Consider the following 46,232-nt stretch of genomic DNA (forward strand, 5'->3'; position numbering starts at 1 on the left):
AAAACAATAGGTTATTCCAAATCCGAAGAGATGCATGACAAAGTGGTCGGGACGTTCATTGAGCGTGAATACTATATTTCATAAGAGATCTAACTATTGGAAGCATGACCGGCTTTTGAGGTGTCCGAGATCCTTATACCACTACATTTTTCTCAGGGGGAATTTTATATACAATAAAAACGCCTGATGAAATGCATCATCAGGTGTTAATAAATGTCAACGTATTTCAGAACTAGGTAACTTTTTGCTACTCATTAACCAGCGGATCAAAGGTGTTGTAATAAAAGTACTTAAAATCGCCATAATTACTAGCATAGTAAAAATATTAGGTGGCAAGATACCTAAATCATAACCAATATTTAGAACAATAAGTTCCATTAGGGCTCTTGTGTTCATTGAAATACCAATAGTTGCAGCAATACGACGATTTTCACCTAATAGCCTACTTGCAATATAGGTTCCCCCAAACTTTGTCACAAATGCTACTAAACAGATGAATATACATATCATCCATTCGTCGGAGCCGCTCAAACTACCTATGTCTGTACGAAGCCCTGTGTACGTAAAAAATATCGGGAGAAAAAATACATGTACCAGACTGCCAATGCTTTCTTTCCAGCGTACAACAAACTCTCTGTTGTCATGTAACACAATACCAATAGCAAAACTACCGATTAGGGCGAAGACTCCCAGATAACTCGTTACTAAAGCCGATAAAAACAGAACAATAATTATGTACGCCATAACAGGATGGCTGAGCCGTTTTTCTTTTTTTAACCTCGAAGACAGCCAACTACGCAGAAGTGGCCTGACAATTAAAAATACCAATATGATATAAATAACTATGCCAAACATGTTAAACATGAATTGATCAAACTGATAATCGGAAATAAAGAGTGTCAATATAGCACCCAACAATATCCAGCCGATTATATCATCAATTGCAGCAGCACCGATTATTAAGGCTGCTGTTCGCGTATGAGCCAGCCCCAGTTCCATAAAAATTCTTCCCAATACAGGAATAGCCGTAATCGATAGTGCTAAAGCAAAAAATAATTGGAACGCTATTTTATCTGGACGAGGTGTTATAATTGAGTTCCATATCCATTCAGCAGAAAAAAAACCGACCGTAAAGGGCAAAAAAATACCCGCCATACTTATTACAGCAACCGAAAATCGACTTTTCTTTAGCTTCTCTCCAAATTCAAATTCAAGTCCTATTTCAAACATTAGTAAAATAAGTCCAATCTGGGCAATTCCGATAAAAATAGTTGAGCTTTCTTTTGGGAAAATACCTCCCATCAATTCCGGAAATAATGCACCTGCCACGCTTGGCCCTAAAGCCAGACCGGCTAATATCTCTCCTGCAACTGTCGTTTGCCCTAAAAAAGAACGGCTAATCCAAACAAATATTCGTGTAACTATAAATATGATGATTAGCTGATATAGCAACTTCAATAAAATCTCTTCAGCTGAAGAACCCACAGCGGATGTTCCCTCATTGACCAATGAGTCAATGAGTATATTGTTTTTTTCATTCATACTAATAAATTCCATTTAATGTTAAATGTAATAAAGGCATCAAAACCATTAGTTCACACAAAAACCATTATTGAATGGAATATATAAAAAACATACAAATAACCTCCACTAGGAATAGTGGTGATGTATTTCATATAAAAGCCAATCAAGGTTTGAAATTTAAATTATTAAATTTTCATTTTTAAATAAAAACCCCAAGAATCAATCAACACTAAAAAACAATATCATCCCGTCATTTAAAATTAATTAAATTTTAAAATATGATTAGATAACTGTTAGCGATTAAAATATTTATCTATATACCTTTATCTTATTTTTTAAATCCCGATTCTCCTAATTAAATTAATTTAATTATTTCAGGCAACTATAATAAAGTTGCCTGTGTACATATTAGTAATAGAGATTATCCCTGTAACATACAGAAGACATTTAATTTATTACCATCAAGATCTCTAAAATAGGCAGCATAAAAACCATGATCGCCACGAAGTCCCGGTTTTCCTTCATCTATTGCTCCCAGAGCAATCGCTTTGTTATACACTGCATTAACTTTCTCCTGACTATCAACATTGAGCGCGATCATTCCACCATTGCTCACCGTAGCCGGATTACCATCAAATGGTTTAATAATGCACAAATTCGTCACATTAAAATCCGGGCCCCAGGCAATAAAAGTCGGTGTTTCCATAACACGTTTAGCATTAAGCTCGACAAGCAGCTCATCGTAAAATGTCGCTGCACGGGAAAAATCATTCGTGCCTAATGTAATATAACCAATCATTTTTACTCTCCCATGTTCTATTTTTTACAAAAATCAAAATTGATTTTATTGGAGGAAAGCAAAAACCGCAATTAATTACTCCATTCTATAACTTGATGATAAAAACAGAACAAGGAAAAGCTTAATTTAATATCCGGCCATTATAATCACTGTAAGTTTAAATTACTTATTGTCATTTATTTCATCTTTACCCCATCCAATCTGATTCAAGTCCAACTTTCCGTTTTTATTCATCGGAAATTCCACAACGCGTTTTGTAAAATCGGGTAGCATATAATCAGGAAGATATTCTTTTAATAACTGTCTGATTTCTTTATGCTGAATCTTATCAGCTTTATTAGATTGATATACGACAACAATTTTTAATTCATTAGGTTCCTGTCGATAGATTGTGGCGATAGCATCCTTAACAAAACTTAATTTTCGCATTGCGGACTCAATTTCACCCAATTCAACCCGAAAACCTCTGATTTGAATCTGATTATCGATACGCCCCAAATAATATAATTCTCCATTTTCTCTATATCGAGCAAGATCCCCGGTACGATATAAATTTGAAGCTAATCTTTCAAAGGTATCAGGGACGAATTTCTGACGACTTAACTCCGGACGATTTAAATAGCCATTAGCAACACCTAAACCTGCAATATACATCTCCCCAGTCTGATTTTCTTTTACTGGCTCCCCGGCTTCATTTAATAAATGGATGGTCACACCGGGCAAAGGTAATCCAATAGGGCTTATATTACAGTCCAAATCATCGGGTTTAACCTGATGAAAGGTCACATGTACTGTGGTTTCGGTAATACCATACATATTTATTAATGCAGGTTGTTCATACCCGTACTTATCTATCCATTGACGGAGGCCCGATACATTCAACATTTCTCCACCAAAGATAACGTAACGCAGGCTGAGAGATTCTGTTTTGTCTGACATATAGTCATCGGTTTGCATCAGTAACCTAAATGCTGTTGGTGTTTGATTTAATACCGTGACTTTTTCACGTACCAATAATTCATAAAATTTGGGTGGATTCCTACTGATATTATAAGGCACCAATACCAACATTCCTCCTTTCAAAAGCGCACCCCAAATTTCCCAAACGGAGAAATCAAATGCTATCGAATGAAAACAAGTCCAGACATCCTTATCCGAAAAATTAAACCGTTTTTCGGCTGCACGGAATAGATGAATGACATTGTAATGTGCGATTGTTACGCCCTTAGGCTCTCCCGTTGAACCAGAGGTATAAATAATATAAGCCCATTGTTTACCCTTCACTTCTTTTTCCGGATTGGCTTCCCATGAAGGTAAAAGTGACGGATAATCACGATCAAAACAAAAAGTCTCAACCACAAAGTCAGATAATACTTTCAGGTATAAGCCATTTGTGATGACAATATCTGGTTTTGCATCATTAAGAATAGATCTTACTCTCTCACTCGCATTATTAATATCCAATGGCAAATAGGCATAACCTGCTTTTAATATTCCTATGATACTGATCACCATTTCGAATGAGGGTTCTAAAAAGATACCTATGCATTTGCTTTCCGGTGCTTTTTCAAGTAAATAATGTGCAACTGCATTTGCTCTTCTATTCAGTTCACCATAACTCATTCTCTCCTGATTTAATATTAATGCTGTTTTTTTATCATAGTGTTCAACAACTGATTCAAACCATGAAACCAATGAAACATTATCTAAATCATGCTTGATTAATATCTCATCCAGAACCTCAGAATTATTCCTTGCAGAACTTAAACCAAGTAATTCCGATAATATTTCCTGTTGAAAACCTTCAGGCATATTCAAGTTATCTTTATCCATTTTTAACCTTTTAATAAACTCTAAATACCAAAAAAATAGATGAATTTCATTCCAATATAACTTTCATTACGGAAGCCATATAAAAGATCTTCGGCATTTAAATTTTCAAAAATGGCCCCATTCAATGATAATTTGAAATTATCTCCCAGTCGGCGACTACCATTAACTGTCCATGCTCTGGAACCATAGTGCATGTCCTGAGTCACACCTAAAAACAAAACTGAGTCCTGTTCATCATTTGCAGAAAATTGAATACCAGCAAAAACATCATTCCCAAAAGGTGTATCTGAAAATTTATTGCGGGTGTCTTTCATATATTCCAGAAAAAATATTAAATTAGCACCGCTTCCTAAAACGCCGTATTGGGTATATTCCAAACCACCCGAATAAACTAAAAATGAGGTTTTAGGACTTTTCGAAAAGTTACGGTCTTTTTCCCTATAAGCACCTTCCCATTTAATAATCCAATTATTAATGTTCCATTGGTATTCCAAACCAATTTGCTGAATCTGCCCATAATAGGGAACCAGTTGATGGTCGCTATTTAAAAAAAATTCCGGTGTACGTTCAGTACCATTAAAGTAAGATAACCCTAAATCAACATTACCTAATGTATGATGGCTGCGCACAGCAAAATCCAGCTTTGATCTTTTATTCGCATGCTGATAAACGGCATTTCGCGTATCAATATTTAATTCAGCACGTAACCTTGCTGTATGTCCGGGGAATGTTCTCTCCCTAAATCCAGTAAGCAGAAACAGATCAAAAATACCCCAGTCATGTACTTTGGTTAAATTAATCATTGGCTGACCAAGCTTTTCGTTTCCAAAAGGATCATCGACCAAATCTGACTGATTAATAATATCCACCGGGTGACTAAACTCTGTCACACCCCAAAATACTTTCCTGAAACCCGCATAAAGTTCCCATGAATTATGGATATATCCCCAATATAAATCTCGTGGCTCAAAAGGTTCTCTGTTATTGCTACTGGAGTCTTTTCGATACAGAGCATCCATAACGATGTGCTGCTTATCACTATCCCACTCCGTAAAGTATTTACCTCCTGCCTGAAAGGAATGGCTTTCCCTTTCCTGTTTATTGGATAAGCCCTTCTCAAAGAAAACCCGCTGTTCCCATCCGACAGAGACATCCAGTTTTCCAGCAGATACATTCCAACAAACGAACATGGTCAACGCACTGACCAGCTGTGAAATAATGCACCTCTTCGTCCTTATTATTGACCGCATTGTTTGTACCTCCGGGTACTATCTCGTTCTCTTCAACGCAGCAATATCAAAATCCCGCTCGGTTAAACCCGTCTGAAATTGGATATTTCTCACAGACAATTTCGTTATCTTATTTGATTGATGATTCTTCATCGTCATGTTTAATGAACGCCAATACTTATCCATATAGAATTGATAATCATCGAATGTTCTTGTTTTTAACAATGCATTACGACGATCGTAATAATCAATTCTGATAAACCGGTAGAAGTCTTTATCTATCCACACAATCTGCCGGACATATCCTGATTCTTTATCAACGGGTTTTCTCTCAACAATAAAGCAGATTTGTTGTCCACACGGTTTTTCACCCAGATAATTGTACATTTTGTATTTCTCTATCTCTTCAGAAGCCAAATCTTCATAAGCAAATTCGCTTCCCATAAAAGATCCCGATTTATTACTGGAAGAAATACGTTTTACCCGTCGTGATGCAGGCAAATATATCCATTGTTCATCATCCCGATCTAAATGTGTAAAGGCTAATAAGGCTGTTCCTTTTATATCTCTGGGCTGCTCAAAAAAAGTTAATAATTTGTCGCCATCCCCTGACACTTCTAGCGTATTAATTTTTAAATAACGGTGACTTTCCTGACCTTCCGCATTTAATAACGTCATTTTGAGATCAGTGATCGTATCACCGAAACCGTTATCTCTGGCGATAGCCTCTTGCAGGATTTCTTTCCCCCGTTCTTCTGAAGCTAATGTGGGGAAACTGAGCAAACCTAAAATAAATAGATATGCCAACGAGAATTCTTTTATTCTGGCAAAACATTTTTTCATTATATTTTCTCCTAAAATCAGGCTCATTATTCGTTTAATACCAATGCTGTAATATCGTTATATTTTTACCATCATAGGTTCATCAGGTACGGCGGGTTTATTTTTCTTAGTTTTATCGTCTATTGCTATCAACAATGCCGGCAATAAAAAGAAATCAAGCAAGAGGGCAAAAATTACAGTCATGACGGTAAAAATTCCCATTTGTGCGTTCATTAAGAAATCTGAGTGCATCATCGAGCCAAAGCCACAGATAAAAATGATGCTGGTTGATAGTAGAGCGATACCAACCGTTGAGAAGGAGTAACGTACAGCATCCTCTGGCGTCATGTTGTGTTCACGACGAGCACGAAGGTATTTGTAAACAAAGTAAACGGTGCTATCGACAACAATACCTAATGTCATGGTCGCGATAGTTGCCGCCGCAAGCCCCACTACCCCATCAATAATGCTCCATAAGCCGAAGGCCATAAAAATGGGCAATATATTAGGTAGCATGCTAATCAATGCATATTTTGCACTACGGAAAACAATGCCTAAACAGAGAGTAATAATCAGAAACGAGATCAGGGTACCTATCAATAGCCCTTTAATATTGGTGTTCATCAGGTAGGTATACATTAAAGAGGCGCTGGCAGCATGAGTATGCATGGATGAAGGTGCATTATTGATAAGCCATTTTTCATGTGCCTCTTTTATCCTTTGCATTTCAAAGGTACTTAAGTCAGAGAAAGTCACCGTCATTTTGGTTGCAGAACGTCTGACATCAATCTGATCGTTCATATCCAACCCCAAAGGAAGAGACATTTCATAAAGCAACAGGTACTGAGCAATGGCTTCTCTATCTGTCGGCAACTTATAGTAAGCCGCATTATCCCCATTCATACTCCGGTTAATACGCTTCACAGTATCAGTGATTACATTAACATTCATGATGCCAGGCTGAGCACGTGACCAATTAGCAAACTCATCCACTTTTGCCATATATTCAGGCTCATTAATTCCGCCTTCTTTCCCTGCACCTAACGAAAACTCCATATTGAAAAGTCCCGTTAGATGATCCTGGGTAAAGTCAGAGTCATCCCTGATTTCAAGTCCTTTGGCAAAGTTTTTAACAAAATTTTCATCAACGGTCAGTCTGGGTATAAAGGTCAGCATAACAAGCCCGAACGCCACAATACCAAACTGTAATTTTCGCCTGTTATCGATAATCCAGTTCGCCAGAAATGCAAGGGAGAACTGCGTTTTCTGTACACCGGGTTTCACTCTGACAGGTAGAACAGCAATCAACGCAGGCAGTAAAAATAAGGCATAAAATAGTGCAGCTCCCATGCCTATCGCCGTCATATTGCCCAAGTCATGAAAAGGCGGTGCATCGCTCAGGTTCAAACCTAAAAATCCGACAGCAGTAGTCACACTGGTAATCACAACAGGGGAGAGATTAACCCGCAAACTTTCCTTAATTGCATCATGTTTGCTGTCTCCCTGCTTCATGCGATGAATAATGGTCACTAAAATATGGATACTGTCAACAACCGCCAACGTCATGACAATGATCGGCACATTAGCGGAAACCTGAGTTAATTTTATGCCGAGGTATCCGGCAGCCCCCAATGCGGCAATAATAGAGAAAACGATCACTAGACAGACGACAAAGGTCGCACTGAATGATCTCAACACCATAAAACACAGGATAAGTACAACCAGAAACACGATGGGGATGGTTTTTGACATTTCCTGCATACTGATTTCAGGAAAGGCATTTGACATCATCGCCACTCCGGTGAGATGAATATCAACATCCGGGTACATCTTCATATACTGGCTTTTCAGTTTGCGCACAGACTCTGCGACTTCAGCGACAATTTTGTCATCTCCGTCCGGTAAACGCACAGACACATTGACTGCGGTCACATCACCGTTTTCAGAAATGATGCGTTTGATTAACAGAGGCTCATTCAGCGCTATCTTCTTGATTTCCGACAAGCTACGTTCTGTTAATTTTGCCGCATCAGGAACCAGTTTCCTGATTTCCAGATTGTCATCATCTGCTTTAGTTGACTGAAAATTAGTTATAGAATCAACGCGATACGCATTTGGAACCTGCCATGCATCCTCTGTTAGCTTTTCAACGATAGAAAGAAACCGTTGACTGAAAACATTGCCATCCTTCGGTGCCAGTACAATCAACGCGCTGTCACCATTACTGTAGGTTTTCTGCATTGACTCATACGAATTCAGAAATGGGTTTTCCCGACTGAAAAAAACTTTATAACTACTGGTAAATGCCAGATTTTCCATACCTTTGAAGGTAAAAAACACTGCAATGCAGACCAAAATAAGATTGAGATAACGCCTTTGCACCACCCAGCGTGCATAGCCTGATGCAACACTATCTACCCAATTAGAAGATTTCATGCCCTGCCCTTATATAGACGTAAAGGTTAATAAATCATCACACAACAGCATCCAGCTTTCCCTGTAGGCACACCTACAGGGATAACAACAACCTAATAACGACAAATCAAAGTGTAATTTCGTATCTTTCCTGAGATACCGGAGTCGGAACGGCAGTCTTCCGTTTTTTCGATTCGGTGGATTGTCCCTTTTCTGGTAGCCGTGAGTTGTGGATCCAAACCTCGGCTAAAATGAGATGAATAGTGAATCCAATCCACAATGACAGTGACAGCGCTTCACCAATGTCTTTTCCACCGATCTGGATAAAAAGTGGAATAATGGCATGCATCGTGGCAGGCCCCAGTGAGATCATATAAGTTCGGATCATCCACTGGCGATGAAGCTCGACCTTCCTATTTAAAATCATTGTGATAGATCTTAAGACGCAGAAGATCATGACCAGAGAAAACAAAATTGATGACGATGTTTCTGACGTCCCGCCGACGGGAAACAGAATCGCCATTAAAATTCCGGTTATTCCCACCACTATGATGGTGATAAAGAAGCAATATCCTGACCATTTATGCAATTTCGGCCATTTTCGTCTGATGCGATCAACAAACTGAAGAGGCCCTAAAACATAAAGCACAATACCGGTAGTCAGATGCATATAGGACATAAGATGATGTTTTATATATCCCATATCATTCGCCTGATCCGGATTTAACAGGTTAGGCTGTAAATTTCCGCTAACCCCCTCCGTAATCCACCAGGTCCGATAGATGCCGTGGATGATTGTCCCCAGGCACACCAACGCGATCCATGACCAGCAGAATCGAACCAGTATCTTGTTCTGTAATTTCATATTGATTCCTTCTTACGTTTTACCAATGATCTACGATTACAGGATGTCAGGGTTGAGTGTGAGCTGCTCAATCACATCGGCTACCAGCTCTGGATAGGTTGTAATGAAATAGTGATGACCCTCTTCTAACGTGATCAAACTGACTTCATGAGCACACCGTTTCCATTTCAGATACTGTGAGGCGTATTTTTTGGTTAAAGGATCCTGCTTACTGACTAAATTCACCAACGGCGTTTTTATCCGCCAATCACCCCGTTTTTTCTCGTATTGATAAGCCAGTTTTGCATCTTTCCTGAAACGGGAGACTAAAAAGCGGGCAACAGAATCTTCCAGCTTCCCATCCGTGGGGATGCCCCATTTTTTAAGTAGCTGTAATAAGGATTCATCGCTTTTATGTTTCCATCGGTCATTAAGAGGCAAATAGCGAATAATTCGGGGTAACGGGAAAGCAGCCGCCGTCACTAAAAACTCGGCGGGTTTTCCCTTTAATTCCAGCCTACGGGCAATCTCCAGTGCCAGATAACTGCCAACACAGTGACCATAAATGGCAACTTTCCCTGAAACGTGTTCCACTATCTCTCTAGCGCACAATTCAGCGAGCATGTTGTAATCCATATCGGTTTCTTCGTGCCTGCTACCAAATGCATTACCGGGGGCAGTGACGCCATACACTGAATAGCCGGCATTCTTTTGCGCTAATGCCTGTGCCAATGGCTGATAGACCGTCGCAGCAGCGCCCGCATAAGGCACACAAACCAGTGTTATCTGCTCCTCTTCCTGACTTCGGTGCAACAACGACAAAAATCCCTTTTCTGCATTTGCAGCTTCTGCGCTTCCCATGCCGGATAAATAGGGCATCATTCCTGTGATCGTGGGTGCCTGATAAAATGGGATTAAAGACAGTTTATTTTCAGGAAAGGCATCCTGAACTCGGGACAGAAGTGTGATTGCAGTTAACGAATTTCCTCCTATTTCAAAGAAATTATCGTTAGTACCAATTTGCGTCCGATTTAGAACATCTCTCCAAATATCTGCCAGTTGCTGCTCAATAGCAGAAGATGGTGCAATAAACTCTTTATCGGATAGTGGGATTGTCTCTAATGCAGACAGTGCTTTTCTGTCGAGTTTTCCATTACTTGTAACCGGCAATTCATCCAATATATTTATCTGTGCAGGAATCATAAAATCCGGTACACGCTGTTTCAGAAAAGCATTCAGTTCCTTGATGGAAAGCGTCACGTTTTGGTACAACACGACATAAGCACTAATGAAATTACCGGTGTGCGCATCTTCCTTTAAAAGAACAGCGCAGGCTTTAACTCCATCACAACTTTTCAGGCATTCTTCAATTTCTCCCAATTCAATACGGAATCCTCTGACCTTAACTTGAGTATCAATCCTGCCCAAAAATTCAATATTGCCATCCACTGACCATCTGGCAAGGTCGCCTGTGCGGTAGACTTTTTCTGTCGGATCACAGGAGAACGGATGAGGAATGAAACAATTCGCCGTCAGTTCCGGTAAATTTAAATACCCTTTTGCCAGACCGGCACCGCCGATTAATAATTCCCCCGGTGCGCCAACCGGCAAAAGATTCATACGATCATCGACAATATAGAGTTGAGTATTGGCAATGGGTTTGCCTATCAGCGTTTTTTTATCTTTCCGTTTTTCCGCTTCCCAATAACTGACATCAATGGCGGCTTCGGTTGGACCATAGAGATTATGGAGTTTGACCTGCAATTTCTGATTGACACGCTCCAGTACGCTATACGGCAGTGCTTCTCCGCTGGTAAAAATACGCGCTAATGAAACACATTTATCGCTGCCTCGCGTATTGATGAAAACATTCAGCATAGAAGGAACAAAATGGCAGGTTGTGATCTGCTGTTCTCTAATCAGCCTGATAAGATAATCAGGATCTTTATGGCCTTCCGGAACGGCAAAAACCAGTGTCGCACCAGACATTAATGGCCAGAAAAATTCCCACACAGAGACATCAAAGCTATAGGGTGTTTTTTGCAGGACATTATCTGTGACGTTCAGCCGATATTTATCCTGCATCCAGCGAAGCCGGTTGACGATAGCGGAATGTGGCAACATGCACCCTTTGGGCGTTCCTGTCGAACCTGATGTATACAATACATAACAAAGGTTATCCGGCGTGTTTCCCACTGAATTCGGCAAAACATGGTGAGAATGCAATTCGGTGCGCCGGGCATTTAAAAACACAAGTTTCCCATTGAAGTGGGTAAAAATCGATTTGTGCTGCTCCTGCGTTAATACAACTGAAGGCCCGGAATCTTTCAGGATATAAGCCAAACGTTGGGAAGGATAACCGGGTTCAAGAGGCACATAAGCCCCACCGGCTTTTAAGATACCCAATAAACCCACTATCATTTCCACGGAGCGCTCCATGCAGATACCGACCCGTGTTCCTGCTTCAACGCCCAGCTCCTGCAAGCAACACGCCAGTTGGTCGGCTTTTACATTGAGGGCCTGATAAGTTAAGGTGACATCTTCAAATATCACGGCTACTGCTTCCGGTGTTTTTGCTGCCTGTTGCTCAAACAGTTCATGAACGCAACACGCTTCCCCCAGATTAACGGCGGTACGATTCCATTCTTCAAGGATTTGCACTGACTCTTTTTGATCCATCAGGGGAAAATCAATGAGTTTCCGTGCAGGCTGTTCAATAACTTCCTGCAATAACCTCACTAAGTGTTCAAGCACACTCAGTGCGGTTGACTGACGATATAAAGACGGGTTGTATTTGACGTTTAGTGTGAAGGTTTCTGCTGCTTCAACGACTTCTAACATAAACTCATATTCTCCGGTCTGAGAATATTGCGTTAAATGTTCTGCTGATATCCGCTTACCTAAAGCCTGAGATTCCTTCTGCGGCATAGCTTGTTGATAGACAAAAGCCATCTGAAACAGAGGCGAATCATCCATACTCTGAGTCAAATTTAAGGTTCTTACCAACACCGGAAAAGGTAAAGCATGGGCTAAACCATCCAGTACGGTCTGTTGTAACGTTCTCAGATACTCCGGATAGCTAATATCCTGCGAAAGCTGGCTGCGGACAGGAATCGGATAAACATAATAGCCGACCTCTTCCCGCTGATGTTCTTCTGTTCTGGCATCTGTCGGCATACCAATGACAATATCGTCCTGTCGGGTAAAACGATGGATAACTAACTGAAACAAGCTCAAAAAAACGGATGACAGGTAAACTGAATGTGTACCGGCGAAGGTTTTTAACTTTGCGGATAAATGGGAGGATAACGTCCGAGTCAGTGTTTCACCTTTATATTTCTCAACATTCAGGTATGAACTGTCCGCCAGTAATTTGGTGGAAACAGGCGCGTCAGCCAGTGTCTTCTTCCAATAATCTAACCGACGTTTTCCTTCGTTACTTTGCAAAAGTGCCTGTTCATGCATTACAAAGTCGTACCAATTGTCCTTCCCTGTCTCAACGACAGGTGGCTTATCCACTGATAATTGGTGGTAAAAGTTGAATAACGCAGAAACCATTGGATTAACTGAAATAGCATCCACAACAATATGATGTGCACACAATAAAATGATGGTTTCTTTTTCAGACAGATGCAGCAAGTTGACCCGTAACAGGGCATCGCTGTCAAAATCAAAAGGCTGGCTGATCTTCTCCGACAGATAGGCTTCAAGTTCCTTCTCAGTCAATGACAGTTCTGTTGCAACATTCACCCTTAATGCACTTTGGGGATTATTGAATAAATAAGGAAGCCCTTCCTCTTCGAATACCGTCGTGGCCAGTATGGGATAGCGCCTGACCAGTAAATCTAACGCCTGTTGAAATAAATACGGATCTATCCGGCCATTGACCCGAAAACAGACCGGGCAGTTATAGGCACTATTTTGAGGCGCGTGTTTATGGAGAACCCATAATCCCTGTTGACCTTCGGATAACGGATAGGTTTCCGGTTTTCTTGTCTGCCCGACAGAAACAGGAACATTGTTCGCCTGAGTCTGTACGGCCTGAATGGGTTCCTGAAATTCGGATGTCGCTATGTCATTCGTCTGTATTTCACCATACTGTATTTCACCATATTGCGCCGTCAGATAATCTGACAGCTCAGTCACTGAATTTTTCTCCAGTAGGATCGCAATCGGAAGACTCATACCCGTCTGTAATTCCACCATCCGTACAAACTTGACCGCCTGAGATGATGACATTCCCAATGCAAACAGGCTCATGCTGCCATCAATTTGTTCTAAAGGTTGTTGCAATATGCGGGCAATCAGAGAAAGCAGAAGTTCTTTTATACTGAGAGAACTCTCGCCTGCGTCCTGTGATGGTGGAAGGTTGCCTGTTGACAGGTGATGATCAATCGCTGGCTCACCCGGTTGCGTGGTCATGAGCGGCGAGTTGTGATGCGATTGATAGAACGGATAAACAGGCAGTGGCATTTTGGGAAGCGGTTCATCCCTGTGAAACTGCCTCCAGTTCTGCCATTGGCCTTTTACCCACGCATCTGCAATTTTATGATTCTGCTCTGGATTGAAGAACAAACTCTCTTGTTCGGCTATGCCAGCACCTGAAATACTACCTTGATAAATATCGGTTCCGGTGCCATCTGCAATCCATCGTTTCAGCTTTTTAAGCAGCTCAGATACTGAGCTGACAGGAATGGCTAAACGTTGATTAAAGTGCTCCCGTCCTGACTGGGTCACGGCAAATAGTTGTTGCAGCGGTATTTCCCGGTTATTTTTCAATGCCGATTCAAAAAAATGTACCCAGCATTGCGCATAGCGTCGCAGACTATCCGGTGATTTCGCGGACAGAACAAACAATTCCGGCAGGCTGATATTCGCGTTATCCTGCAAAGACTGCTCTGACGGATGATAGCTTTGCAGCAGGAGGTTGGCATAAGAGCCTGTACTGCCAAAGCTATTCACCATCGCCAGTTTGGGATGTTGCCGGGTTCCCTGCCATTGACGTTGTTCAGTCACAATACTGACCGGGCTGTTATCCAGTTTTATCAGTGGACTCAGCGTCTTATAGGGCATGACGGGCAATAAATACCCATACTTCATTTGCAACAGGACTTTCGTTAATTGTGATATCCCTGAGGCGGATTCAAGGTGCCCGATATTCGGCTTTAGCGTACCGACAAACAGAGGTGTATGACGTTCCGCAAAGGCGGTCTGTATAGCGCGGATTTCTGAAGCATCACCGAATACCGTGCCGGCTGCTGCGGCTTCAATATAATCGACAGCGTCTGCATCATAGCCTGTTTTCTGTAATGTGCTGTTGAGCAATTCACTCTGCTGTTTTGTTGAAGGAACACCATAGCCCGACACTCTGCCACTATGGGCAATACTGCCTCCTTTTATCACCCCCCAAATATGATCGTTGTCGGCTTCCGCCTGAGAAAGTGGTTTTAACAACACAACACCAACCCCTTCTCCCGGAATAATTCCCGCTGCTTCTTCTCCAAACGCCTGAGCATCGCAACGTTCAGAAATCATGTTAAATCGTTTGAGGTTAGTAAAATGGGTGGCGTGGGCAAAAAGATTGATGCCACCGGCTACAGCCACATCGCAGTCACCCTGTGCAATCGCCTGACAGGCAAGATAGATCGACGTTAATGAAGAAGAACAACTCGTATCTACGGCGAGGCTTGGCCCAGTCCAATTGAAAAACCAGGATACCCGGTTCACGATGGATGAGAATGTAGAGCGGCTGGCTGACTCTACTGATATCCCGGTTTCCTCGGCTGAACCGTCAGGATCATTCCACATCACACCGGAGAAAACGCCTACACGCGGCCCCAGACTCAGCAAATTTTCACCGTTGTATCCCGCACCGTCCAGCAGCTCGTAAACACTTGTCAAAAAACAGGCTTCCTGAGCCGATATCCGTTCCCGTTCCGTCGTTGAAATGCCAAAAAAGTCAGCATCAAAATCTGTAATTGAATGGGAAAATCCTCCCCAATGTTCAGAGCATTCCGGTGATCCCCAACGGTTATCAGGTACTCTGGAGAAACAATTTTTCTGATCTTTGAGGTTATTCCAGAATGTTTCAATATCCGGCGCATCAGGGTATTTCCCCTGTACGCCAATAATGGCAATGTCCTGCCCCGGCATCTCAGTACTGCTGTTCTCAGGTTCCTGAAACTGCGTTTTCTCCACCAGCCCAAACGCCATGCCTAAAAGTGTTCTCTGGCTATCTTTGAGCTTCAGCACGCCAGCTAAAGCGGTTTCATCAACGCCGGATAACAGGCAGGAACCAATCGGGTAGTGCGCTTGTTTTTGTGCAAGCAGTTGGACAATGGCACCGACTTCAATCGCTGCAAAAAAGTCACTTTTTTCTTTATACAAAGGACGAATACCATCGTACTCAACCACAAAATATAAGCAGCAATGCGCATTGTCATAATAGGGTCTGTTATAGTAAAAATGGCTGCTGTGAGGCAATTCATCCGATGAAATTTTATCCAGCTTGTGTTCAACCGGATTATAGTAATAAAACCCGGTTGAAAATCCTCCCACTCTGCCGGGTTTTATCTCAACATAAATCTGGATACTGTAGGTTCCGCCCGCCGATGGATAGAGATATCGATGACTGCCGTCAATAAGCATGGCGTTGAGTGCACTCAGCCATCCCAATACGCTGTCTTTTGGCATTGGCGCATCATCAAATGTTCTGAAAGTGCGTCGGGTATTATAGTGATGCTGAAACTCCTCAGATGAGAGTTTTTTGGCACGGACAGTGTCAAAATTGCTATCCAATTGACGAATGTTGAATTGTCTTTCTTTGAATGCTTGTTTTTCTGTTAACGATGAAAGTACAGACAGTTCTTTTTCTTCATCCGCCACCGGCAAAACAGATTGCGGTTCACACCGAGCCACCGGTTGTTCGCTTTGTTGATCAATCAGCACGGCCAGCGTCTCTAACGTCGGCTTTGCGAGCAATGCCTCCAGTTCAATATCTACATCAAACTGTTTCTTCACAGCCAAAACCAGCTCCATGACATTCAGCGAACTAAAGCCATGCTCAAACAAATCCTGATTTGGTTTTAGCGCTTTGCCTGCCATTAATTGCTCAAGCTGCTGTAAAGTACCGCCTGTTACGACAGGTTTTCCGGTATCCTGCTGATTGTTCTCAATCTGCCTGCAAATCAAATGGCTCAAGCGGGCCATTGTGGGGGTATGCAAAAACTCATCAAGGTCAAGATTAACGTCAAAACGTTCCCGAATACGAATCAGCACCTGCATGATTGATTTTGATGTCATCCCCTGATCAAACAGGTCATGATTGAAATCAACCGAATGCTCAGCCATTAATATCCCAATGAATTCATTGAGATCACTAACATTACATTTCTCGCCCATAGAAGTTCCCCTGTTTCTCCTCATCATGATGGCATTCCGTCCACGGTTGCAGAGTTCCGCACATCATAATCAGCAAGGTCTTTCCCCTGATGCCCAAAATTGAGCATTTCATCCGTAAAAAACCATTTTTTGAGACAAGCACAATATTGTTGAAAGACAGAGGAAAATTCATTCCGGCCGCTTTCCAGTACATCCCACTGGAGGCGAAGAGAGGATGTATTGAGTACAGTAGGAATATTGTCTAAGACAACCCCCGGCGTTTGGGAAATGCTATAGACAGGTTCAGGAAAATCGGGACCGTAGGCCAGCAGGCAAGTGTAAACTATCGGAAAATGCAGATCGGGGTAATGCGCTGCCATGTCCAGTTCATCAACGACGTCATGATGCCGATCGTTATCCAGCTGCGCCTGAACCCGGAGAATAAGCTGTTCTGGGGTTTGATCTGTCTCTGAAAAACTTACCCAGCTAAGACGGGTAAATACCCCCGTTGTGGTTTCAGGCACCCCGGCATATCTGTCCCAGGAAACCACTGCGATGGTAATGGGTTCATCCGATCCGGTTTTTAACTTATTCCAGTTTAAAAGCGTGAAACCGAAAGCTGCCAATAGGATACTGTCAACAGAAACACTCAGCTTTTCAGCCAGTGCCTGTATCTGACGATAATAAGATAATACCTGTGTCAATGGTGCGGGAAGAGATGTCTGATGGGCTAATGGTGTTAATCCATTAAGCCCCTGTTTCATCCGGGAGAATTTATCATGCCAGTAATCTCTCGCTGTTATGCAGTTTGCGGTATTCTGTTGATGCTTATAATGCAGAACAACATCCTGAAATGTGATGTTCTGTGTCGATAATCGATAATTTTCTGATTTATATTTATTAAACAATTGGCTAAGTATCAGAAAAATACTTTTCCCATCAATCAGAACAAAATCAAAATTGATAAACAGTCGATTTTTTTGCCCTTCAAGCGTACACACCCGCAGGCGATATCCCGGATATTCTCCTGCTGAATAACGTGTCAACAACATTTCATTACGTATTGCATGACATCGCTGATGAAATATTGCTTCTGTCCCGATCACCCTATCGGTCAGGATTGTATAATCCGCTATGTTATCCAACACCTTCTGATGCAATGAAGCGAGATAATGCGTTCTCAAAACCGGATGATAAGCAACAACTTCATTCCAGGCACGGGTTAACCGGGAAATATCAAGCACATCAATATCAAACTCAAGTTGACAGCAACAGGTTTTTCCACCCAGTTTTGCGGGCATCATTTGCCCAGCATATAAGGCCTTCTGAATGCCAAGCAGAGGAAAAAAGCTGCTCTGTGCTTTTTCTTTCTCTAATCTCTCTAAATCCTGCCTTTTTTGCTCACCTGAAACAGAGATTTCTGAAATAGACTGCGCATGGTCAATCAGTTTTTGACGATAAAGGTCAAACAAAGCAACGACCGAACCTTGTTCCAATAACGCATGGGCGACATACCAGCGATAGACCAACCGCCCGTTAACCTCGAAGACATGATGATCTAACGCTACTTGAGGCGTTGTATTCATCATATGTTGAACAGACCAGCCATCCTCAGGATTGGGTTGTTGAAATGCAGCAGAGATTAAATTTGTAAAAACCACCGATAAGCGTATATCTGCACGTTTAGCCGGATTCTGTCGTAATTTTCTGAGTACATTGACCGCTCCTACAAAGCTGTGACTGGCATCTCTATCCAGCTGCTGCTGGCAGGCAATGATCCGTGACTGAAACGTATTTTCCGGTTCCCATTCTGAAACAAAAATATTGCTATTGGCCAACAACCCAACCAGCCCGCTGATCTGCTGATTGATGGCTAATCGATTGAAGTTAGTCAGATTGAGACTAAAACGTGACTGTTCCGTAACCTGATGAAGTACTTCACAAAAAATACTCAGCAACATCGCACCGGTTGAACAGGACAACATGTCAGCCTGTGTCTTTATGGCTGACCACAATTCAGAGGGCAGTTCTGCACTTAAACAATGCACCGTCTGCGCTACAGGATATTGTGCCGGAAGATATTTCAGATCAGGTCCTGGCGGGATATTCTCTAATTTATCAACCCAATACTGCATGCTCTGCTGAAAATGTTTACCGGTACGAATCTGTTCAACTAAAGTGAGGTATTTCTTCAGAGAATAGGTTGCAGGTAATTCATAATCAGGATCTTCTGACATATAACGTAACTGTTCTACCAGCAAAAAGACACTGACGGCATCAGCGATCACTTCATCCAAGACAATTTGTACAACGGTATGTTCAGCATCCAATATCAATGCGTTGATTTCGAAATACGGCCAACACGCTAAGTCAAACACCTTACAATTTAGCGTTGTCCGGCTGTTTGTCAGATAATCAGTTTTTTCTGAATCTGAATACTCCGATAAGTCAATGACTGGAAAGGAGTAATAAGCATAATCTTCCAGAACCTGTTGCTGAAAATTGTTGTTAACAACTGTATGCAGCGACTCATGATGATCAACTAAATGATTCCAGGCCGACTCGATTTGCTTAATCGGTATGGCCTGTGCAATATGAAGTTCAAAATAAAGTGTGCTGCCCACACGCTGTCCATACGTGGAGAGCGCCCGTCCAATCACAAATGACTCTTGCAGTTCAGAAAGCGGGAAGGTATGCGCTGCGTTTTCTTCTGTTGAAGAGCGAAAAAATTCTGCCGCTGTTAACAGTTGTTCTTCTGTTATCCATTCGCTGGTAATCAAATCATCAACCAGCGATCTCACATTTCGTTGTTCATAAAAAATCGTAAATTGGAGAGATACCCCGAAAACAACCTGCCAAAAATCCAGAAAACGGACGATATGCAATGATGTCAGGTGCAAGTCTGAAAATGGAGTGTTCGCAGACGGGACTTTATGCTCGATAATGTTTTCCAGTGTCTTGATAACAAATTGTTCAGCTTTTTCCCGAAACGCTATCGTCCGATTGGAAAGAAAAGCGAATCCGTCCTCACCGTATAAACAGGCTGTCTGTACGCTGGCCGATAATGACGGTACTGTTTCAATCGCTTTTAATTCAATTTTATGACGTTCAAATGGGTAAGTTGGCAGGCTTATACGTTCAGGCAACCGCTCCCGATATACCCGATGCCATTCGATGTTTGCACCTTTGCACCAAACATGGAGTAATTCACGATGGTTATTTTCCACCAGCCAGCCATTAATTTTTTCCTGCCATTCACGTTCTTCAAATTGATCGATACTGCTGAGTGCGATGATATTTTCATTGCTGCATTCACACTGTTTAAGCTGCTGACATAAATCCTTCAAATTTTGCACCAGAAAACCTACACGTACCGGCATATTTTCCCGGCCTATTTGTAAGGTCAACGCCAAACGCATCAGCAAAAGTTCAGTTTCGTGAGTTCTGTTCTCAAATTGATACAGTGATAGAAAGTCATACAACTGTTTCACGCGATCCTGCAATGCGCTAACCGTTTTCGCTGAAAGAATAATGGCACAGGGAAGATTTATCCCTGTTTCTGACAGTTCAGGCGGTGTACTCTCTTCCAGAATAAGGTGGGCATTGGTTCCACCAGCACCAAAACAAGAAATTCCGGCGATTCTCGGTATGCTCATCCCTTCCCTGTCGGGCTGTTTCCATTCCATTAATGTTGAATTAACGGAGAAAGGTGTCTGTTCGAAAATAATATCGGGATTCAGCCTTTCACCATAAAGTGTTGGCGCAATCATTTTATGTTGCATTTGAAGCAGGACTTTAATAACACTGCCAACTCCGGCCGCGGCTTCACAATGACCGAAATTCGGTTTTCCCGAACCTATCAAGCATGCAGGATGATGATTATCTGCTCGTTTTTGAAAAACTTTTGTTAATGCACCAACTTCAATCAGATCGCCATATCGTGTGCCTGTGCTGTGTGCTTCGAGGTAACTGATTTCATCCACGTTGACTTTTGCTTCTGTCATGGCCTGCTCAATCACTACCTGCTGTGCTTTCGGGTCCGGAGCACCAAATCCATTTGATCTTCCGTTTTGGTTCACCGCGCAGCCCTGGATCACGCCATAAATGTGCGCACCTTCATTTAAGGCATCCTCTAATCTTTTTAATACCAGAACACCAATCCCTTCTCCCGGAATATAACCATGACTGCCTTCACCAAAACTATTAAGCTCAGGCGATGAAGACAGCATTTTTCTGCGGCTAAGGGTTAAGTATTTATTAGGATGAAGCGTCAAATTAACGCCGCCGACGATAGCCGCGTGAGTACGTCCTTGTTTCAGATCCTGACAGGCAAGCTGTATCGCAACCATTGAAGAGGTACACATGGCATCCAGCGTCATACTAGGCCCGTGAAAATCCATGAAGTAAGAAAGCCGGTTAGCAATACTGGCCTGACTGCCGACTAATCCAATCGGTTGTTTCAGGTCATCGGATGTTACGTCATGCAGTTGATACTCACTGTACATTGAACCGACATAAACCCCGACTGCGTTTATGCCATTTTTTTCTCTCTTCTCATCAGCGGCCAGTGTTTCAGGGGTGTAACCGGCATCTTCAATTGCTTTCCACGCTTCCTGCAAGAATAAACGTTCCTGAGGATCCATTGCCGCGGCTTCACTTTCAGAGATATCGAAAAATGCGAAATCGAATTCATCAACGCCACTCAGAAAGCCTCCCCATTTGCTGAGGTGCGTATTTTGACTGTCTCCGCGATAATAATTCTGCCAATTCCACCGATTCTGTGGGATCTCACTAATACAGCGCTTACCCTGTTTCAGATTGTCCCAGATTTGGGCGATATTCTCTGATTGCGGATATTTTGCACTTATCCCGATGATGGCAATGTTCAGCCGATTATCAGGGATATTCTGCCCTTGATTGGCTAAATCAGATTCTTTTTTCTGATCCAAAGAAAGGAGGGATTTATCTGCATCGTGAGTAACCGTTTGAGCCAGATACTGAGCGATATCGGCAATGCATTTGTATTCATAAAATAAGGTCTTAGGCAGCGAACCAAACGTTTTTTCCAAAATCGCAACCAGTTGTATGGCAATCGCTGAATCAATACCATATTTATCTAAAGGTTCAGAAGTCCGCAACCGTGTGGGTGGGATACCTAATTCTTTACCTATTATCGCTTTTAGCTGTCCAATTATGTCCTCGGGCCTCGGCTGATTTTGCGCATGTTCTATCTGTGAAATGTCTGTTTGCACTACAGTAGAAGGTGTTACAGATGCCCGTAATTCCCGAATGGAAAATCCGTTAATCTCAACACAAATGTCACCGTTATTGTCACAGATGACGAGATCCATTTTCTTGATGAACGAGGGTGATACAGGCGATGCTACGTTTGTCATCCATGCCCATGCCTCACCTTTAACCTGTCGGATAAACCGGATTTCATCAACAGCAAAAGGAAGCGGTGTGACTACGCCCTGTTTGAGATCTTCTTGTGTCAGCAATCCCAAATAAGCAGCCTGTAGCGCACCATCCATCACGGCAGGACAGTACATAAACGGATTTGATTTGAACGGCATAGATTGATGGGCGAACTCGTACATCGGGGCTTTATCAGCTACAAAAGCCAGCCTTGCGAGTGCCACAGTCTCTTCGTGACTGTTTTTCCCTATTGTGATCTCCTGAATAGCACGATGTTTCTTGCCAATCTGAATACCAAGCAGTTCAAGCACGCTGTAACATTGTGCGTCGGTTAACCGACGTTCCCGACAAGACTGCTGACACTGTTTAATATCCAGAGAAGTGCTGTTCTGTAATGATGAGAAACTGATACTGCCGACGGTCAAAGAATCAGGGTGCCGGTGTTCTTCTTCACTCGTCTCTGTTCCTAAAACACTATCTCCTGAAGTCACATCAAAATGAATATTGTTTTTTTCTTCCGGTGATGTCTCTGATTTAATATTCACCGTTAGCATCAATGCGGTTTCTGCTTCTGTCTTGATAGCCGGCTTCGCCCAACCTACGTTGTATAAGCTCAATTGTTTTGTAGCTGCATAGTCTGGCAACAATAACGTCGTTGCATGCCGTACAAATTCAAGATGAACCACACCCGGAAGCATCATTTGCCCGTTGACCACATGTTCATGCAAATAAGACTCAGCCGTGCTGACCCGGAATTGGCAGGATTTCAGCGCATTATTTGATAGCGTAGCCGATTCATCAATGGAAAATGGCGGACGATGGATAGCACCTAAAAATGCGCGAACCGGCAAACCGGACAGGCGCACCGGATGTTTATTTCCCCATAAACGTGACCAGTCTGGTTCTTCACCTCTTAACCAACGCAGCATCAGTTCCGTGGTTATTTCATCTGTAAGGCAGGAAGGGGATACTGATCTTAATGTGTCTTCCTGCTGAATCTCCTCGGTATTCTTAATACCAATATCGCCATTAAGTACGCCGTCCAGTTGTGATGTCAGCTCAGATAAGTGGGATACTTCTAAAATTACCCGATATTGCCGTGCCTCACGGGACTGCAACGTGAATGCCAAACGCGCTAAATCAACCTCCTGTTTCTGTAACTGCCGTTCCTGTAAATATCGTTTTATCTGCACAATATGATCGCGTAACGAGGCTTCCGAGTGCGATGACAGCGGGACTAGCACCGGCATCGTTGCTTGCTTAACGCTCGTATTTTCTTGCCTGATAAATTCCTTAACCACGACATGGGTGTTATACCCACCTCCGGCAAATGAATTAATACCGGCAATTCTGGGTAACGCCTCCCCTTCCCGTATAGTGGAGTCCCATTTTTGATGATGATGATTGAGATAAAGTCCGGAACCCTCTAACCCTAAGCTGTCATCAATCTCGCTGAGTCCCTGAGTGCCGATAATGGTCTGATGACGCAATTGCAGCAGAACTTTCACCAGTGCCACCAGACCGGAAACCGCCTCAGTGTGTCCGATAGCTCCCTTTACCGTGGAGAGATGAATATGCTGATGGGGCAGGAAAACTTTTTTCAGAGCGGTGATTTCTGTAAAATCTCCTGCTCTGACACCGGATGCGTTACACTCAATTACGGAGAAATCATCTGCCGATACCCCCGAATTTTGCCAGGCTTTACTGATGGTTTTAGCCTGCTGTTCAACATTGGCAGAAATGAGGGAAAATGTCCTTCCGCTATTATTTGCCGAGCCACCCGCGATAATGGCATAGATATCATCTCCATCTTGTTGTGCTTTCGACAATGATTTAACAATCACAGAGACGACCGCTTCTCCCCTGAGTTGCCCCTTGCTTCGCTTGCTAAACAATTCAGGTGCTGCCGCGGACGACAAAATTCCATCCTCACGCGCAATAAAACCGTAAGGATGCAGGAAAAGGCTGCTTGCACTGACAATAGCCTGATCGACCTGCCCTGAGCGAATCAAATCACACGCTCCCAGCAATGCCGTTGTGCCTCCCGTGCATTCTGTATTAATAAATTGGGTAGGGCCTTGAATATCAAGGAATCTGGCTATCCTACCCGATGACATGGCAGGCTCATTACCAGCCCAATAGTAGAAATTCTCCTCTACGCCCTTATCTCTCAGCAGCTTTTCGTAATCATTAGCTAAAGCTGAAACAAACAGCGCAGTACGATCGCCGCTCACGTCCTGATTAGCATGACCGCTGTCTTCAATGCTTTGATTAATAATCTCAAGCAACAAACGATGCTGAGGATCCATATACTGAGCAACGGCTGGCGGGATCTGGAAATACTGTTCATCAAACCGGAAAATATCATTAATAAACCCGGCAGAACGAATGATTGTTCCCGCAGACAGCCACGGACGATCTTCAGGAAAAGCTGAAAAACCAGACTTTTCTTCAAGCAGATTTCTCCAGAACTGATCAACAGAATCCGCCTGCGGAAAACGCCCTGCAATCCCAACAATCGCCACTTGCTCATTCCGAACAGATTCAGAGAACGGTGGCATTTTTATCTCGGCTTCATGTTTCGGCTGAGTTTTTATCTCTAAAGGCAGCCTGTTTCCCCGAAAAAGCTGTTTAAGACGCGTTTCATGCTGAGGAAAATCAATGCCTAAGAAAAACAAGTAATTCTCAGGATACGTTTGAATTTTCGTGATGCGGTGTTCGTCCATCTCCAGCTTTAATACACAAAACATGCCATTCAGGCGGGATAAAACAAAGGGAGAGGCTTGGGTTAATTCCATTCGGACAAATAACGTTAAGGTGTTTTCATCGCGAATAAATAACTCATCAAATAGTGTAACTCCCTCCTTTCCTATCGCCGTTCGCAATGCGTAAATAAAACTTTTCCATTCAGCAATTCCATGACCGGTGACATTGCCATTATGAAATACCAGCTCTGGGTGTAGCAGGCTGTCAATGTGGCGCAATGAACCCTGATTGAAGACACAATCAACAAGCTGTTTAGCCTTCTCACTCATTCGGATGGACTGTTCATCAGAGGCTACATGCAAACCCTCTTTTTCTTTGTTAACCAACACACGTTGTTGCCAGGCGGGGTAAGACAAACATGCTTCAGAAAGCGGCATGCCAACCAAAAAAAGAAAGTCCTGCACCTGTTGCCATAATTCAACGATTTTGCCGTCATTGATGCGTATTGCTATCTGACAAAAATTTGAATATTCGCCACCGGAAATAATCTCATCATGCCAGCGATCCGCTTTCCAACGGTGAAAGAGATGCAGAATATCATCCTGAACAATCACGCTTTCCGGGATAAGTTTTAAATTAGCCGTGTTCAGCCTGACTGACTGAATAAATGTCTGAAACGCCTGAGCATCATTTAACTCGTTACTCTGCATATGGCACACACAGTTTTGAGCAAACAGATTATTAAAGGCGTCAGAAGACAGGTCATCTTCCCATGCCGCTTTCAATCCCAGAACAAACTCTGCATACGGATGTTGTAATAGCCAAGTCATTTTATCGGTCATAGAAATGCCATCCATTACATAATCATATGAATAATTGAGGTTTTTCCTGTCTTACTTTGCTGTCTTTTAAGTAAGGCAGTCGTACCTGATGTTCCATTGACTCTAACTGCATGAGCTTCTGGAATATCAAATCAGTTTGTTGCTGACGATCTTCGGGACGGGCATGAGTGGCTATCTGTCTCAGAAAATCGAAGTATTCCTTATCAATGACGGTATTTTCCTGCCAAAGCTCACGAGCCACTTTACCGCTGGATTTTCCCTCTATTTCATCAAGCAGGAAGAAAGACGTGATACGGCTTCTTGCCTGTTCAACCACGCCACTTAAAAACTTAAGCGCATCCACGGAGCCAATATTTGATTCCATGAAAGCATCATAAATCGTCTGTGTTTTCGCAAAACCACGGACATGCGTGGTGTAATATTCACCGTAGAGTTCCGGTGACTGAATGATTTTTGGCGCGATAGAGGACATTAGGGTCGCGATACTTAAATTTGAGCCGGAAGTAAACCATGTACTGATCCCACTTCCGCCAACCAGTGCCCAGTTCTTACCGGTAAATCGTTCATATATGAAATGTTGGGTCGGGAGGCTCACTATTTCCCGACGGCAGGTGAAATGTGCTGAGTAATCTAATCCCCGTCTCTGGTAGGCTTTTGTCAGCAAGGCAATAATCTCTTCTGCTGTGCGATCTCTCACATCGTCAGGCAGCATACTGATACCAACGGAGACATAATCACCTAGCGGTATTAGCCAGGAAACGCCTTTCAGCTGATCGAACTCTTCATCTGCACTCAGCAATGATGTTGCGTGCATCCAGGGAAGCTCTTTGGAATCACAAAGTTTACTACCCGCTTTTTGATAATAATGGGTAAAAATCACCTGTCGGCGGCTGTCCAGCTCGGTATAGGAAAGCCCGATTTTGCGCCCTAATAAACGGACATGGTTGGTGCAATCCCAAACATAAGAAGGTTGAATAATCTGTCCATCGGACAGATGAAGTAATGAAACTTTGTCACTATCCTCAGAATATTCAACGTGTTCTACTAAGGCTTCAATCCAAGTACATTCAGGAGCTGCAACAGTCTCTTCATACAGCGCCTTATCAAATCCGAGCCTGTCGATATGAATAAAATGTTCAGGAATATCTTCTTCCATGAAAAGCGAAGCCAGCGATTCGAAAAAATGGAACCGTAACCCGGCAACTAATTCCCCCATAAAAAATGGCGTGAACTCTTTGGGATAGAAATATCGGGACAGATTTTTAAAACGGCGGGCAAATTCAATACTCACTACCTCTGTCATTGATTCACCCAGTTTTGGCATATCACCAATTTCCGGCTTACCGACGATGATATGCGGGATCTTCTCCTGACTAAGCTGATAGCTGATGAGCATACCTGCAATACCTCCCCCTATAATCACCGGGATGTTTTGTTCTATGCCCCGGGTCATTCCCGTCATATAGGCAAGATCATTCGTATTTTTAGAGGAGCAGGTTTTCTGACAGCTGTTTTCATTTCCTTGAGAAAGACACACCTTTCCCGCAGTTAATGTTTCTTTTGTTAATGTTTCTTCTGTTAATGTGGGTGAGGATAAGGCGGTTAGAAATCGCTTCGCTGCTGATGTCTGATAATTCATAAGATAATCAGCAAATTTCTCCAGCGTGGTGAACTCAAATAACACACCGGGATGTACCTCTTTATCCAGCACACCGGAAATTTTATCCGTAAAGATAACCAGCGATTTAGAATCAAACCCCAGATCCTGAATATGTGCCTCAGTACTAATATCACCGCTTTGCTGCAATATTTCTTTTGCGATGGTTTTCAATGAGTCCAATAAATTATTTTTTTCATTAACTTCACTCATCTTTTTACTTCCTTTTCCAATACATTGTTGTGCCGTTATCTCTTGGATAACGGCGTTAATTTGCGTGTTTCTGGTTCTAAAAATGGGTTCCCTATAGGAACCAATATCGCTGTTCGTCAAACGGGTAACCGGGAATGTCAACGTAAACTCCGTGCCCCTGCGCAAAAGCCCGCCAGTCTATACAGGCACCTGTGACCCAATCGTCCGCCAGTTGTTTCAACACGGGCAATGTGGTGGAAAATGCAACCTGCTTTTTGGGGAAGCGGCTTTTTGAAGAAACAACACCCGTCGCAACCACCCCCGCTGGCGGCGTTCCGTTTTCTCCTGTGATCATCCACTCCAGCGTTGCGATGAGTTTTTCTAAATCATTGACAATGATCGCCGTGCGGAATGGCATATCCGCACGCCCCGTCTGGGCGCTGTAAGCCAGATTTCTTAACGTCGTGGGGTTATCATGACCGACTGATTTTTCTTGATGCACATAATCCAGCCACTGACTCAGATACACCTTTAAGGTTTTCTCAGATTTCGCCGAAATAGGAATAAGAACGTGTTCTTTCCTTTGGGAGAAAACCGGCACTTCGCGCTGTTCAGGGGTTTCCAAAATGACATGCGCATTAACTCCCGTGATTCCAATCGAGTTCAATCCGGCCCGTCTTGGCTGTGTTTTGTCTGAACTGGCCTGTTGCCACAGAACCGGCTCACGCGGAAAGAACAAGAGCGTGTTCTCAATAAAAATCGAAGGATGTAATTGAGAGAAAGAAGCAATCGGTGGAATGACGCCATGCTGCATAGCAAGAATCACCTTAATCAGGGAGGCCATGCCTGAAGCGGCTTCCAGATGACCAATATTGCCTTTCACTGCGCTGATGACACAACGATGTGAATCGGTCTGATTTTCTGAGAAAACCTTTTTAAAAGCTGCAACTTCACTGACATCATTAAATTGAGTCGCAGAACCGTGGGCTTCAATATAGTCAACAGAACAAGGATCGATCCCCGCTGTCTGATAGGCTTTTTTGATATTCTCTTCCTGTTTCTCAACACTCGGTGCCATCGACGAAAAAGCACTCCGGCCATTATGAGAAATCCCGATACCCCGGATGATGGCCCGGACAGGGTCACGTTCCAGATGTGCCTGTTCCAGAGGCTTAATCATGACGGCACCCACACCTTCACCCCGGATATAGCCATCTGCCGTGTAGTCAAAAGGCGCCATTTTTCCTGACTGGCTGAGAATGCCTCCCTGATCCCGGATATAAAACTCCATAAAATCAAGGATGACTTTAACCCCCGCGACAACCGCCACGTCACAATCACCCTGTAGGATCGCCTGCCGGGCTTTTTGCAGCGCAACAAACACACTGGCGCAGGCGTTATCAACCACTTCGCTCGGGCCGGTAAAATTGAAGAAATAGGAGATCTGATTTACCATCATGCCCAGACTGAGGCCCGCCTGTAACCCGCCACAACCTTCGATGTTGTTAATCAGAGAATGATCCTTAATCAGGGATTTGTAGTCTGTGGAATCAGCGGCAACAAATAACCCAACTTTACGCTGAGTGAGGTCTTCCAAGTCATAACCCGCATGTTCAACACATCGCCAGATACACTGCATAAGCAGGCGTTGCTGCGGATCTATCTGTTTTGCCGTTTCGGCATCAATACCCCAAAATTCAGCATCAAACTGATCGATATCCGGTAAAAAACCGAATAACTGCATGCGTTTTACCGCTTCTTCTTTATCGGAAGGAGTGAGAATATGCCGTTGTTGCCATTTCTCCTGCGTGATCCCTTGAATAGAAATGTTTTTTTGGACAATATTCTGCCAGTACGCTTGTGCATTTTTTGCACCAGGAAATGTACAGTCATAGCCCACAATGGCAAAAGAAGGCGTGCTGACAGCGTCTGGTATGTCGGAAGATGACGTGTCAGAAGGCAAAATGTCGGAAGGGACTGGAATGCTCGGCTCTGGCAACAGTTGTATCAGGTGTTCTGCCACACGATTTAATGTGTTGAACTCCAGAAAACTCGCCTGTGACAGAGTGACGCCAAAACGAGAATTAATATACTCAGCCAGCTCAATGAGTCCGACAGAATCCATGCCATAATCGCCAAACTGCCGGTGAATATCGATGGCTTCGCTACGCATTCCCAGTAGTTCTGATAATTTTCCGGCTGCAATATCCGCAATGGCGGCAGCCAAGTTACCTGACTCACTTTTATCTGATTCACTCGGATTAACAGAATCCATATTCTTATCATTAAATGTGATATCCGAATCTTTGTGATCTGATACAGACAGCGGTGTAACAGGTAAAGAATCGTCAGATAATCTCAGGTAATCCTTAATCTTTTGCTCATCCCCCTTCATCACACCAAACTGAGAGAACGGTGAGCGAATCGCCATTTCCAGTATTTCCAGTGCGGTTTTTGTATCCAGCGGGACGATACCAAAGGTATCAAACATGTGTTTTGCTACTCTCGGCGTCACGTTCATGCCGCCTTCCTGCCAAAGAGGCCAGTTAATTGACAGGCTTTTTCCGCTTCTTTGCTTCTGCTGAACTAAATCTTCACGATATTCAGCAAATGTATCCAGAAAGGCGTTTGCCGCCGCATAATCTATCTGGCCGATATTTCCCAGAGAGGCAAGTGAGGAGAACATGACAAAAAATGCCAGTGGTTCGTGTTGAGTCACTTCATCCAGCAGACAAGCCGCTGATGCCTTAGTGGTGATCACATGGTCAATTTCTTCCTCTGTTTTATTGATAGTCAGAGCATCATGGATAACACCGGCACAATGAATAACGCCATGCAGAGCACCAAAACGCTGGCGGATAAGCAGCATGGTTTTTTCCAGTACAGCGTAGTTATTCACATCGCATGGCACATATTCGGCTTTTATTCCGCGTTTTCTTAGTGAGTCCAGTTGAGCTTCTTTATCAGCATCAAGAACAGAACGCCCTGATAACACAAGCTGTGCGCCTGTTTTTGTGCCGATATATTGTGCAATCTGGTATCCCAATCCTCCCAGACCACCTGTAATCCAAATCGTCCTGCATTCATGAGTAAACAACGAAGGAAGATTCGTTAAGTCTGTCGGTTCTACCGCTTTTTGACGCCAGACAAAGCGCTGGTCTTTTTCCTGATAGCACACAGCAGATGAAAGTTGATCTAAAGAAAGGAGTTCTTTTTCTGCATGCCGGATGAAAGTTTCACTGTCTGCATTATCCAGTGCCGCATCCAGAATAAGTTTCGTTTGTACCACAGGAAATTCCATGCTGAGGGTTCTGAGTGCCCCCAATAAAGCGCGGTAAGGTAATCCGTTATTTTTCCATGGTGCAAAAACCGCAATGAATGTCGGTAATCCCTGACCGGAATGGATTCGCTGCTGGCAATAATTAGTTAATCGCAAAACAAGATCAGATAAAGAGCTTGAATGCAGGCTATCAGTATGAAGGTCATTTTCTGTACGGAGATAATGTACGTTATCCACACTAGTTAACAAAGCCAGCTCTGTCAGTAAGGTTTCATTGGCATTCCCAATGACAAATAGATCAGTACGCTTGGGCTTCATTGCATACGTCGTACTCTGACTAATATCACATTGTTCCCAACCCGATGTATATAACACCGTCGAGGTCATCTCTTTCGTTGAATCTATCTCTTCCACTGCAACAGAAAAATCGGCTGCCTGAGCTTCCGGTTCAGGTATCCAGTATCTTTCCCGGGCAAAAGGATAAGTCGGTAAACTGAGGCGATTTGGCCGTACAGGAAGGGATTGATAATACCCCTGCCAATCAATGTCATGCCCCTGAGTCCAGGCGCTGGCGATTTGCTGTAACTGCTCGTATTCTTCTTCCTGCTTATCTTTTCCTGCATAAACGGGAGTCATTAGCTGTTTTGCTGATTTAGATTTTTCTACTCGTCCCATCCAGAAACGCGCTGAGGGTAAGCAGGACAGGGAGAAAACCTTTAAGCTATCAATCAGGGCAGAAAGGGAATCAACCATAAAGGTGACCCGCTCTTCCATTTCTTCCCGCCCTGTCTGTAAGGTATAGGCAAGACTATGCAGATATTCTGCTTTGGACACCTCTGAATACCATTTCGCCTGCTCTTTAAGATACTGTGATAAGTTTTGCGCCAATTCACGATGCTGGTCGTGATTTTTTGCTGATAGAGGGATAACAGCCCATTTTGGCCAGTCGGTATTATTGATGGAGTTTAAGTCGTTAGCAGGAATGTATTCCTGTACAACCAAATGAGCATTGGTTCCTCCGGCTCCGAATGATGAAATTCCTGCTGTTCTGGGATGTTCTGATTGCTCCTTTTTGTTTTGGCCTAGCTCACCCAACAGCGGTCTTTTCCAATCTGCAAGTTCACGCTGCACATAAAACGGTGAGGCGTCAAAATCAATATTGGGGTTTAATTCACGGCTATGTAAAGAAGGCACTAACTGCCGGTGCTTGATTTGCATGAGTACTTTGGCGACACCTGCAATACCCGCCGCACTTTCACAGTGCCCCATATTAGATTTTACTGAGCCTATTGCACAGAATGCGCCTTCCTGTGTGTCGTTATCCTGTAAACATTGCTGGAATGCCCGGCTGAGACCCGCTATTTCAATAGGATCTCCCAGTGAAGTCCCTGTTCCATGTGCTTCAATATAGCTAATGGCACGCGGAGACACCCCTGAAGACTGGATCGCCTGAGAAATCACCTCAGCTTGTGCGATAGGGTTAGGGACCGTGTAACCGTTGGTTTTACCACCGTGATTAACGGCGATACCCTTGATAACACCATAAATATGGTCGCCATCTGCAATAGCCTTCGTCAACGGTTTCAGTAAAACCGCTCCCACCCCTTCTGACGGAACATATCCGGTTCCTCCCTCACCAAAACTCTGGCATCGTCCTTCATCAGACAAAAATTTAGACTGACCCAGAATCAAATACTTATTAGGATGAATAGAAACATTAACGCCCCCCGCCAGCGCCATCTCAATATCCCCCTGTCTGAGTGCCTGGCAGGCAAGGTAAATAGACGTCAGTGAGGAAGAACACATGGTATCGACCGCAAGGCTTGGCCCATTGATATTAAAGAAATGCGATACCCGATTGGCTATTGAGCCGAAACTGCCCGTCACGATAGACTGCTCCAGCACGTTCCCTTTTGCCAATTCTTCTATGCTATAAAACTCATATTCTCCATACATGACCCCCACATATACGCCTGTCTTTTTCGGTAGCCGTGTCCAATCACGGGAACCTAATGTTCTGTGGCTATATCCCGCATCCTCAATTGTTTCGTAGGCGCATTGTAAAAATAACCGTTCCTGCGGACTCATCACACGCGCATCGCGGGGTGACAAGTTAAAAAACAGTGGATCAAATTCATCAACACCATCAATAAAACCGCCCCATTTGCCGTAGGTTTTGCCTCGTTTAGTTTTATCCATGTCGAAATAACGCGAATGATCCCAGCGCTCAAAAGGTATTTCGGTAATGCAATCCTGCCCTTCTCTCAGAAGCTGCCAAAAATCACGCATATTTCTTGCCTGAGGAAAACGTCCGGCCAGACCAACAATGGCGATATCATCTGACTCGGAAGTGGTATTCGCTACCTCGCCTGTCTGAGAAACAAAAAGGTTTTCTGTTTTGTCTGTTCTGCCGGGAAACGGTTGTACTGACAGGCGAGAACCTTCTGAGATTGATGATGTCTGAACGTTTTTGTTTTGTGAGTGGTTTTGTGCCCCTTCCAGTAAAACAAGGCGATGATGCTTAACAAAATAAGCCGCCAGTTCCCGGATGGTGAGATATTCAAAAAACAGGGTTTTCGGCAGGACACCGAAATCCTGTTCCAGTGCTTCCGTCATCTTGATGGATAAAATGGAATCTATTCCATATTTTTCCATGCCAGCATTTTCATCAATTTCGGCTAAAGGAAGGCTTACCGCCTTGCTCACAACCCTCTTAATCAAATCCACCGCAGTAGGTTCGAGATCGGATGATACCTGCTCCTGACTGGCCAGTGAGTTGACGTTATTTTCTGTAGTTGACGAGAAAGCAGGTTCATAATAAGGACGAATTCCCAGCATTTCTGCTCTGAAACGCTCTATTGTTCCGCCTTCCATCAGCATCAATTCACCACTGAATCTCTCATGTAGTGCCTGATATAAAGACTGAAGCGCCATATGGCGAATAAATTCCCCCTCATTTGTTCCGTTAGATTGAGGCAGGATCAATGACAGTGTTTGCTTTTGATATTGTGTTGATTCAGGACTCTGTTGACTGTGACGAACAAAGTTATTGACCGCAGCACAATAGGCAGAAAACAGAGGATGCCCAGAGCTACCTAATACACCATCCCGATAGGTCAGAACTGTAAAGAAATCAAGCGGCACCCCCTGAGTGACTTTCTCCAGCCGTGACAGTCCCTGATAACGTTCAAGTATTGAAGTTAAGGCTTGGTTCTCTGTATGCTGTGAATTTGTTGCAAAGTGTGTCCCCACACAGAAAAATACGCCCCGCAGTGCGCCAAAATTTTGCTCAATTCGGCTAACAAGTGCCGCTAATGTGACCGTATCAAGACAAATAACACTGTCGTTAATCGTTGTCGTCTTTGATGCTATTGTGATTTGGTATTGGTTCTTTTCACTTTCACTCAAAACAATGGCAATAGCTGAATCGGTATGCGTTGTAATATCTCTGGCAATCGCACGCCCCATGCTGCCATCTTCATCGACAATTAAGTAAACAGATTTTTCTTTCCACGGAGGTGTTAAATTGTCCACAGAACCACTTTCAGGCGTCCAGGCAGTCCAATGCGGAACCCAGCGTTCCTCCGATTGCCATAGAACGGTGTCATATTTTATTTGTGAGGTTTCCTCTGACAATTTCTCAATAAGCCCATCTTCATCATCACAATAAATCGTCTGGCTAAGCAGATTGGCATTGTTCTGATAGGCTGTTTTTAATAGCGCGGTCACGATGGCATATTCCGGACGGGCTTCCGGTAATACCAACTGAATAAGTATGGGTTCTGTAGGGGAATGCTGAATCAGATCATCAATTTTTTTACAGAGTGTAATAACGTTTTGTTGCCTTTTTAACGGCGATTCGTCATGAAGAATTTTGGGCAATACAATATATTCACATGTGTCGGTATCTGACCTAAACAACAGCTCAGATTGAAGACTCTCTAATTCACACAGGAACACGATGCGTTTTGTGGCAGCGCGTAATGCAGTATCAGCAGGCAACGCCTGATTTTTCCACTGAGGCTGTAATAAATACGGTGCCTCCTCTGCCGGTGGCGCAGACTGCGCACCCAATCCCCGACAACTGAATCCTTTGAACCGAATACACACCTTGCCGTTAATATCACAACAATCGACATCAACTTTCGGGAAAGGATCCGAAGCACTACTGTCTGAGCTATAACTGATCCAGGCCCAGTGTAATTGGGATTCTTCATCATGAAATTCAATTTCATCAAGGGCAAAAGGGATTAAACATTTAGGTGGAATGGGCCGATTGAGATCGCCAAAACGCATTAAAAGCCCGACGGATGAGAGAAGAGCCCCATCCATTAAACAGGGATGCAAAACAAATTGATCTCTGGTTGGCTTCAGAGATTCAGGCAGTGACAGTTTTGCCAAAACATGATCCATCCCCATATAAAGTTCTTCAATGCCCTGATAGTCAGGTGCCATGTATAAGCCCAGCGCGTAATACATGTCATAGTATTGCTTAGGAGAGTATGCGTTTTGCAGATATCTGGATTTTAGGTTGTCAATATCATAGACAGGTGCTGGTGTGAGCGCTTTTCGTGTCGCTACGCCGGTGTTATGGATCGTCTCTTCTTCTGCCCCGCTATATAGTTGATAACCTGCTTCACCATTTCCATGATTGATAAAACGAATATGTACCTGCTGAGGTTCATCAATGACACCGATAATCTGCGCCCAGACGACATTTTTCAGCGCCAGTCCGGTTTTTTCCTTCACTTCTGACGAAGAATTCGGTGTTGAGCCGAAAGAGTGATGTGACGCAACGCGGGCCAGCTCTAAATGCCCGACTCCCGGCAATACGCGGATACCGTGAATCACATGCCCCTTCAGGCAGAATTCTTCACCGGAAAATGTGGTGCTGAAGCGCTGTTCCGCAAAATCAGAAGTATTTTGGTGGACAAACGGATGGATAAATTGGCTGGCTCCTTTCTGAGAAGAGACCTCCTGTGACGATAGGCTGCGAATTTCACCTTTAGGCACCCAATAGCAAGTTTTCGCAAACGGATAGGTAGGTAAAGGAATACGCCGCCATTCCGCATCTCCCCAATACTGCATCCAGTCAATATCAACACCGGTAATCCAGCATCTCGCAACAGTTTCTAATGACGTTACCGGAAACCCATTATTTGCTGCCACGGCAAGTTCAGCGCGTTGAGCTGTTAATACTTCTTCCCGTACATTTTGGGCCAATATTCCCTGATAGATTGTTGGGTATTGTTTTTCCGGCGATTCAGTAAACGCTTCTAATACGCACCGGAGTTGTTCTGTTGACGAAACCAGAGTTGCCCAACGATGCGTAAACGCTTCTCTTCCTGTGCTAAGTGTCCAAGCAAGTTCATGCAGATTGAAATTCTCAGTAAAATCCGGCTCACTGACCGTCTTACACAGATTGACTACCTGTTGGTAAAGCTGTTCATCACTTTTTGCAGACAGACAAACCAATACCGGCTTTTCTGTTACCGTTTCCACCAGAGGACTTATTTTGGTGGCAGATGAGTTATCGGGTTCCCGCAGGACAATAGCCGCATTGACGTTGCTGAACCCATAACTGCTGAAAAATATATGCCGGGGTGTTCCTTCCTCAGATTGTGGCCAGTCAACCGTCTCTGTCAGGAACTGAATCCCCTGAGTATCGGATGGAATGCCGGCATTCAACGTCGCTTTATCCAATCCGCGAATCAAAGGGATCTGGTTATACCTGAACGCCATCAATCCCTTGATGATGGCGTAAAACCCGGAGCTGGCATGGTTATGGCCAATATTGGGTTTGACCGTACTCACATAGCAGGGTGCCGCGTTCTGCGGGCGGGCGAAAACATCCACCAAAGCATTCGCTTCAATCGCATCTCCCATTTGGGATGCAACGCCATGTGCTTCGATATAATTAATCTGCTCAGGCAAAAGGTTCGCTCTTTTTAATACGGTCTGAAACAGATTGATTTGTTGTTCTTTATTGGGCTGGGCAAATGAATTGGTTTTACCACCAGAATTATGGCCGCTGGCCTGCACGACACCATAAACATGATGGCGCTGATTTACTTCATCGCTGTTTCTTTGCAAAAGTAAAGCCGCGCATCCTTCTGAAGTTCTGTATCCTGAAGCCTTTTCAGAAAAACTGTGAATATCCTCTCCGCTGGTTTCAAACGGTGTGGCTGTTGTTTCTCCCGCTTTCCAGGGATTTAAGAACAGCGAAATTCCCCCTACGATAGCGTAGTCACAATCGCCGTCTTCCAGTGCCTGACATGCCATATCCAAAGCGACAAAAGCACTTGAACAGGTTGTATCAACAACAATAGATGGGCCATGGAAGTTGAAAAAGAAAGAAACCCGATTTGCCAGAAAACAGGGATCATTTCCTGGCACAATAAACTCCTGACTTTCCTTATGTTCATCTGGAATTCTGTCGACATAAGAATTTAAATACCAGCCATCCTGAGCAACAAATACTCCCACTTTCTTGCCTGCTAGTGTTGATGCGGCTAATCCTGCATCCTCAAGAAGTTGCCAGCAGGTTTGTAGAAACAATCTCTGCCGTGGGTCTGCAAACATAATTGCAGAACCCGAGAGAGGGAAGATATGCCTGTCAAAGCTATCAATATCTTCAAGAAACATACCGCGTATCTTTTCCTTGATCCCCCACTTAACCGGCGTTTGGCGATTATTAAGTTGATAGCGTTCTTCGTCGATCACTCCCATCAAAGAGCCGCCTTCAACTAACGTCTGCCAATAATGAGACAATGACAAACCTCCACAAAATTGTGCAGCTACGCCAATGATAGAATATTCCATCAATAACTCTCCTATTTGTATTCTGGCAAACAATAAAAAATGATTTCTTTTAAATAAAACCAGCCCATTCGCACAGAGTAAAAATATTAACCCACGTGCAAACAATAGATTTAAAAATAAAATTTACTGATATAAAAATTAATTCACCATCACCAATTAGATTAAAGATCAATGTATTAATTCATCAGTGTAATATGCTCACCTAGTATTTTCTTGGCTAATGGCCCTACCACCGGTTTTGGTCCATATTCAAAACCAAAAATAGGTTTACCTGAAATAAATTTATCAGAATATAGTTTTTCCATGCATTGTTGCCAACGCACAGGGTGCGATAATTGTTTAACTAATAAATCGATGAGTTGATCACGATTATTGCATGGATAATAATCCGCTGTTACATTCGATAATACCTGAGCCTTCAGTGAATAAATCTCAACACTTTCAAGGAAGCTTTTAAATTCTCTGGCAATGCTTTCCATTCTTTTCGAATGAAATGCACCATTAACCTGCAAAGGATGAAAAATACCTTTCGCCTTTAATACACTATTCCTAAATTGAGATAATTCAGATTGAGAGCCTGAAATAATAAATTGTGTTGGGGAATTAAAATTGGCTATCGTTAAATCAGGAAATTCAGAGTCCGCTAATAAAGATTCTACCCGCTCTAATTTAAGACCAATAACGGCAGCCATCGCTCCCTCAGAGCAAAGAGCCATACATCGACCCCGTTCTTGAACAATAGATAGCGCTGTTTCAAAACTAAAAGCACCCGCGGCAAACAAAGCACAATATTCACCCAGACTATGGCCCACAAAAATTTCAGCTTCCGTCCCATGTTTCTCCAAGCCATCTAAATAATGGAGAATATTAGTAACAAACAGAGCAGGCTGTGTGAATTCAGTTTTGTTAAGCACATTGGGTTCATTTTCGCACACCTTAACGAGTGAATACCCTAATACTTGTTGTGCGAGCCTCATGTGATATTCATATTTATCAAACAGGTTGCGCCCCATGCCTTGAAACTGGGCTCCCTGTCCGGGAAACATTACGACAGTACAGGTTTTCATTGTTCACATCCTGCTTTTTAAAATGAAATTATTATCTTTTTTTCCTCAACTTATAAGTGAGTGACATTTCAATACATATACTCAACTCATTTGTTGGTAAATCATCTTCCGGATCTAAAACAATAGCCCTATTCTTTGAATAAATTAATTCGGGAAAAAGGGTTCTGAATGTATCAACCAGAGTGGTCTGGCAATGAAAAAAGATAGCCACATGCGAATGACCGAAACGATCTAATCGAATAGTCGTTCCCGATCCTGTTTCAAGAGTCAGGTAGCTGGGTTGACCCCATTTCAGAGTCTCAGTAATTGAACCGACTCCCTCCGTTTTTGATGCGACATCAAATATTAATTCTCTTATCGTTAATAATAATTTTTGATGCTGCTCAGGATAATGTTCAAATACTGAGTGGACTTCTTGATTCTGAAATTCTTTCATTAGATTGCTACCTTGTTCGTTAATTTTTGCGTTGTGGCTATCTCACACAACACAGTCTTTAGATTAATAATAAACCTTATAATATTATGGTTTCTGAATTTTATCCCAAAGACATGTCACTTTTAGCAATCAGTTCCCAACCCATCCCATCTCTTTATAAGAGACATATTTTTTACGTAATTCACTGTCAGGTACAACAACATCATTATCAGACATTTTCTTCCCTTCCAGCGTCAGTCTTTCCATTCTCTGGGATTGAACAAATTCATAGAGCGGATTCTGATGCTGATAAGGCATTTCAATCTTCCAGCGGGAAGCGATAGCAATGGAAACTGGCGGTTGATTATTAATTGCATGCCACCACCACGGTGGATTAATTAACATATCCCCCGGCTCTAATGTAATTCTCAGTTTAGGGATTCGGTTATAAAGCGGCTGATGTTCTTCTAAATATCTTACTGGTGCATTATGTTTGACAAATGAGCCTACAAAAATACCTTTATTAAACATGGAACTATACATAGCTGCAGAATATTTTGGATGAACAAATATCCATTCTTTACGCCCATAAATATTCAGGAAGCAATTCAGCTCATTTGCACAATGGTAAACAGCACCTGTCCCCGGGCCACCTATGAAAAGCTGGGCAATTTTGTGGTATGAGGCAAAATCACCTAAGAAATGATCAATGCGGTCAATACCAATTTGTTGATGCAGAATCGGATATTTATTAAATATATCACTTAAGTTCTCAAGATAGGCTCGGCTGATATCCCCTTTTAATACCCCATTAATATAATCACGTAGCGAGGTTCCATTTTCTTCAAACAATTTTTCTGTTGTCGAATACCAAAGTTGAAAATCTCCGAAATTATCCCGGAAATACTCTGGCGTCCAAAGCTGCCCGCAAGGGAAAGATGAAGCAAACCCTTTAATGACAATAGGACGAATATCTTCCGCATAAATTTGAGCCAGTTTCTGCCAAGTCAGCTCGCCTACCTCATAAGTTTCTATTTCTGAGTAGCCAGATTCTAAAGCCGGTAATGTAAATGCCATATTTTGTTCAGCTTGTTTTAACTCGTTCTGAAACAAGTCTGGTTTTAAAAAAAAGTTTCTTAAGAAAAAGATACGTTCATATTCCAGACGTTCTTTTTCAGGTAGATCCACATAGTCATAATTTGAATATGATTTTGTCATGAGACTTTCTCCTCAAGTATGGAATGAATAAAATTAGCTGCCTTATTAACGCTCTGATACGGTAAAATATCCTTTATGGAAAGGTGAATCAGAAACTTTTCATTAATATTTGCCACTATTTTTGCTAACGTAATTGATTCCAAACCATAGCTTGAAAATAAAGCATCCGGTTCTAATTCATCGGCTGCCATATACATAGCAGTGGTCACTTCCTTACTGAGAAAATCTTTAATCTCTTCTAAGTTAACCATATCAGACTCTCTCTTCCGGAAGTTGAGATATAATTTCTTTATACAACGGAAGTATTTCATCGGCTGATTTTTCTATTCCCGCAATAACTAAAAAATTATTTGTCGATTCATATAGCGAAATTAATTTCGATACGATCTCAATATTCTGATCATCCAGAATACTAACCTGCATTTTATTTTCAGAGCACGACAAACCTAACATCATGGCTTTTGCCATCATCTCTTTTAGTGCATTTATGAATGAATCTTCTTTTTTATCCATAACTTATATTCTCCACAGTTATTTCTCGTTAGTAATATACCCTTTTGAATTATTTTATTTTTCATTCAACCCGGCATTTTCCCTCTTTGGTATAATGTAAAGCGGTGATGAGTGATCGAACGGATATTTCGGCCAGAAACTCCGTTTACTCATGGGAGAGGTGATTTTTTCATCACCGCTTTTTTTCTTTAACCACCTATGCAATGTTTCCGGCAATACGGCCAGTGTTTCATCATTCTGGCTGTTCACGGAGGTGTGTAACTCGTCCACGCTTTGGCCTGCCAAAAATGACGCCAATTTATCGAGCAGCTCCTCATAACTGCTGATTTTCACTACCAATCGCACATCTAAATGTTGACGATAAAACCGTAATGTCGATATTAACTGGGGTAGTGGTGTGATATGACGATATCGGTGAATCTGTTCTATTACTGAATTCACATACCGTTTTAACGACTCAATATTATTGGCCGACAGGCAGAACCAAAGTTCTTGTTCTTTATTTTCAACAATTCGATTTTCTGCATGAGTAGTAACAGGTTCCAACAGGACAAATGCTGAAACACCGCCTAATCCATATGAGAGTAAACCCACTAATCCTTCAGGCTGATTAAAAGGCTGACTAATATTTTTGATGCGTAACCGATGGCTATCAATATTTTCATTCAACTCATGTAATTCTGAAATACCCGGTATCTGTTGGTGTTTCATCGCCAGTATTGTCCGAACAAATCCTGCAATACCGGAACAAACCTCAAGATGCCCCACGTTCGATTTCATTGAACTGACTACACAGGATGCAAGCGCTGACTGTGATAAAAATGCTGTAATAGCATCAGCTTCACTGAGATCACCTACATAAGATGCAATACCATGCGCTTCAACATATTGCAGTCTCTCAATATCCGCATTTGCCTCTTTAAACGCACTTGTCATGACATTCATATGGGTAGAAGCGTTTGGTGCAGTGAAAGAATCTCCCTGCCCTCCGTGCCAACTTGCCGCACTTTTTACATTGGCTAAAACTTCATCGTTATCTTTCATCGCTAATTGTAAATTTTTCAGCAGAATACAGCCGACTCCTTCACTACGCACAAACCCATGTGCATTTTTATCAAAAGGCCTGACCATACCATCCACACTCAGCAAGTTTCTTTTCTGCAGTGCGGTAAAACGAGAAGGTAATAGGTTAATTTGTGTAGCGGCAACAACTGCTTGATCCACAACGCCTGAATTAATTAATGCCTTTGCTTTTTCGACAGCGGAATAAACACTCGCACAAGCAACGTTCAGTGTTTCACTTGGACCTTTGAAATCAAATAAATGGGATAATCGATTGGCCGACAAATAAGGTGTTGATGCACCAACTGAGAACTCATCAATTGATGAATCAAATTCAGCAATTAATGCGTAATCATTCGCATCAATACAAACAAAAACCGCCGTCTTTCGTTGATTAAATTGTTCCGGTGAATAACCCGCATCAGTGATTGCAGACCAGACACTTTCCACCAACATTCTATGCTGGGGATCCATCAACATGGCTTCCCGACGGGACAGGCCAAAAAATTTATAGTCGAAAGCCAAACTGTCCTTCATGAAATATCCCTGTATCTTTTCTCTTTCGATGTTTCTGGTTAATTCATCCGGTAACATCTGCCAGCGTGCTTCAGGGTAAATTTCAGGCATCAGAATTTTCTGGCTGAACAATGGCCACGCATCACGCCAATGTTCAGCACCACACAAATGCAAGTCAATGCCAATAACGCCAACATCTTTTTCATCAAAATCTATTGGTGAAGAGGCATGAAGTTCAGTTTTTTCCTGTATAAGGTCGTCTTCATTACCCGATTTTTCAGCATGTTGACTCAAATATTCTACCAAAGCATGTACGCTAGGGTTTTGCGCCAAAACTACACTGTTTATCATCATTCCCGTTATCTGACTGAGTTCCCGCGTGATTCCCTGCATCGCAATAGAATCAATTCCCATATCAGAAAAACGCATTTTTAAATCGATATTTTCTGGCTGTAACCCGGTTATTTCCGTAATTACTGACAAAATAGCGGAAACCCGCTCTTGCCTGTTTTTTAATATTGACTGACCTACAGACCGACGATTAAGCACTTCATCGATTTTCTTACCTTCTCCGGCTACAACACAGAGTTCTGCGGGCTGATGAATCAGCGCATGATTAAAAATCCGGATGCCATCATCGGTTAACAAAGGATCAGTACCGGTTGTTTCCTGTAACATGGACAAAGCTGATTTACTGATTCTCATGCCGCCATCCAACCAGTAAGGCCAGTAAATCACCGTCGTTCGCCCCGTTCGTAACCCTGCCGATTGTTTCTTATTTCGGTTATGTGCAAACGCGGTGAGGTAATGATTAGCAGCAGCATAATCCGTTTGTCCGGGGTTCCCGAATAGTGCCGTTATTGAAGAGAATACAATAAATTGTTTAACTGGAAGTGAAGCGGTAAGTTCATCCAATAATTCACACCCAATGACCTTACTTTCAACAATATTTCTGACGTGCTGTTCCGTCTTTAAAAACATACTGCGATCATCAATACTTCCTGCACTGTGTATGACAAGATCGATATTTTTATACTGAGTGATAATATGTTCAATGGCAGCGGTAAGTGCCTGACGATCACAACAGTCCGCTTGAATATACTCAATCGTGCCTTTTTCTACTGTTTTATAATCCGCAGGCAACTCGCTACTTTTTCGACGCCCCATAATTACAACATTTGCATCAAACGTATTGGCTAAATATTTAGCAAATATTTGCCCGAGACCGCCGGCTCCTCCACTAACTAATATGGTCGGCTTAAAACCCAATAATGATTCACTATGTTGTACTGATTCTGCCGGAAATACACTGACGTGATAGTGTAAATTTTCTAATAAGAGTATCTGTGAACCCTTTTCATCATAATTCAAACGTCGACAGAAAGATCCCGATACCGGCATTTGAATCAGTGTTAAGTATTGTTTTATATCTTGTGAAAGAGCGGCATTGTGGAATTGATACCAGCCACAAGGCAAACCGAATTCCTTTTCAAGTGATAGTGCATGTGCATAAAGTGTATTTGCCCAGATATTTTCTCGGTTAGAAAATAATATCCATGAACTAGGTTTCACTAATTCTATAGCTCTGAGCAGTTGACCCAGAAAATGTAAATACCAGTTAATCCAATCACTCCCTGATGCATCATTTTGTAATTTGGGCAGTTCAAAATATCGCTCAGGTGAAACATGTTTTCTCAATACTGAAGATTGGTTTTCATCCAGCATAGAAAAAATAATAGGAGCTCTATTTTTCTCATGATTTAACTCATCATAAGAGGATGTAACAGAAGAAAATAAGGGTTCTATCTGGTACAGCTTAATAGCGTTATTCTGTTTTTCATTCCTGATGATTTTATTTTCAACTGTTTCATCTTGTTTCGTTTCAAACTCATCAGGAAAATATGTATTGTGCTGAAAAGGATAAGGTGGGACATAAGTAATACGATCATAATCTGCCGAAAATAAATCTCTCAGGTTATCTTTTTCTCCATTCAGCCAGGCAGTCACTTTTTCGCATTCCGAATATTCACCGACAGAGAGTGTTGCTGCCGATAATCCATTGGAAAAAGAGATTATTTTTTCCAATAGCTCTTGTCGGGTGCGATAGATAAAAGCGACACGATGCGGCAGATTTGTTCTTCGAGCCAGGGTGTAGGCGCAATCACTTACCGAAACAGTGGGGGTGTTTTGAAGAAACGTCGAAATCAACAAAGCATAGGCTCTTAGTGCCTTATCTGAGGCTGCTGAAAATGCAAACACACGTGTAGTCGGCTCAGGCTTAAAAGCCCTCTGCTCCTGATATTCAGAAACAATTGCATGTGCATTAACACCACCAAATCCAAAACTACTGACACCAAAACGCCGAACTTCTCCTTCTGCTGGCTTCCAGTCACATTCTTCAGTAAGAATACGGAAGGGACTTTCCTCCAAAATTATTTTGGGATTGAGTTCAGTAAAATTCAGCATCGGTAACAGGCGTTTTTTCTGAATAGAAAGCAGGCCCTTAATCAAACCGACCATGCCCGAGGCCGACTCGAGGTGTCCAACATTTGTCTTAGAACCCGATAATGCACAATATGCGGTGCCTAATGTTTCTCCACATTCTTTGGCATGAGCTCGGAATGCACGTTTTAATCCGTTTACCTCGATAGGATCACCTTTTGGGGTTCCCGTACCATGAGATTCAATATAGGAAATTGAATTGGCAGAAATATTGGCTTTCTGAAGCGCTTTTTTTATTACATTTGCCTGAGCATAAGCATTCGGGGAAGTAATTGTCGCAACGTTTCCACCATGATTGACAGCCACGGCATCAATTACCCCATAAATCCGATCATTATCTGCTAATGCCTTTTTAAGCGGTTTTATCAGGATCATGCCAGCTCCTTCTCCGCGCACATAACCATCAGCTTGCTTATCAAACGTTTTACAACTTCCGGTTCTGGACAACATTCCAGCCTGAGAAAAAGCAACAAAGTAAGTATGGCTAAACAGGTAACTCACTCCCCCGACAAACGCAGCTTCACAATCACCCGCATGGATAGATTGCATAGCGTAAGAAAGTGCCACCAAAGAACTTGAGCATGCAGTGTCAATAGGAACACTGGGGCCTTTTAGATCTAAATAGAAGGAGATTCTATTGGGAATTAGCGTAGTATAAGTTCCAGTTGAAAGATGCCCTTGAATATTCGTTATGGATTTTTCTAGGCGTTCTTTGTAATCAAAATTACATACCCCCAGAAAAACACCAATATCAGCTGATTTAACATCAGAAACGCCATAACCCGCATCTTCTAAGCATTCAACTGCTAACTCCAAAGAGATGCGCTGCTGAGGATCCATTAACTCCGCTTCACGAGGTGTGATATTAAAATATGGTGCATCAAAACGGTCAAAATTTTCTACCAAACCAGCCCAACGACTTATAGATTTATTTTTTTCAAAATATGGTGAGTAATGTTGACTAACAGCCCATCTAAACTCAGGTATTTCAGCAATCGCTGATTTTTTTTCTTGATATAATTTCCAAAATGCCTCTTGGTTATAACATCCTGGGAAACGGCAAGATATTCCCACAATAGCAATTTTGTCTCTGTCATGCATGCGCGTATCCCTCTCTCTTTGACTTTTTCTCTCTAAAATATAAAAAACTAGATATCTATAGGAGACTATAAATAC

General features: G+C 42.7%; 18 protein-coding genes. 1 reads left to right on the forward strand and 17 read right to left on the reverse strand.

Annotated features, from left to right (window positions below):
* On the forward strand, window positions 1-84 hold an 84-nt coding region (locus AACX68_RS08245; RefSeq protein WP_228858329.1), incomplete at its 5' end, for an IS1 family transposase.
* Window positions 85-216: 132 nt separating this feature from the next.
* Here AACX68_RS08245 and AACX68_RS08250 read toward each other — a convergent pair.
* The 17 genes from AACX68_RS08250 to AACX68_RS08330 all read right to left on the reverse strand — a co-directional run bounded on the left by AACX68_RS08250 (window position 217) and on the right by AACX68_RS08330 (window position 46,157).
* Window positions 217-1,542, reverse strand: coding sequence for a cation:proton antiporter (locus AACX68_RS08250; protein ID WP_228858811.1), 1,326 nt, complete (start codon window positions 1,540-1,542; stop codon window positions 217-219).
* Window positions 1,543-1,945: 403 nt separating this feature from the next.
* Window positions 1,946-2,323 (reverse strand): VOC family protein, encoded by a 378-nt coding sequence (locus tag AACX68_RS08255; RefSeq protein WP_228858812.1) that lies wholly within the window; start codon window positions 2,321-2,323, stop codon window positions 1,946-1,948.
* 162 nt (window positions 2,324-2,485) lie between these two features.
* A complete protein-coding gene (locus tag AACX68_RS08260; RefSeq protein WP_228858813.1) occupies window positions 2,486-4,156 on the reverse strand; it encodes an amino acid adenylation domain-containing protein in 1,671 nt (556 codons plus the stop codon).
* A gap of 20 nt (window positions 4,157-4,176) precedes the next feature.
* Window positions 4,177-5,175 carry a hypothetical protein gene (locus AACX68_RS08265; RefSeq protein WP_228858814.1) on the reverse strand — a complete coding sequence of 333 codons (999 nt, stop codon included), beginning with the start codon at window positions 5,173-5,175 and terminating at the stop codon, window positions 4,177-4,179.
* Between the two features lie 249 nt (window positions 5,176-5,424).
* A complete protein-coding gene (locus AACX68_RS08270) occupies window positions 5,425-6,255 on the reverse strand; it encodes an outer membrane lipoprotein-sorting protein (RefSeq protein ID WP_228858815.1) in 831 nt (276 codons plus the stop codon).
* Between the two features lie 30 nt (window positions 6,256-6,285).
* On the reverse strand, window positions 6,286-8,643 hold the full coding sequence (locus tag AACX68_RS08275) for an efflux RND transporter permease subunit (RefSeq protein WP_228858816.1): 2,358 nt from the start codon (window positions 8,641-8,643) through the stop codon (window positions 6,286-6,288).
* Window positions 8,644-8,749: 106 nt separating this feature from the next.
* A complete protein-coding gene (locus AACX68_RS08280; protein WP_228858817.1) occupies window positions 8,750-9,487 on the reverse strand; it encodes a DUF2306 domain-containing protein in 738 nt (245 codons plus the stop codon).
* A 36-nt stretch (window positions 9,488-9,523) separates the two neighbouring features.
* Window positions 9,524-16,867, reverse strand: coding sequence for a non-ribosomal peptide synthetase (locus AACX68_RS08285; protein WP_228858818.1), 7,344 nt, complete (start codon window positions 16,865-16,867; stop codon window positions 9,524-9,526).
* Window positions 16,868-16,890: 23 nt separating this feature from the next.
* Window positions 16,891-25,812, reverse strand: coding sequence for a beta-ketoacyl synthase N-terminal-like domain-containing protein (locus AACX68_RS08290; RefSeq protein WP_228858819.1), 8,922 nt, complete (start codon window positions 25,810-25,812; stop codon window positions 16,891-16,893).
* Window positions 25,813-25,834: 22 nt separating this feature from the next.
* Entirely contained in the window at window positions 25,835-27,682 is a 1,848-nt protein-coding gene (locus AACX68_RS08295) for a phosphopantetheine-binding protein (protein ID WP_228858820.1), read from the reverse strand.
* Window positions 27,683-27,773: 91 nt separating this feature from the next.
* Complete coding sequence (locus tag AACX68_RS08300) at window positions 27,774-37,763, reverse strand: SDR family NAD(P)-dependent oxidoreductase (protein ID WP_228858821.1); 9,990 nt, start codon at window positions 37,761-37,763, stop codon at window positions 27,774-27,776.
* Window positions 37,764-37,939: 176 nt separating this feature from the next.
* Window positions 37,940-38,830, reverse strand: coding sequence for an ACP S-malonyltransferase (locus AACX68_RS08305; protein WP_228858822.1), 891 nt, complete (start codon window positions 38,828-38,830; stop codon window positions 37,940-37,942).
* A gap of 31 nt (window positions 38,831-38,861) precedes the next feature.
* Window positions 38,862-39,266: a DUF1801 domain-containing protein gene (locus tag AACX68_RS08310; protein ID WP_228858823.1), complete on the reverse strand. Its 405-nt coding sequence runs from the start codon at window positions 39,264-39,266 to the stop codon at window positions 38,862-38,864.
* Window positions 39,267-39,395: 129 nt separating this feature from the next.
* Window positions 39,396-40,463 carry a cupin-like domain-containing protein gene (locus tag AACX68_RS08315; protein WP_228858824.1) on the reverse strand — a complete coding sequence of 356 codons (1,068 nt, stop codon included), beginning with the start codon at window positions 40,461-40,463 and terminating at the stop codon, window positions 39,396-39,398.
* Entirely contained in the window at window positions 40,460-40,714 is a 255-nt protein-coding gene (locus tag AACX68_RS08320) for an acyl carrier protein (RefSeq protein WP_228858825.1), read from the reverse strand. Before AACX68_RS08320 ends, AACX68_RS08315 begins: the two co-directional genes overlap by 4 nt.
* A gap of 1 nt (window position 40,715) precedes the next feature.
* Entirely contained in the window at window positions 40,716-40,976 is a 261-nt protein-coding gene (locus AACX68_RS08325) for a hypothetical protein (protein ID WP_228858826.1), read from the reverse strand.
* 54 nt (window positions 40,977-41,030) lie between these two features.
* The gene (locus tag AACX68_RS08330) at window positions 41,031-46,157 is read right to left on the reverse strand and encodes an SDR family NAD(P)-dependent oxidoreductase (RefSeq protein WP_228858827.1); all 5,127 of its coding nucleotides are present in this window, start codon (window positions 46,155-46,157) and stop codon (window positions 41,031-41,033) included.
* Window positions 46,158-46,232 lie beyond the last annotated feature (75 nt).

The organism is Xenorhabdus sp. PB61.4 (genome assembly GCF_963894935.1).
Lineage (GTDB): Bacteria > Pseudomonadota > Gammaproteobacteria > Enterobacterales > Enterobacteriaceae > Xenorhabdus > Xenorhabdus stockiae.

Coding starts and splice junctions, on each gene's coding strand:
- AACX68_RS08250 (WP_228858811.1), bottom strand. CDS start 1,542: ATGAATGAAAAAAACAATATACTCATTGACTCATTGGTCAATGAGGGA.
- AACX68_RS08255 (WP_228858812.1), bottom strand. CDS start 2,323: ATGATTGGTTATATTACATTAGGCACGAATGATTTTTCCCGTGCAGCG.
- AACX68_RS08260 (WP_228858813.1), bottom strand. CDS start 4,156: ATGGATAAAGATAACTTGAATATGCCTGAAGGTTTTCAACAGGAAATA.
- AACX68_RS08265 (WP_228858814.1), bottom strand. CDS start 5,175: ATGGATGCTCTGTATCGAAAAGACTCCAGTAGCAATAACAGAGAACCT.
- AACX68_RS08270 (WP_228858815.1), bottom strand. CDS start 6,255: ATGAGCCTGATTTTAGGAGAAAATATAATGAAAAAATGTTTTGCCAGA.
- AACX68_RS08275 (WP_228858816.1), bottom strand. CDS start 8,643: ATGAAATCTTCTAATTGGGTAGATAGTGTTGCATCAGGCTATGCACGC.
- AACX68_RS08280 (WP_228858817.1), bottom strand. CDS start 9,487: ATGAAATTACAGAACAAGATACTGGTTCGATTCTGCTGGTCATGGATC.
- AACX68_RS08285 (WP_228858818.1), bottom strand. CDS start 16,867: ATGGGCGAGAAATGTAATGTTAGTGATCTCAATGAATTCATTGGGATA.
- AACX68_RS08290 (WP_228858819.1), bottom strand. CDS start 25,812: ATGACCGATAAAATGACTTGGCTATTACAACATCCGTATGCAGAGTTT.
- AACX68_RS08295 (WP_228858820.1), bottom strand. CDS start 27,682: ATGAGTGAAGTTAATGAAAAAAATAATTTATTGGACTCATTGAAAACC.
- AACX68_RS08300 (WP_228858821.1), bottom strand. CDS start 37,763: ATGGAATATTCTATCATTGGCGTAGCTGCACAATTTTGTGGAGGTTTG.
- AACX68_RS08305 (WP_228858822.1), bottom strand. CDS start 38,830: ATGAAAACCTGTACTGTCGTAATGTTTCCCGGACAGGGAGCCCAGTTT.
- AACX68_RS08310 (WP_228858823.1), bottom strand. CDS start 39,266: ATGAAAGAATTTCAGAATCAAGAAGTCCACTCAGTATTTGAACATTAT.
- AACX68_RS08315 (WP_228858824.1), bottom strand. CDS start 40,463: ATGACAAAATCATATTCAAATTATGACTATGTGGATCTACCTGAAAAA.
- AACX68_RS08320 (WP_228858825.1), bottom strand. CDS start 40,714: ATGGTTAACTTAGAAGAGATTAAAGATTTTCTCAGTAAGGAAGTGACC.
- AACX68_RS08325 (WP_228858826.1), bottom strand. CDS start 40,976: ATGGATAAAAAAGAAGATTCATTCATAAATGCACTAAAAGAGATGATG.
- AACX68_RS08330 (WP_228858827.1), bottom strand. CDS start 46,157: ATGCATGACAGAGACAAAATTGCTATTGTGGGAATATCTTGCCGTTTC.